Genomic DNA, 55603 nt, shown 5'->3' with positions numbered 1-55603 from the left:
CGGGACCACGGCCCTCCGCCCGTGGCGGCAGTGCACGATCCGGTCCCCGAGCCCGAGCCGTTCCGCCTCGGCCAGGAAGTCCGACAGGGGCGACCGTATGACCGTGTAGTCGCCGTAGTGCACCGGCAGGACGTGCCGGGGGTCCACCAGCCGCGCCAGTTCGGCCCCCTGCGCGCCGTCCATGGTGACCAGCAGGCCACCGGGCAGCAGGGTGCCGCCCCGGGGAACCGGCGGGGGATCTCGGCGAGGTCCGGGAACATCAGCGTGTCCCCGGAGATGTACAGCCGCAGCCGGGGCGGCCCGGCCACCGGCCCGAACTCCAGCAGACTGCCCATCACCGGCGGCAGCAGGCGGCGCAGCAGCGGATGCCCGGCGTAGCGGCCCGGGGCGGCCGTCACGCGCACCTGGTCGTCCCCGTGCAGGTGGGAGAGGAGCACCGCGTCCAGCCCGGGGAGGCCGGTGACGTCCAGGGCCGGCTCGGTGAGGCGGCGGCTCAGCAGTCCGTACCCGAGATAGGCGTGTTCGCCCCGGTGGAGGAAGTTGGGGTCGGTGAGGAGGGTGAGGCCGCGGTGGCGGAGCAGCAGGGTCGCGTTGCCGATGAAGTGCAGGTCGAGCCGGTCCTCGGAGGACCGGCCGGCGTCGGAGGACCGGCTGCCGACGGGAGGGCGGCCGGGGCCGAAGGACGGGCTCATGGGGACCACCGTGTTCCTGGGCGACGGGGAACGGGAACGGCGACGGGAGCAGGGCGGCGGGGTCGCGCCGCACGTGCTCCGGTCCTCCGCCCGGAGTACCCCTCAGGCCGGCGGAAGACGCAGGGTCCGCCCCACCGCCGCGCGGCCCGCCTCCAGGGCCGCCTTCAGCAGCTTGCCGTCACGGCTGAGGCGGCCGACGCGCGGGGCGTCGAGCGCGGGACGGACCGACATCACCGCCGCGCCGTCCCGCGCGGGCGGACCGCCGAGGTCGTACTCGGACAGCAGCGCGTCGTCCTCCCGCAGTCGGTGCCCCCGGGCGAAGTAGCTGTCGTGCAGCGCCTTCGGGTAGCGGCGCAGCGCGGTGGCGGCCACGAGGCGGGAACCGTAGGAGGGCCGGATCACGGCCTCGGCCGCCGGTGCGGGGAGGACGTCCCGCGGCGCCGGACGGGAACGCAGCACCAGGACGTGGGTCGCGCCCTGGGCCAGGGCGGTGCGGTAGGGGATGGACTCGGCGAGGCCGGCGTCGTAGAAGTGCCGCCCGCCCAGTTCCACCGCCGGTCCGGCGAGGAAGGGCAGCGCGGCGCTGGCCCGCAGGGCGAGCCGCAGGTCGGCGGGACCGTCGAGGTAGGGACGCAGGTCCGTGGAGAGGCCGGTGTGTGCGTCGGTGGCGAGGGGGTGGTACTCGACGGGATGGGAGAGGACGGCGTCGAAGTCCATCCGCGCCACCTCGGCGTAGAGGTGCTCGACCAGGGTGCGGACGTCGACGACGGGGCGGCCTCGCCAGACGTTGGAGAGGCGGATCATGGTGTTGGCGTACTCGGGCTCGGCCCAGCCGTTGAGCTGCTCCGGGGTGCCGCTGAGCAGCCAGGCGCCGGTGATCGCGCCGGCCGAGGAGCCGTACACGGCGTCGAAGGCGTCGACCAGGCCGGCCTCGTGCAGGGCGAGCGCCATGCCGGCGGAGAGGGTGCCGCGCATGCCGCCGCCCTCGATCACCAGGGCCAGTCGCATGCCGTCGGCGCGGGCGCCGGGGCGGCTGCCCCCGCGGACCCGCTCGGCGACGGCTTCCAGGACCTGGTGGCGGTCACGGGGCGAGTCGGGGCGCGGCCCCCGGGAGCGGTCGTCCGCGGCCAGGTGCTCTCGGCTCATGTCCCACTCTCCTCGGGGTCCGGCGGGCACCCTGCGCCCGGCCGGGCGGCCGGTGGCGGTGCGGCTGCCATTGTCCCAGGTCCGCGAGGGGCGGGCGGTGCGGGGGCCGGGAGACCGGGCGGGCCCTGTGCCGGGGCCGCCGCCTCACGAGGGCCGCGGCCGGGCCCCGGTCACGGCTGCCGCGGGAGCGGTCGCACCGCCCGCCGGTATACCCCCCTAGGTATGTTACGGTGACCATCCGAGACAATACCCGGGGGGGTAATTCGCGAGGGAGTGCGTTCCATGTTCTTTGCCGACGTCCTGGAGACGCAGGGGCTGGGCAACCGGAGCTACCTGGCGGGTGGGGCGCGGGCCGCCGTCGTGGTGGACCCGCCCCGGGACATCGACCGCCTGGTCGAGGCGGCCGCCCGGCGTGGCGTCCGGATCGTCGCGGTGGCCGAGACCCATGTGCACAACGACTACGTGACGGGCGGACTGCAGCTGGCCCGGCTGACCGGTGCACGGTACCTGGTGCCGGCCGCCGCCTCCGTCTCCTACGACCGGGTCCCGGTCTCCGACGGCGACGTGGAGGACGTCGACGAGGGGCTGGCCCTCCGCGCAGTCGCGACCCCCGGTCACACCCCGCACCACACCTCCTACGTGCTGGAGGAGGACGGCCGCGCCGTCGCCGCCTTCACCGGCGGGTCGCTGCTGATCGGCGGTGTCGGCCGCCCCGACCTGGTGGAACCCCGCCTGACCGAGCGTCTGGCCCGCGCCCAGCACGCCTCCGCCCACCGGCTCGCCGCCGAGCTGGGGGACGACGTCGCGGTGATGCCCACGCACGGCTTCGGCAGCTTCTGCTCCTCCGGCGAGGCCGGCGGGGAGCACAGCACCATCGGCGCCGAGAAGACCTCCAACCCTGCGCTCCTCCAGGACGTGGACGAGTTCGTCGGGGAGACGCTGGCCGGCCTGGACGACATCCCCGCCTACTACGCCCACATGGGTCCGGCCAACGCCTCCGGTCCCGGGCCCATCGACCTGACGGCCCCGCGGCGGGCGGACGCCGGGGAGATCGCGGGCCGGCTGGCCGCCGGTGAGTGGGTCGTGGACCTGCGCAGCCGGGTGGCGTTCGCGGAGGGGCACGTGGCGGGCTCGTTCAACTTCGAGATCGACGGGCAGCTCGCCACCTACCTGGCGTGGATGATCCCGTGGGGGAAGCCGGTCACCCTGCTGGGCGCGAGCGCCGAGGAGGTCACCCGCGCGCAGCGTGAGCTGGCCCGGGTGGGCATCGACCGCCCCGCCGCGGCGGCCGTCGGCTCCCCCGCCGACTGGGTCCGCCCGGGAGAGCGTCCGTCGTCGTTCCCCCGCGGCACCTTCGCCGACCTGGCCGCAGCCCTCGCGGGGGACGAGCGGGTGGTCGTGCTGGACGTGCGCCGGGACGGGGAACGGTCGGCGGGGTGGATCGAGGACAGTGTCCACATCCCGATCCACCGGATCCACCAGCGGCTGGACGAGGTCCCCGACGGCACCGTCTGGGTGCACTGCGCGGGCGGCATGCGCGCGGCCGTCGCGGCCTCGATGCTGGACGCCGCCGGACGGCGTGTGGTCGCGGTCGACGACGGCTACGCGGCGGCGGCGGAGGCGGGTCTCACGCTCGTCACCCCGTCCGAGGGCTGAGCCCGCGCGCACGCGGGGCACCGGCCGACGCCGCCACCGGGCCGCACGGGACGCACCACCGCGCGGCGCCACACCCCACGCGGCCGCGCACCACCGCACACCGCACAGCCGCACACCGCGCCACCGCGCGTTCGCACCGAGGAATGAGAACCATGGCAAGGCAACAGGACGACGGCCTCGGCCGCGTCACCCCGCAGCAGGCCCCCCGGACGTCCGGGGAGAGCGCCGCCCACCCGCCGTACGCCCGCGGGACGGACGGCGGCGAGGCGGGCCGCGCGCCCGGTCCGGTGCGCGCACCGCTGCCCCGGCCGGCCGCCGGGACGGCTCGCGTGCCGGCGTGTTCCACCGCCGGCTCCGTCCTGTGACCGCGCTGCTCCTCGCCCTGCTCGGCGGGGCGGTGGTCGGCCTGACGCTCGGCGCCCTCGGCGCGGGCGGCAGCATCGTCGCCGTCCCCGCACTGATCTACCTGCTCGGCTTCGGCCCGGCCGAGGCCACCACCGCCAGCCTGCTGATCGTGATCGTCACGTCGCTGACCGCGCTGGTGGCGCACGCCCGGGCCGGAACGGTGCGGTGGCGGGAGGGACTGCTGTTCGCCGCGGCGGGGGTCCTGCCGGCGGCCGCGGCCGGGCTGCTGTCCGCGCGCGTTCCCGGGATCGCGCTGACCCTGGCCTTCGCCGTGGTCGCCGGGACGGCCGGTCTGCGCATGCTCCGGCGTGGCCACGCCCCACGGGAGGGCCGCGTGTCGGGCGTCCGCGCCGCGGGCGCCGGGGCCGGGCTGGGCGCGGTGACCGGATTCCTCGGCGTGGGCGGCGGTTTCCTCGCGGTTCCGGCCCTGGTGTCGGTCCTGGCCGTCCCGATCACGGCGGCCGCCGGAACCAGCCTCCTGGTGATCATCACCAACGCCGTCGTCGCGCTGGGCGCCCGTGCGGGCATGGGCCTCGGCCTGGACTGGTCCCTGATCCTGCCGTTCACCGCGGCCGCGGTCCTGGGCGCCTGGGACGGACGGCGGATCGGCGCGAAGATACCGGCGGCGGCCCTTCAGCGCCTCTTCGGCGGCCTGCTGCTGGCCGTCGGCCTGGCGATGGGCATCGGAGCCCTGGTGTAGCGCCCGGGTCGGTGTGCCGCCCCGGTCGGTGTGGCGCCCGGGTCGCGGACGCGCCGCGGGGCCTGCCGCGACCGTCCCGTGCGGGACGGTCGCGGCAGGCCCCGCGGGGGCCGGTCCGGCCGGCGGTGAGCCCGGGCGTCCAGGGCTCAGGCTCAGGCCAGCGACAGGAAGAGCTTCTCCAGGCGGGCCCGCATCTGGACGGAGTCCCGGATCTTGGGGTCCTCACTGGTCATGCACTGCTGCAGACCCGTGGCGATGATCGAGAATCCGGCCCGGTCCAGCGCCTTGGAGACGGCGGACAGCTGCGTGACGACGTCCTCGCAGTCCCTTCCGTCCTCCAGCATCTTGATCACGCCGGCCAGCTGGCCCTGCGCCCGCCGCAGTCGGTTCAGTGCCGACTTGAGCTCCTCGGTGCTCATGTCGAGTTGCACACATCCTCCTCTTGATACCCCCATGGGTATCCTACCCTGGGATGAGCGTCCCATCGAAAGGCATTATTCCGTGAGCACCCCCACCACCCTGACCGCGGCCGAGGCGGCCGCGCGCGAGGGCGACTTCACCGTCGTCGACGTCCGCTCCCCCGGCGAGTTCGCGGGCGGTCACCTGCCCGGCGCCCACAACATCCCGCTCGACCGCGTCAAGGAGGCCGCGGACACGCTCCGGGCCGCCGCGGAGCGCGCGCCGCTGCTGATCGTGTGCGCCTCGGGCGCCCGCTCGGCCAACGCCTGCGCGCAGCTGGCGTCCCTCGGCATAGCGGCGGCCGGCCTGGAGGGCGGCACCGGCGCCTGGGCGGCGGCCGGCAACCCGCTGGAGCGTCCGGCCGGGGCCCGTCCCGTCTGGCCCATGGACCGGCAGGTCCGTCTGGTCGCCGGATCCCTGGTGCTCATCGGCTTCCTCGCCGGCCTGGCCTGGCCGCCCGCCCACTGGCTCTCCGGCGCCATCGGTGCCGGCCTGGTCTTCTCCGGGGTCACCAACACCTGCGGCATGGCCGCCGTGCTGGGCAGGCTGCCGTACAACCGGGGCGCCGCCGGGTGCCCCACCTTCGACGAGACCCGGCGCCGTCTGGCCGCGTGACAGGGCGGTCGCCCCGGTGGCGCCGGGGGCCCGGCGCCACCCACCCCCACCCCTTTCGTCCCTTCCTCCGGGAACATCCTGGCCGCGGTCGCCGTTCTCGCTTGAAGAGAGATGTGCCGCCCGCCGAGCCGCGGTGGGCACACCGCCCGGGGCGTGCCCCGCCCCTCGTCCCCCTTCGAGAACCATGGCCCGTTCCCGCATCCCGCTCACCGCCTCCGCAACGCTGGCGGGCGTGACCGCCGCCCTGCTGGCCACTGGCTGCGCGGTCACCGGTGAGGCCGCCCAGCCGTCCGCCGCCCCGCGCTCCGCCGCGGCCCCGGCCGCGGCATCCGCCGCCGCCGGCTCCGTGACGCCGCGGCCCGCGGATCCGTCCCCCTCCCGCCCGGACCCCCGCACACGGGAGGCCCGGCTGAGCATTCCGGAGATCGGTCTCGACGATCTCCGCGTCGTCCGCTACGAGGGGACCACCGACGACTGGCCGGGCACCCACATCCAGAACCGGGGCGACGCGGCCAGCCCCTACGGTCTGGACGGCGGCGTCGGTCCGGGCGAGAGGGGCAACCACCTGGTCACCGCCCACCGCCTCTCGGCCGGCGGCCCGCTGCGGGACCTGCCCACCCTCGACGTGGGTGACCGGGTGCTCGTCACCTCGGGCGGCACCGAGTACGAGTACCGGATCACGGAGACCCGCAGGACCTCCTTCCGCTCGGAGCGCTCGCTCGCCGAACAGCGCGCCGAGGTGCCGGGACATCCGGGCCGGAAGGCCACCCGGGCCATGATCACCGTCTCCACGTGCGCGACGCCCGAGGACGACGCGGCGGGTAATTTCTGGCGCGACGACAAGGGCAACCCGGAGCACCGCATCGACAAGATCGGCGTCCTGGTCTCCTCACGCGCCGCCTGACCTCGCGGGGGGCAGGACCGACCCCGAGCGGTGCGCGATACTCCCCTCATGTACACGCAATGGGCTCTGCGTCCGGCCGTCCCGGCGGACGTGGAGACGATCGCCGAACTCCGGGCCATCGTGCTGCGGCCGGACCTCGAGCGGCTGGGCCGCTTCGACGAGCACCGTGTCCGCCAGCGCTTCCGCGACTCCTGGGCACCGGCGCACACCTCGGTGGTGACCGCCGGCGGGTCCTTCGCGGGCAGCATCACGCTGCGCCCCGCCGAGGACGGCCGGGTGCTCGAGCACTTCTACCTCGCTCCCGGCCGGCAGGGCCGGGGACTCGGCACGGCCGTCCTGCGCGCCCTCCTGGACCGCGCGGACGCCGCCGGGGAGACGATCCGCCTGAACGTCCTGAACGGCAGCCCGGCCCGCCGCCTCTACGAGCGCCACGGCTTCACCGTGGAGGCCGCTGACCCGGTCGACGTGTTCATGGTGCGCGAGCCCCGGTGTACCGTGCCGCGATGACCGCGGCGCGTCCTGTCCTCTTCCTCGACGTCGACGGACCGCTCCTCCCCTTCGGCGCCGGAACCACGCCCCCGGCACCGGACACCGTCGGCACCGGCAACCCCTTGCTCTCCCGCCTCCGGCCGGAGCTGGGCCCTCGTCTGCTCTCCCTCGGCTGCGACCTCGTATGGGCCACCACCTGGCTCGACGAGGCCAACGAGGTTCTCGCGCCCCGTCTCGGCCTGCCCGAGCTGCCGGTGGTCCGTTGGGCGGAGGACGCCGGCGTTCGGGGGCCGCGGGGTCTGCGCTGGAAGACCGCGGAGCTCGTGGCGTGGGCCGGCGCCCGCCCCTTCCTGTGGGTGGACGACGAGATCGGGCCCATGGACCGGCTCTGGGTGGAGGCCCAGCACCCGGGTCCCGCCCTGCTCCACCGCGTCGACCCGGGTCGCGGTCTCGCCGACGCCGACTTCACCGCACTCGCCCGCTTCACCGCCGGGCTCCGGCGGAGCGGGCGGCGCGCCTGAGGAAGGTCGCGGCGCGCCTGAGGGAGGTCATGGCGACACGCGCGCCGGAAAAGCCGTCGACGGCCGACCGCCGCGCCGTCAGACTGGTCGACCGTGACGAGCAGCGAACTGTGGAGCAAGGACGCCGCCGAGCGCTACGACGCGGGCGAGACGGAGATGACCTCGCCCGCCGTGCTGGGCCCGACCGTCGACTTCCTCGCCCGGCTGGCCGGTGACGGCCCCGCCCTCGAATTCGCCATCGGCACCGGCCGCGTAGGCGTACCGCTGCGCCGGCGCGGCGTGCCGGTGACCGGCATCGAACTGTCCGAGCACATGGCGGCGGTGCTGCGCCGCAAGGCCGACGAGGAGACCCTTCCGGTCGTCGTCGGCGACATGGCCACGACCGTGGTTCCCGGCAGCCACACCCTCGTCTACCTGGTGTACAACACCATCTCCAACCTGCTCACCCAGGACGAGCAGGTCGAGTGCTTCCGCAACGCCGCCCGCCACCTCGCCCCCGGGGGCAGGTTCGTGATCGAGCTCGAGGTGCCGCCACTGCGGCGCATGCCGCCCGGCCAGGGCGCCGTTCCCTTCGACGTCTCCGACCGTCATCTGGGCTTCGACACGATCGACCCCGTCAGCCAGCTCCTCGTCTCGCACCACTTCACCCGCGAGGAGGACGGCCGCTACCGCCGCGGCAACTCCCGCCACCGCTACGTCTGGCCGTCCGAGCTGGACCTCATGGCGCGGATTGCCGGGCTGGAACTCGAGCAGCGGGTCGCGGACTGGAACGGCTCCCCCTTCACCGGCGACTCGGCCGGCCACGTCTCCGTCTGGCGCAAGCCCGCCTGAGCCGCCTTTGCCCGGGTACCCGCACACGCGCACACAGCGGCGACCCGGAGGGAAGACAGACGCATGCTGATCGACGAGAAACTGGTCGGGGAACTCCTGGACAGGCCGGCGGACGACGCCGCACTGGTCCTGCTCGAGGGCACCGCACAGGTGACCGACCGCGCCGCGCTGGAGGGTGACCACGCCTTCCGCGGCGCGGCCGTGCTGCTGACCCGCGGGGAACTCGTGGACCGGCTGGGCGGCTCCTCGCCCAGCGAGGAGGACCTGTCGCGGGTGGCGGCGTCCCTGAGCGACTCCGTCGGCAAGCTGGGCGCCCGACCGGCCGGCCCGCGCAGCCGGTGACCGATGACCGGTGACCGGCAGCCGGTAGCCGGTAGCCGGTGTCCGATAACCGGAATCTTCCGGTCCGCATGCCCCTGAGGAGCAAGACTTGTGGCCTCCTCAGGGGTACGAGCGGAGAAAAACGAGCGATTTTGCGGCACTTCCCCTCGTCACCAATGATGGTCGGCGCGCCCGGCGATCCCGGGCGTCGGCACGACGAGAGGCGCACCACCCATGCCCCCCACCGGGAACTCCTCCCCCCATGCCCCGACCCCCGCTCCGGGGGCCGCGGCCGCCTCACCGGAGGCGAGGACCGCAGCGCGGGGCGAGGACGGGAACCGGCACGCCCGCCGGTTCGGACTCCCGGTGGCGACCGCGCTGGTGATGGGCAACATCATCGGTGGCGGCATCTTCCTGCTGCCCGCCTCGGTGGCCCCGTTCGGCACGGTGAGCCTGGTGGCGTTCGCGGTGCTGACGGTCGGGGCGATCGCGCTCGCCCTCACCTTCGGGCGCCTCGCGGAGCGTGACCCGCGCACCGGTGGCCCGTACGTGTACGCACGCGAGTCCTTCGGCGACTTCGCGGGGTTCCTCGCCGCCTGGTCGTACTGGATCACCACCTGGGTGTCGAACGCGGCCCTGGCGGTCGCGGCGGTCGGCTACCTCACCGTCCTCCTCCCGGGCGTCGGCGAGCACCGCTGGGCCACCTGCGCGGCCGCCCTGGTCCTCCAGTGGCTCCCCGCGCTCGCCAACTTCGCCGGCACCCGGTGGGTCGGCGCCGTGCAGCTGGTCTCCACGGTGCTGAAGTTCGTCCCGCTGCTGCTGGTCGCCGTCGGGGGTCTGTTCTTCTTCGACGCCGACAACCTCGGCCCGTTCAACGCGAGCGGCCAGAGCGCGGTCGGCGCGGTCTCCGCGGCAGCGGCGATCCTTCTCTTCTCCTACCTCGGTGTGGAGTCCGCGGCGGTCAGCGCGGGCGAGGTGGCGGACGCGCGCCGCAACGTGGGCCGGGCCACCGTCATCGGCACGGCCGGCGCCGCGCTGGTCTACCTGCTGGGCACGCTGGCCGTCTTCGGCACCGTCGCCCACGACGAGCTGGTGGACTCCACGGCTCCCTTCTCGGACGCGGTGAACTCCATGTTCGGCGGCAGCTGGGGCGGCTGGGCCGTCGCCGTGGCCGCGCTGGTCTCGATGACCGGCTGCCTCAACGGCTGGACCCTGCTCAGCGCCCAGACCCCTTACGCCGCCGCGCGCGACGGCCTGTTCCCGGCGCCCTTCGCCCACCGCCGACGCGGCGTGCCCACCTTCGGCGTCGCGGTCACCGTGGTGCTGTCGTCCCTGCTGACCGTCTACAACTACGCCTCCGACTCGGCCCGGGTGTTCGAGGTCCTGGTCCTGATCACCACCTTCACCGCCACCGTCCCCTACCTCCTGGCCACCGCCGCGCAGCTGCGCCACCTGGTGGCCGGCCGCCACGAGCAGGTCGACCGCGCCCGCCTGGCACGGGACATGACGGTGACCGCGGTCGCCGCCGGCTTCTCGCTCTGGCTGGTGGCCGGGTCCGGCTACGCGGCGGTCTACCAGGGCGTGCTGTTCCTGTTCGCCGGGGTCCTCGTGTACGCGGTGATGACCGCCCGGCGCTGACCGGCTCCGCCGCGTCGCCCGCGGGCCGGCTCCGCCGGATGCGCGGGCCCGAGGCGGGCAGACGTACGGCATGGCCACTTCCAAGACCAGCGTGCTCGTCCTCGACTGCGCCGCTCCCGAGGAACTCGCCGAGTTCTACGCCGCGTTGCTCGACGCGACCGTACGACGCGGCGTCGACCCCGACTTCGTCGAGGTCGTCGGGAACGACGGCAACCACATCGCCGTACGCCGTGACCACGGCTACGCGCCGCCCAGTTGGCCCCGCCCCGACGACTCCCAACAGGCCCACCTGCACATCCTGGTGGCCCAGGAGGACATGGACGAGGCCGAACGGGAGGCCGTGGGCCTCGGCGCGCGTCCGATCGAGACGCGCGACAACTCCGGCCCGCGGGACGTGCGCACCTACGCCGACCCCGCCGGCCACTCCTTCACCCTGGTCGCCCGCCGGGACCACTGACGGGGACGGGCGCGGTGGGCGTCCGTCCCCGTGGCCCGCGGCGACGGACGGATCAGCAGCCGATCCGGCGGTCGTCCAGCGCGATGTCGTCCATGCGGACGTCGTAGGAGGACGGGCTAGGGTTGCCCTGGTAGAGCTGCCAGCCGATCTTCACGGTGTCGAACCGCGGGAAGACGAAGTCGGTGTCGGCGCCGCCGTGGTCACGGGTGGAGACGGTCAGTTCGGGCTTGGCCCTGCCGTCGATCCAGACGGAGATCCTGTTGTCGGTGGCGTCCATCCGCCACTCCACGCACTGCCAGACGCCCGCGGTGGCGGGGGCCGACTCGCGCCAGGCGGTCCAGTCGCCGGTGGGGCCGCCGTCGGAGCCGACGCCCCACAGGTTCTTCTTGAGGTCCGGCACGTACTGGCCGCCCAGGGGGCGGATGTACCCCGGGCCCTCGCCGGTGGCCTCCACCATGGTCCAGTGGGCCCAGTCGGGGGCCGTCGGGAAGGCGTCGACGCGGAGGCGGACGCGGCCCCAGAAGCTGTTGCGGGGCGGGGTGAGGTCGTCGACCTGGAGGAACGCCTTGCCGTTGCCCTCGGTGTGGACGCGCAGGTGCTTGCCGTGCCGGGTGGCGTCCCGCTCGACGGTGAGCGCGCCGTTCGCGGTGTCCGTGGTCCAGCCCCGGCCCTGCGTCGCACCGGGGCGCAGGGTGGTGAAGTCCTCGCAGAACAGCAGGTCGCGGTGGGCACAGGTACGGTCGCCGCCGCGGTGGTCCGGCGCCGGGGCCGAGCCCCAGGACGCGGGCGCCGCCGCGGTCGTCACCAGCATCGCGGCCAGCGCGGCGAATAAGTGGGTTCTCCTCATGAACGGCCTCCAGTCCCGTCGCCGCCCGGTCCGCACCGGGCGGGTGATCGTCCGGAGACATCCTGGCGGGTGCGCGTGCGGATTCCCAGGGTGTCTCCCCGGTAACTTGCGGCTGCCGTGGCCCCGCCCGGCACGGACTGCTTTCGGACGTACCCGTGCTTTCGCCGATGACCGGCTCCCCGAGGTGCGGGATGGTTCTTCCGGGGCCGTCCCCGCCCCAGCACCCCACACCACCGGAGGACACGCGTGCGTCGTACATCCCGAACGTCCCGAACGTCCCGCAGGTCCCGCGCGTCGCGGAGGGCCGCCTTACCCGCGGTCGCGGCGGCCGTCCTGCTCGCCCTGGTGCCGAGCACCGCGAGCGCCTATCCCAACCCCGGGTACGTCACCGGAACCGTCACCGTCCACGACCCGACCATGATCCGGAAGTCCGACGGCCGGTACCTCGTGTACGGCACCGGCGGCGGGCTCGCCCACCGGACCTCCACCGACCGGACCGCCTTCAGCGGTGGCTCCGACGCCTTCTCCACCAGGCCGAGTTGGTGGACGCAGTACGGCAACACCGAGGCGTGGGCCCCGGACATCTCGTACCAGGGCGGCAAGTACCTGATGTACTACTCGGTCTCGACCTTCGGCTCCAACAGGTCGGCCATCGGCCTGGCCACCTCCGGCACCGGTCTGCCGGGCTCCTGGACGGACGCGGGGGTGGTGTACTCCTCCTCCGCCTCCAGCGACTTCAACGCCATCGACCCGAACCTCTTCGTGGACGACGACGGCAAGTGGTGGCTTTCCTTCGGCAGTTGGTGGACCGGCCTCAAGCTGATCCAGATCGACCCCGGCACGGGCAAGCAGCTCGCCACCAGCACCACCCGCCACTCGCTCGCCTCCCGGCCGACCGGCACCAAGGCCGTCGAGGCGCCGTACATCGTGAAGCGGAACGGGTACTACTACCTCTTCGCCTCGTACGACACCTGCTGCGCCGGCACCAGCTCCACCTACAAGGTGAAAGTGGGACGGGCCACCGGCGTCACCGGGCCGTACCGCGACAGGAACGGCGTCCCGATGCTGCTCAACGGCGGTACCACGGTGCTCGAGTCGCACGGTCGGTACATCGGCCCCGGCGGCCAGTCGGTCATGAAGGACGTCGACGGCGACCTGATCGTCTACCACTACTACGACGGCCAGGACAACGGCACGGCGAAGCTGGGCGTCAACCTCCTGGACTGGAGCAGCGGATGGCCCGTCGCCTACTGACCTTGCCGGCGGCTCGAGGACCGGGGCGACGACGCCCACCGGCTGGTGAACGTGGCGTCCGGCAAGGTGCTCGACACCGCTGACTGCTCCTCGGCCGACGGCGCGGACCTGCGGCAGTGGTCATGGCTGGACAACACCTGCCGGCAGTGGCGGCTCAACCCGGTGTGACCGGGCGGGGCCGCCACCGGTCCGCCACCAAACGCGCGCCCGGGCCGGTCCCGTCGAGGCCGACGGGGCCGGCCCGAAGGCCGCGGGAGGCGGACGTCAGACGGTGCTGGTCGAGTCGCTGCGCGGGACGGTCACGCCCCGGAAGAACGCGGGCCGGCGCAGCCGCTGCGTGATCATCACGACGACGCCCAGCAGCAGCACGCTGATGCCGAGGACGAAGACCAGGCCGATGCCGCCGATCTGCGATCCCGAGCCGTACGACGGGTCCATCGAGTCGTAACAGGTCTGGACGAAGAAGACCAGGAGCAGGATGCCGCCGGTCCCGGGCAGCAGGCCCTTCATGAGGAACGCCCTGGGGCCGCGGCCGAGTTCCTTGCGGAAGTACCACACGCAGGCCAGCGCCGTGATGCCGTAGTAGAAGCAGACCATCATGCCGAGCGCGGTGATGGTGTCCCAGAGCACGTCCTCGGACAGCACCCGCATGACGGCGTAGAAGGCCGACGCCACCAGCGCCGCCGCGACCGTGGCGTACCCCGGGGACTGGAACCGCGGCGTGATGCGGGCGTAGGACGGCGGCAGCGCCCCGTAGTGGCCCATGGCGAGCATGGTGCGTGCCGGGGACACGAACGTCGACTGGAGCGAGGCGGTCGACGAGGAGAGCACGGCGAGGGACATCAGGATCGCCGTCGGCCCCATCACCGGGCCGGCGAGTGCCGCGAAGACGTTCTCCTGGATGTCGGCGTTGCCGAGTCCGTGAGCACCGTCCGAGACGCCGGAGTAGCTGAGCACGCCCAGGGCCACCGCCATGTACAGGGCGACGATGACCATGATCGTGGTCAGGGCCGCGCGCCCCGGAGTGGTGGCGGACCCCTTGGTCTCCTCGTTGATGGTGAGGACGACGTCCCAGCCCCAGTAGATGAAGACGGAGAGGGAGATGCCGGCGGCGAAGGACGAGAAGGAGTCCACCGCGAACGGGTTGAACCACTCGGGGCCGATCCGGGAGGCGTCGAAGGCCGTCCCGTCGCCCACGTGGCCGAAGGCGGCGACGGAGAACCAGATCAGGACGCCGACCTGGAAGGTGACCAGGACGTACTGGACGGCCTTGGTCGCTTCGAGCCCGCGGTAGGAGACCCAGCAGGCCAGTGCCATGAACACCAGGCAGGTGGCGACGTTGACCGGAACGTTGCGGGTGAGCTCGGCCAGTGCGTCGTCGCCCGTGATCTGGGCGAGGAGCAGGTAGAAGAAGTCGACGGCGATGCCCGCGAGGTTGGAGAGCACCAGGATGGTCGCGGCCAGCAACCCCCAGCTGCCCATCCAGCCCACCCACGGGCCGAAGGCCCGCGACGCCCAGGTGAAGGTGGTGCCCGCGTCGGGCATCGCCCGGTTCAGTTCGCGGTAGCCGATGGCGACCAGGAGCATCGGGAGGAAGCCGACGAGGAAGATCGCCGGGAGCTGCTCCCCCACGACGGCCGCGGTCGGGCCGAGGGCGCCCGAGAGCGTGTAGGCCGGGGCGATGCAGGAGACTCCGATGACGACCGCGCCCAGCAGCCCGACCCGCCCTTCGGCCAGGCCTTTGTCGCCGCTCTCGCCGCCGCCTGTTCCTGTGCCGGTGCCGGTGCCGCTGTCGCCGGAGGTGGTGCCCGCGACGGGAGTGGTCATCGCTCTTCTCCATCCGTGTGCGGCACGACCACCATGGGGATGGGCAGGTGCCGGAGAATCCTGGCGGCCGTGGTTCCGAGGAAGGTGCGCCGGCCCGGCGCGAGGCGGGAGGAGCCGATCAGCAGGACGCCGCGCGAGTCCCAGGTGACCGAGTCGACGGCCTGCTTCATGGTGCGGCCCTGACCGATCTCGACCGTGGCCCTGCCGCCGGTGAAGTCCCGGGCGGCGGCGGAGATCAGCTCCGTGGCGTGCTGCCGCGCGGGCTCCTGCGCGCCGTGGTGCTCGTCGACCTCCAGCAGCGAGACGAGGTGCAGGTCGAGGCGGGCGCGGCGCGCCGCCTCGACCGACTCCCGCACCACCAGCTGCGCCCCGGGGCGGGTCCCGACGGCGCAGTAGATCCGCTCCAGCAGGCCGGGCGACTCGTGGCCACGGGGCACCAGGGCGACGGGCACCGGCGAGGCGTGGAGCAGCTGGGTCGCCACCGGGCCGACGGTGAAGCCGGGGCCGCCGCCGGAGGCCGTGCCGACCACCACCAGGCGGGCGTCGAGGTCCGCCGCGGCCTCCAGGATCCCCTGGGCGACCGAGCGGTGGCGGCGGATGTGGGTGTGGACCGGCACGCCGGAGGGGACCGACGCCCGCGCCTCCTCGAGCCACTGCCCGGCCTGGTGCTCGACCAGCGGTCCGACGTCCGGCGCGGGCGGGTACGTCGCGCCGAAGGGGGTGTCGGAGCGGACCACGAGCACGATGTCGAGCACCGCCCCCAGGGACCGGGCGAGGTCCGCTCCCGTGCGCAGGGCGACCTTGCTCCGTTCGTCGCCGCCGTACGCGACGACGTAGTGCGGGGCGCTCATGACGTCTGTCCCCGGGACGTGTCCGCGAGCTCGTCGAGCAGTTCCTCGGCGGTGACGCGGCCCATCCGGAGCGCGCCCTCGACGTGCAGGTAGCCCTCGGCCGCCAGGTCGGAGCTGGCCCAGTGGATCGGTCCCACCGGGGTGCGCTGGTCGGCGCCGTACCGGGTGAGGCCGCCGAGGTCGAAGGTCGCGCCGTAGGCGCCCCGGGTCCACTCCTCGCTGCCCCAGTCGGACTCGTGGTAGACCACCGGGTCGAGCGCCCGGTCGCCGAGGTAGGAGGCGACGGACCCGAGGACGCGGCGGCGGCGTTCCTCGGCCGGCAGGGCGAAGAGCGCGTCGGCCTTCTCGTCGGAGACGAAGCCGACCAGGGTCCCGCGGGTGTCGCCGTGATTGGTGTTGTCGTAGACCTCCTGGACCAGCTCCCCGGCGCCGAAGCCGGTCCCGGAGAGGCCGTCCTCGCGCCAGAAGGGCGTCTCGTACACCGCGTGCACCTTGATCACCAGACCGAGGGAGAGGTGCTGGTGGAGCTGGTGCTGGCGGCGGGGCAGCGGCGGCTCGTACGAGACCCGGGTGTACAGGTTCGGCGGCACCGCCATGACGACCTTCCGCGCCCGGACGGTGACGCGGTCGGAGACGACGGTGACCCCCTCGTCGTCACGGCGGACCGTGCGGACGGGGGTGGACAGGTGGACGTCGTCCCCCAGCGCGGCGGCCATGGTCTCGCTGACCGACTGCATGCCGCCGACCACCCGCCGGTCGAGGATGAAGTTCTCGTCGACGAGGTTCGAGAAGGAGCCAGCGGACGCCGCCATCAGGAGCGCCTGGAGCGTGGAGAAGGAGTGCGCGGGCTTGGTGAGCATGCCGCCCGCGATGAAGAGACCGATGTTCCGGCACGCCTCCTCGTCGTCCGACTGCCGGCCGAGCCAGTGGTGGAAGGAGATCGTGTCGAGTGCGCGGGCCTCGGGGTGCGCCCAGGGCTCGGTGGCGCCGACCTCGGCGGTGAGCGCGTCGAGGAGCTGGATCAGGCGCTCCATCTCGGCGGCGGTCTTCTCGCCGACCGGGAAGCGGTCTCCCGTGTAGCGGGTGCGGGTGCCGTCCGGCGCGACGTAGACCGAGTCTCCCTCCCGGTGACGGGCGTAGGTCTCCAGGCCGAGCTCGTCGAGGAGGGCGAGCAGCTCGGTCTGGTCGGGCGAGACCCACTGGCCGCCGATCTCCAGCCAGGCGCCGTCCACGGTGTCGCTCCAGGTGCGCCCGCCGACCCGGTCGCGGGCTTCCAGGACGGCGACGCCGACGCCGGCCTCGCGGAGACGTCGGGCGGTCATCAGGCCGGCCGGTCCGGCGCCGACGACGACCACGTCGCGGTCGAGGGTGAGGGGGGTGGGCTGAGGGCTGTGCATGGTGCCGGGGCTTCTCTCACGAGACAATATGAATGCCGCTCATTTAGCCCGGGCGGCGACCGCCGCGTCAAGAGGCCCGGGGCAGGAAGTCGCCGGTCCGCGGCGCTCGCCCGAACGGCGTCATGAGAAGGTGACGCGGTGACATCTTCCGAACGGCCGCGGCGCCGGGGGCGCCCCACGGCGCCACTGCTGTCGCAGGAGAAGATCACCCGGGCGGCGGTGGAGCTGATCGAGATCCGCGGCTACACGGCGCTGACCATGGCGGCGCTCGCACGCCAGCTGGGGGTCGCGCCGTCCGCGCTCTACAACCACGTCAGCTCCAAGCGGCAGCTGCTGCTGTGGCTCCAGGACCATGTCAACCAGGAGATCGACTGTTCGGACTTCGGCGCGCGGCCCTGGGACGCCGCGCTCGAGTCCTGGGCGCGCTCCTACCGCGAGGCGTACGCGCGGCACGCGCTGCTCGTCCCCGTCATCGCGGTGACACCCATCGCCGGATCCCCGCACACGGTCGCGATGTACGAGAAGGTCGCCGCCGGTCTGCGCGCCGGGGGGTGGCCGGACGACCAGGTCATGGACGTCGTCGTGGCGGTGGAGTCCTTCGTCCTCGGCTCGGCCCTCGACGCCGCCGCGCCGGACGACATCTTCGACGTCCCCGGCGACCAGGCGCCCGTGCTGGCGGCGGTGGTCGGCGCCCGGGTGGGCCGGGACACCGCCAGGGCCGCCTTCGACCTCGGCCTCGCCACGGTGCTGGCCGGGCTCCGGGACCGGTTGAAGGCCCTCGGAACGTGACGACACCTGTGGGCGCCCGCCCGGAGGCACGGCTCCGGCACGCCGCTCCTCGCCCGCGGCCGGCCGTGCTCCGGCGGATCGCGCCGCTGACAGGCGCCTTGTGTCCTCCTGACTTGCGAGCGCCCCTGGTCCCCAGGCAACTCAAGGACGCCTCATGCCCAGACGCCTTCTCGGTCACCTCGCCGTGTTAGTCACCGGCCTGGCGATGCTGCTCGCCGCTCAGCCTGCCTCCGCGGACACCACGCGGCCCGCCGCCGCCTGGACGGGGACGTGGGCCGCCGCCCCCAGCGCCGTGCCCGCGAGCAGCACGCTCACCTTCGGGGACCAGACCCTCCGCCAGGTCGTGCGCACCAGTGCCGCCGGGCGCGGCGTCCGCGTGCGGCTGACCAACGAGTTCGGTGCGACGCCCCTGGTGATCGGCGAGGCCCGGGCCGCCCTGGCCGCTCCGGGCGAGCCCGGCGGGATCCGGCCGGGCACCGACCGCCCGCTGCGCTTCGGCGGCCGCACCACGGTCACCCTGCCGCCCGGCGCCCGGCGCTGGAGCGACCCCGTCGCGCTCGACATCCCGGCGGGCGCCGACCTGACGGTCAGCATGTACCTCCCGCGCCGCACCCCCGCCACGACCGTGCACAACCTCGCGTACCAGCACGGCTGGCTCGCCCCCGGCAACGTCACCGGCGAACCGGCCGTCGAGCCGACCGCCACGGTCACGTCGTGGTACTTCCTGTCCGGCGTGAGCGTCGGCGGAGGCCCGCGCCCGGGGTGGTCCGGGGCCGTCGTCGCCTTCGGCGACTCCATCACCGACGGCGCGGAGACCACCCTCGACGCCAACCGCCGCTGGCCCGACCGGCTCGCCGAGCGCTTGCGGACCGGCCCGGCGCCGGCCCGTCTCGGCGTCCTCAACGCCGGCATCAGCGGCAACCGTCTGCTGCGCGACCCGAATCCGCCCGCCGGCACCCCCGCCGAGGACTACGCGGCTTTCTTCGGCGAGGCCGGCCTCAAGCGGTTCGAGCGCGACGTGGTGGACCAGCCGGGCGTCGCGTACGTCGTGGTCCTGCTGGGGGTCAACGACATCGGCCAGCCGGGCGGTGGGGCGGCCCCCGCGGACGAGGAGGTCACCGCGGCCGAGGTCGTCTGGGGCCACCGGAAGCTGGTGGCGATGGCGCACCGTCACGGGCTCAAGGCCTACGGCGCGACCATCATGCCGTTCGAGGGCGACGACCTCGGCTTCCACACGCCGGAGCGGGAGGCGAGGCGCCAGGCCGTCAACGCCTGGATCCGCACCGGCGGCGTCTACGACGCGGTCGTGGACTTCGACGCCGCCACCCGCGACCCCGCGCACCCGGCCCGGCTCCTCCCCGCCTACGACAGCGGTGACGGCCTGCACCCGAACGACGCCGGGATGAAGGCGATGGCGGACGCGGTCCCGCTCCGCCTGTTCCGCTGACGGTCACGGCGCTCGGGAGGCCCGCCGGCGCCGCCGGGACCGCCGGGACCGCCACCGGCCCCGGTAACGCGATCGTCCGCGGGGTGACGGAGGCACAGGCGTGCCGGTGCCCCGGCGGACGGTGCGGGCGTCCGCCGGGGCCGGGCCGAGCGGTGCTCTACTTCAGGTACGTGCCGGTGGCGCCGATCTTGCCGGGGCCGTTGAGGACGTAGACCCGCAGGTTGCCCTTGCCCGGCGCGCCGACGGTGAGCTTCCCGTCGGTGACGACCCGGGTGTCGCCGGTGACGGCGTCCCGGTAGGTGCCGTTGGGGATGCCGGTGTAGGTGGCGGCGTGGGTCACGGTGACCAGGGCGAAGCTGTCCGTCCCGCCCGCGGTGTAGCGGCGCTTGTAGGCGATCTCGCCGCTGATGCCCTCGGTGGAGTACTGGCCCATCTGCAGGGCGGGGATCGCCCGGCGGATCTCGTTGAGCCGCTGCACGTGCTTGACCAGCGGCTGTGCCAGCGTGGTGGCGACCGCGCCGGTGGCGGTGTCGACCTTGCCGAACTCCGACGCCTTCACCTCGCCCTCGAGGTGGTCGCCGTAGTAGGCGCGCCCGGTGGTCGCCAGCGGGCAGGTGGGCCCGCAGTCGATCTTCTTGCCCTTCTGGAACTCGATCTCCGAGCCGTAGTAGAGCGTGGGGATGCCGCGGAAGGTCCACATCAGGGACATGTTCTCGGCCCAGGCGTCGGTGCCGCCGGTGTAGCGTTCGCCGCTCTTGTTCGGGCCGTAGTCGTGGCTGTCGACGTAGACGACGTTGTACGTGGCGTCGTTGACGGAGTCGTCGGAGTCCTTGCCGTTGTGGAAGGCGTTGGACGCGTCGCCGAAGTTCATGTGCATGCGCATGTCGATGATGTTCATGCCGGAGAACCTGCTGTGGTCGGGCGCGTGGTAGTCGTTGCCCGAGAGGAACGCGTTGGCGGACGTCGGCTGCGCGGCCGTGCCGGCGTTGTTCTCGTACTCGTACATCTCGAGGGCGGCCTTGGCGTCGTCGGCGCTGTACTCCTTGCGCTCCTTCCAGGTGAAGAACTGCGCGGAGTGGTTGACCGAGCCTCGGTTCCACTTGTCGTTCACGAAGGCGCCGACCTCGCCGAAGACGAAGAAGTTCTTCGCGGCCTCGGCGCCGTGCTGCTGGGTGACCCGCTCCTGGATCGCGGGGAGGAAGCGCCGGTTCCAGGTGGTGCGCGGGATGTGCACGGCGGTGTCGACGCGGAAGCCGTCGACGCCCATGTCGATGTACTTGTCGTAGGCGCCGATCAGGTAGTTCTGGACCTTGGCGCTCTCGGTGTTGAGGTCGGCGAGGTCGTCGTGCAGCCAGCAGGAGCGGGAGTCCTCGCCCTCCCAGTTGCCCAGCCAGCAGGTGTGGTAGATGTCCTTGGGCCAGGTGCCGGACGTGGCGTTGGGCCACTGGCAGTTGTAGATGCGGTAGCCCTCGGGCGAGGTGGACGGCGTGGGCTGCCCCCAGTTGACGCAGGTGTTGCCGGTGGGCTCCGCGGTGGACCACAGGTCGCCGTTGTAGTACGACTTCCCGGACTTCGGCTCGACGGACAGGCCGTCGTACTCGAAGGAGGAGTTGGGCTCGTCGTAGTACCAGCTCCACTGGGCGTCGCGCACGCCGTAGTGCTTGGGCGTGAACAGCCCCTTGGCTCCCCAGCGCGAGGAGTGGTTGTAGACGACGTCCTGGTAGATCTTCATGCCTTTGGCGTGGGCGGCGTTGATGAGGTCCTGGTAGGACGCGCCGGCCGACTCCAGGCGGCGGTCGACCTTGTAGAAGTCGTAGCCGTGGTAGCCGTGGTAGTCGTAGTCGGAGCGGTTGAGGACCACCGGGGTGATCCAGACGGCCGACATGCCGAGGCCCTTGATGTAGTCGAGCTTGTTGATCAGGCCCTTGAAGTCACCGCGGAACATGGGGTCGTCGTTGGCGGCGTTCCCGGAACGCTCGTGCTGGCTGCCGCCGCGGTTGTTGGAGCTGTCACCGTCGTTGAAGCGGGCGGTGAGGACGAAGTAGATCGGGTCCTTGCGCGGGTCGGTGCCCAGCGGCTTGCCCTGGGCGGGGGCGGGCGGCCGGTCGCCGGTGGTGGCGGAGGCCGGCGCCGACGCCGCGGACAGGTTGCCGGCCGCGTCGGCGGCGCGGACGGTGAAGGTGTAGGCCGTCCTCTCCTCCAGGTCCGCCACCGACAGCACGGTCGACCTCACGTCGGTGACCACCGTGCCCTTGGTCCCGCCGGTGCGGGTGACCTGGTACATGGCCACCGACTCGTTGTCGGTGGAGGGTTCCCAGCTCAGGACGACGGCCACGCCGTCGGCCTTGGCCGTCACCTTCGCCGGGACGGTCGGCGCCTCGGTGTCCGGTTCCTCGGCGGCGCAGGGGTCCGCGGCGTTCTTCGCCACGACCCGGTCCTTCACGGTGCTCACACCGGTCGCGATGGTGTAGTCCGAGCCGTTGTTGTTGTCCCACACGCCGTTGCCGTTGTTGAACGCGGCCTTCATCGACGTCGCCGCTCCGAGGTCGACCGTCCTCCGCGTCCAGCCCGTGCAGGCGGCTTCCATGCCGACGCCGGGCACGGTCGTCCAGGCGCCCCCGGCGGGCATGTAGTGCAGGTTCGTGGTGGTCCAGCCGACGCTCGCGGTCGAGTAGTACACGGTGGCGGTGTTGGCGCCCTGGGTGGGGCTGGGGCTGGGATCGGGGTCCGTGCCGCCGGCACACGGGTCGCTGTGGGCCACGACCCCGTCCTTGACCGTGATGGCGCCGGTGCCCAGGTCGTAGTTCTGTCCCGCGTTGTTGTCCCAGGTGCCGTTGCCGTTGTTGAAGGTGGCCTGCAGCCCGCCGGCCGCACCCAGCGGGACGGTCTTCTTGACCCAGTCCGTACAGGCGGCCTCCATCGCGACCCCGGGCACGGTGGTCCAGGAACCCCCGTCCGGGGCGTAGTGCAGGTTGTACGCCGCCCAGTTCTTCGTCTTCGTGTAGTAGAAGACGGTCGCCGTGGACTCGGCGGCGGCCACCGGCACCGCGTCCGCCGTCATGGGGGAGGTGGCAGGCATCGCCATGAGCAGGCTGAGCGCGCCGGCGGCGGCCGTGACGGCCGCCAGGAGGCGTCTCAGCGGTCTGTTGCGGGGCGTGCGTTCTTTCATGCGTGATCTCCAGAGGGCTGGGCGGTCGGGCCGGGGCTTCGAGGACGGTGACCGCCCGCGGGCGGTCGGGCCGCCCTTCGTGCCCGGTGCCTGACGCGCCGTGAGGGGGAGGGGAGAGACCGGTTGCAAGTTCTGTCGGAATTTTTCTGCAAGGAATTGCGACGGGATGGTTACAGACGCTCGGCAGGGACGTAAAGGGGTCCGGCACGGACTGGTGCACTCGCGTCCGGAGATCCGGCAACTGTGCAGGCCGACCGGGGAGTTCGACCGGTCACGCTCCCACGGGACAGCTGATTGATCATGGATCACCGAGCGCGAAACACTCCCCCTGCGGGGGCGTCCGGCAGAAGATCTTCCGGGCTCCGGCCACCCGCCCGGCCGGCGCCTCCGCGTTGTCCGTGGCTGCCGTTACCGTTCCGGTTCATGGACAAGGATCAGGTGGCCGCGGCGCTCACCGGCTCCGGGAGGAGCGGCACGCAGGCCCGTGACGACCTCGTCGCCCGGGGCGCCGAGATCGTCACCGCTGTGGTGGAGTTGCTCTGCGCCGAACCGGAGCGTGTGCCGCGGCGCGTGTGCTCGGACGTCCTGGAGCGCATCGGCACGCCCGCGATCGGCCCGCTGCTGGAAGCTGTCGCCGGGGGCGACGCGACAGGGGGCGACGCGGCCGCGTGCTGGGGCGCCGTGGCACTCAGCCGGCTCCGGTTGTCCGACCCGGCCGACGGCCTGCCGTTGCTGGACCACCCGCACCCGACGGTGCGCGGGAGCGGACTGATCCTCCTGCGCCGGCAGGGCGAGGCCGTGGTCCGGCGCTTCCTCGGCCCGGTCGTCGCCGCTCTCGGCGACCCCGTGCCGGAGATACGCCGGCAGGCGACGGAGGCCCTGCGCGGCATCGGCGACGAGGCGCTGCCCGTCCTCGCCGGCCTGCGCGGGAATCCCGCCCCCGCTCCCCGCGTGCGCGCCGGAGCCCTGGAGGCCCTGGCGGAGATCGGCGGCCCCGCGGCCCTGGGCCAGCGCGACCGGGAGGCGCTGCGCCGCCTCGTGCGCGTCAAGCTGCTCGACGAGGTCCCTCGGCCGCCGCACCTGTGCGGCACCTGGTACGCCGTCCCCACCCACGACCAGGCGGCCGTCCTCGACGCCTTCGGTCTGACCGCCGCCGAGCCGGTCACCCTGCGCGGTGGCGCCTGCGCCTGGAACCACGACTCCCATGCCATGAGCAGCGGTCCGCACGCCGGGTGCAGCCGGGTCTTCGTCAGCCCGGCCCTCGACGGCTGGACCCTCGTCTTCGGCGACACCGCCGAGGACGCCCACCGCCTCCGGAACGACCCGGAGGGCGAGGCCGGACCCGTCGCCCGCGCCCGCTGCGCGGCGCTCAGCGCTCGCTTCGGGTCCGCCCATTGGTACGGCATGAGCTGCGGCGACGGCTGGACCGCCTGGTGCGTCGCGGAGCGGGGCGAGGTGGTCCGCCACTACGACGTGTACGAGGCCGCGGAGGGTGGCGACGACGGCGTCGGCGCCCCCCACCCCGCGGAAGCCGGGCTCCTCCTCCCGCACACCGAACCGGACGACGACGCGGACGACGCGGACGTCCTCGCGCACTACGAGGCGCAGTGCGACGCGACCGACGTCGCCGCCCGTCTCTCCGTCGATCCGGACGCCCTCGGACCGCACACGGTGGTGTCCGGGACCGGCGTCCTCGCCCTGACCGCGTGCGGGCTGGAGCACGGGCATCCGGCGGGGGCGCTCGGCCTCTGACCGAGGCCGGGGCCGGGCGCCCCGGCCGGCGCCCGGCCCGGCCGGATCACCCCGCGGGGCTCACCGCTCCGCCGGCCGGCTCCGGGCCGGCCGCCGGGGAGACCTCGGCCGCCGCCTCCGCCTGCCGGCGCCAGGGCCGTTCCAGCGGCGCGGACACCGCACGCCACCACGGGTCGGCCGGCAGGTCGCCGCCCGGCGCGAAGGGCTGGCCAGGGCGGGGGAAGGCCACCGGCTGCCCCGCCTCCTCGGCGACGTCGTGGAGCCATTCGGCCGGCTCCGCCCACGGGTGCAGGGCCAGGTTGAACGTGCCCCAGTGGATGGGCAGCAGCGCCCCGCCCGGCGTGCCGCCCTGGAGGTCGAGGTGGGCGCGCAGGCCCTCGGCGGGGGTCATGTGGATGTCGGGCCAGTGCTCCGAGTAGGCGCCGAGCTGGATCATCGTGACGTCGAAGGGGCCGAACTCGGCGCCGATGTCCCGGAAGCCGTCGAAGTAGCCGGTGTCACCGCTGTGGTAGACGCGGTGGCGTTCGCCGACGACGCTCCAGGACGCCCACAGGGTGTGCTGGGTGTTGCGCAGCCCGCGGCCGCAGAAGTGGCGGGCGGGCGTCGCGGTGAGGGTGAGGGAGCCGACCCGGGTCGACTCGTGCCAGTCGAGTTCGCGCAGGCGCGCGCCAGGGACGCCCCAGCGTTCCAGGTGGGCGCCGACGCCGAGCGGGACGGCGAAGATGGTGTCGGTCCCGGCCAGTGCCTTGATGGTGGGCATGTCCAGGTGGTCGTAGTGGTCGTGCGAGATCACGACGACGTCCACCGGTCCCAGTGCGGCGAGCGGCGCGGGGACGGGGTGGAGCCGACGGGGGCCGGCGAAGGTGACCGGGGAGCAGCGCTGGCCCCAGACGGGGTCGAACAGCACCCGGTGGCCGTCGATCTCGGTGAGCACGGTGGAGTGGCCGAGCCAGGTGACCCGGAGTCCGTCGGCCGGCGGGGTCGCCAGGTCGGCGAGGGTGGTGGGGTGCAGGGGTATGGGCCGCGCGGGGGCGCGCAGCGCGCGGGCCTCGCGGTCGAAGAACCCCTTGGCCAGCTCGCGCCGCGAGGACGGGTCGGGTGTCGTGCGGGTGGGTCCGGCCGGGTTGCGGAAGACACCGTCGGCGAAGTGGGGCGAGGCCTGGATGCGGGCCATCCGCTTTCCCCGGGCCTCGGCGCCGAAGGCCTCGGGACGCAGGCCCCGCAGCAGCGACGCGCCCGCCGCGGTGACGGATCGGGAAAGGGAACCGGTGTCGCTCACAGGTGGCCTCCAGCCGCTGTGCCTGATCGGGTGTCCTCGAAGGTGCGCGTGTCCATGCTCCTACGGACGCGGGCGTCGTGCTTCACGTTGCCTCGATCCGTGCGCCCCGGGCCACCGATCCGGCCACGCGCGGGCGATGCGGGCGGTGCCCCGCCGGTCCGGCCGTCGCGGCCCCCGGTGCCCATCCGGTCCGCGGACCGGCGGGGCACCGGGGGCCGCGGCTCAGACGGCCCTGGCGAGCCAGGACTTGAGGTCGTCGAGCGCGAGGGTGCCCTTGGCGACGACGGTGTCCCCGGAGGACCGGCCGCGCAGGCGCCGCCCGATCCACGGCACCAGGTGCCCGCGGGCCCAGTGCACGTCGTCGAGGCGGACCTCCAGGACGCCGCGCTGGGGCAGCGGCGGCCAGGGCTGCTCGGGGTCGGCGGGGACCTCGAGGCCGAGGACCTGGCCGGCGCGGAGCGCCACCCGGGTGTGTCCCTCGGCGGAGAGGTGCAGCCGGTCGTCGTCCCAGGCGCGGCGGTCCTGGACGCTGCGGAGGGACCACAGGTCCAGCACCCGGCAGTCGTAACGGTCGGCGATGGCCCGCACGTGCCCGTTGTACGTGGCGATCTTGCCCCGGAGGTGCTTGAGCACCGGGACGCCGCGGGTGTCGAACCCGGTCGCGACGAGGACGCTGCCGGCCGCGGACGCGAGTTGGGCGACGGCCTTCTCGAAGCGGTCGGCCACGTCGTCGGGGTCGGTGCCCGGGCGGAGGATGTCGTTGCCGCCGGCGCAGATGGACACCAGGTCGGGGGCGAGGCCGCGGACCTGGGGCACCTGGTCGGCCACGATCTGGTCGAGGAGCTTTCCGCGCACGGCGAGGTTGGTGTAGCGGAAGTCGCCCTCCGGTCTGCGGTCGGCGAGGAGCACCGCGAGGCGGTCGGCCCAGCCGACGAACGTCCCGTCGGGGCCTTGGTCGCCGACGCCCTCGGTGAAGCTGTCCCCGACGGCCACGTACGACCCGACCGACCCGATCACTGTTCTGCTGTCATTCTTCGAATCGTCTGCCACATCCAGGCATCTTTCACCTTCGGATGTGAGCTACGCGACCGTAGGGAGGGGTTGACGGTGGGTGAGAAACGCCACTCGTCTTTCGTCACCCCACCGCGAGCCCGGAGGGAGCCCGCACGGCGCACGGACAGCGCCGGACGACGCACGCCGAGGGCCGCACTTCCGGAAGGGAAGTGCGGCCCTCGGCGCGCGCGACCGCGAGGCCCCAGGGGTCAGCCGACGCTGACGCCGTGCGAGCGCAGGTAGCCGACCGGGTCCACGTCGGAACCGTAGTCGGGCGAGGTACGGACCTCGAAGTGCAGGTGCGGGCCGGTCACGTTGCCGGTGGCGCCGGACAGGCCGATCTGCTGGCCGACGGTGACGGACTGGCCGGCGGAGACGGACAGCTGCGACAGGTGGGCGTACTGGGAGTACATGCCGTCCTGGTGCTGGATGACGACCTGGTTGCCGTAGGCGCCGCCGTTGCCGGCGGAGACCACGGTGCCCGCGGCGACGGACTTCAGCGGGGTGCCGGTGGGCAGGGCGAAGTCGACACCGGTGTGGTAGCCGCTGGACCACATGCTGCCGGCGGTGCGGTAGGCGGTGCCGAGGGCCGCGTCCGCGGGGGCGGTGTAGCCGCCGGTGGCGGCCGCGTCGGCGGCCGTGGTCTTCGGGGCCTCGGCCTTGGGCGCGGCGGCCTTCGCCTGGGCGGGCTTGGCGGCGGCCTTCTTGCCGAGGTCGAGCTTGGTGCCGGGCTTGATCAGGCGCGGGTTGTCGCCGACGACGTCGCGGTTGATCTTGTACAGCTTCTTCCAGCCGCCGGCGACCTTCTTCTTGTCGGCGATCTTCGCCAGGGAGTCGCCCTTCTTGACCTTGTAGGTCTCGGAGGCGGCCTTCTTGGCGGCGACCGGCAGGCTCTGCGCGCCCTGCTGGGGGGCGGCGTGGGCGCCGGCGGCGCCGAAGAGGGGCAGGCCGAGCGCCACGGCGCCCGTTCCGGCGACGGCGATGGAGCGGGTGAGGCGCTGGACGCCGGTGGGACGGCGGTGCTTCTGATGCTTCGCGGGCATGGCTGTGTCCTCTCCGTCGCCTGCGAGGTGAGCTGTCGGGTGCGGGCTGGAGATGCCCGGCCGCGCTGGGCGCGGCTTAACCCCTAGCCCGTTCCGGAGACCGGAACAGGCGTGTACCTGTGGGTCCCCCGCTCCTGCCGTACTCGGGTTACTCGGGTGAGTGTGAGAGATCCGGGCGGCGGCAGGATTAGGCGTCCGTCCGGATCGGATCGTGAACGTATGCGACCGGGGCGCAACGGGACAAGCGCGGGAAAACAGCGAAGGTGCATTGTTTGTGATCACTTAAGTGCAAAACGGTCACAGAGAGTCGTCAGACTCCCCTCAAGTCGGCCACCCCGCACGGAAGTTGCCCGCCCCGGGCCGACGACGCTCGGTCACCGGTATGAGGCTGCTCACCCGGCCGCTCCCCATGACCCCTCACCGCAGGGCGAGTTGTGTTTTACGATGACAAATCAACGTTGCGATGAATTGTCCGTATTGCCGCATTTCTCCCCTGTGGGCTCGTGAAGGTTCCCGTCGGGGCGGCACCCTCTCTGCCCTGGGCGTCCATGTCGTATCGTCGGAGCGCACCTGCCGGTTGCCGCACCGGCGGGGCCTAGTGGGAGGAGCCCCCGTGACGCAGCAGGTCCCGTCGACCGAGCCCCAGCTCGCCGGAGTGCGCAACTTTCGCGACGTGGGCGGGATGCCCACCCAGGACGGCCGCAAGGTGAAGCCCGGCGTGCTGTACCGCAGCGGGCACCTGGCGAGCGCGACCGCCGAGGACGCCGCCTTCCTCGCCTCCCTGAACCTGCACACGGTCTTCGACTTCCGCAACGACGCCGACCGGAGCCTCGAGGGCCCCGACGTCACGCTGCCCGGGGTCAGGGAGGTGCGACTGCCGCTCTCCGACCCGGCCGACGGGGCGGAGTTCTGGAAGCGTGTCCGCCGCGGGGGCATCGACGAGCTCCGGCCCCTGCTGGGCGAGGGACGCGCCGAGCAGCGCATGATCGCCTCCTACCGGACGACCATCCTCACCCGCACCGGCGAGCACACTACGGTGCTGCGCGCCATGGCCGAGGAGAGCGTGCCGGCGCTGATGCACTGCTCGGCGGGCAAGGACCGGGCGGGACTCTCGATCGCGGTCGTGCTGCTCGCGCTGGGCGTGGAGCGGGACGCCATCACCGAGGACTACCTGAAGTCGGGGGCCAAGCACCGGCGCTACAAGCTGCACCGGGGCGGCGAGTCCTCCGACCCGTACACGCCGGAGATCACGGAGCTGCTGAGCCCGCTGTTCGACGCGCGGCCCGAGTACCTGGGGGCCGCCTTCGAGACCATCGAGGAGAACTGGGGCGGGGTCGACGCCTACCTGACGCGGGGCCTCGGGGTGACGCCGGAGCTGCGCGAGAGGCTGCGCGAGAGGCTCCTCGACTGACGGAAGGCCCGGTGCGGGCCTCGTCGGCCCCCACCGGGCCCCGGGCCCGCCTCCGGCTCAGTTGGCGCGGGCGCCCGCCTCGAAGAGCAGCCAGATGAAGCCGGCGAAGAGGTGGCCCGCCACGATGTAGACGAAGAGGCGGATCCACAGGGCACGGGGGAACTTGTCCTCGACGTTCTTCTTGTCGGGGGTCGTCATGACGTGGGCACTCCTGACGGGGTCGGGTGGCCGGCGCTCGCCTCGGGACCGAGGCACAGGGCGGCCGTGGGGCTCTGCAGCAGGGTGTGGACGAACAGGAGCTCGGCTCCGTCCGGCCCGTCGGGAGCCAGGCGGTGCGGGGTGAGCGAGTCGAAGTGGGCGCCGTCCCCGGGGCCGAGCACGTGGCTCGTGTCGCCCAGGTCCAGGCGGAGGCGGCCGGTGAGGACGTGCAGCCACTCCTCGCCCGGGTGGACGCGGACCACCTGGTCCTGCGGGCCGCCGCTGCGGGGGATGCGGACCCGCAGGGCCTGCATGGCCCGGCCCGGCGCCCCTGCGGGCCAGTAGCTCCAGCCCCCGGCCCGGGTCTCCAGGGTGTCGGCGGCCCGCACCACGGCCTCGCGGTCGGGGGCGGTCTCGCCGAGCAGCTCGGAGACGGTGGTGCCGTAGACGCGGGCCAGTCCGAGGAGGACGGGCAGGGAGGGCTGGCGGTGGCCGGTCTCCAGGCGGGACAGGTGGGCCGGGGAGAGGTCCGCGGCCCGGGCGGCGGCCTCCAGCGTGAGGCCCGTGCGGTGGCGCAGCGCGCGGAGCGTGGGGGCTACGCTGGGAAGGTCTCCCGGCGGGCCGGGATCTGCGGCGGACATACCGCCATTCAGCCACTTCCTTGCCTCGGAGGCAACTTCCTTGCCTCCGAGGCAAAAGGGGCCGAGGCGGGCGTCGACGCCTCACGTGAGGGCGGCCCTGGCCGCGTCCGGGGGCGCCCCCGGACTCCCGTCCGGAGGCGGCCCGGCCCGCGGTTCCCCCGCCGCCTAGCGGTTGGCCGCCGCCTGCTTCATCAGCCGGCGGCCGAAGTCCCACACGAGACCTCCCTGATGGGCGTCGTCCATCACCGCCGTGAAGGCCGTCACGAAGCGGTCCACCTCCCGTTCGCCGATGATCAGCGGCGGGATCAGCTTGATCACCTCGAGGTGGTCGCCGGAGACCTGGGTGAGGATCCGGTGCCGGTGCAGCAGGGGCGCCACCACCATCTGCGCGAAGAGCCCCTTCCGGGCCGCCTGGAGCATCGCCCACCGCCCCCGTAGTTTCAGCGATCGGGGGCGGCCGAACTCGATGCCGATCATCAGGCCCCGCCCCCGCACGTCGGCGAGCATCTCGTACCTGTCGGTGAGCGCCGCCAGCCGTGACCGCAGCAGTTCCCCCGTGGCCCTCGCGCCGGCGACGACCTGGTCGTCCTCGATCACCGAGAGGACCGCGAGTCCCGCGGCCATCGCCTGCGCGTTGGAGCCGAAGCTCGCGGAGTGGACCAGTACGCGGTCCATGGAGGAGTAGACCTTCTTGAAGATCCAGTCCCTGCCCAGCGTCGCCCCCACCGGCACGTAGCCGCCCGAGAGCGCCTTGGCCACGCACACCAGGTCCGGTTCCACGCCCTCATCGTGCTGGTAGGCGTAGAAGTCGCCGGTGCGCCCCAGCCCGGTCTGCACCTCGTCGGCGATCAGCAGCGCCTTGTGCCGGCGCAGGAGCCCCTGCGCCGCGCGCAGGTAGCCGGGCGGCGCCTCGTGCACGCCCTTGCCTTGGACGGGTTCCACGATCAGCGCGGCCACGTCGCCCCGCGCCAGTTCGCGCTCCAGGGCGGTGAGGTCGCCCAGCGGAACGGCGGTGTCCGGCAGGAGGGGGCCGAAACCGTCCCGGAAGCCCTTCTCGCCGTTCACGGACAGGGAGCCGGCGGTCAGGCCGTGGAAGGCGTGGTCGCAGTGGAGGACGCGGGGGCGCCCGGTGGCCCGGCGGGCGAACTTCAGCGCGGTCTCCACCGCCTCGGTGCCGCTGTTGCCGAAGAAGACGCGGTCCAGGTGCGGGCTGTGGGCCAGCAGCCGCTCGGCCAGCAGGCCGGGCAGCGGCGGGCAGTCGAAGCGGGTGAGGTCGGCGAGCCGGGCGTCGAGGACGTCGTGGAGGGCCTTGCGGACGACCGGGTGGTGGCGGCCGAGCCCCATGACGCCGAAGCCGGCCAGCATGTCCAGGTAGTCGTTGCCCTCGGCGTCCCAGAAGTAGGCGCCCTCGGCCCGCTCGTAGACCTTGTCGAAGCCGAGGGTGCGCAGCATCCGCGGCAGCTGGTGGTTGAGGTGGCGCTCGTGGAGGGCGTACCGCTCGCCGGAGCGGGCCTCGAGCAGGGCGGCGAGGTCGAAGCACGTCACGGCAGTTCCTTCACGGCCGTGGCCCGCCTCTCGGGCTGGTGGGCGCGGTGGGTGGCGACGGTGTCGCGCAGCGCGCGCAGGGACTCCTTGAGGGATCCCATGGTGGCGAGGACGGCGGTCGGCTCGTAGCCGCAGTGCGCCATGCAGTTGGCGCAGCGCGGGTCCTTGCCGCGTCCGTACTTCTCCCAGTCGGTCTCCTCGACCAGTTCCCGGTAGGTGGGCACGTACCCGTCGCTCATCAGGTAGCAGGGGCGCTGCCAGCCGAAGAGCGAGTAGTTGGGGATGGCCCAGGCGGTGCAGTCGAAGTCGGCGCGGCCTTCGAGGAAGTCGAGGAAGAGCGGGGAGTGGTTGAGCCTCCAGCGGCGGCGGTTGCCTCCGGAGAAGGCCTTGCGGAAGAGTTCGCGGGTCTGCTCCACGCCGAGGAAGTGCTCCTGGTCCGGGGCCTTCTCGTAGGCGTAGGCGGGCGAGATCATCATCTCGTCCACCTCCAGCTCGTCGTTGAGGTAGTCGAGGACCTCCACGACGGTCTGCGGCGTGTCGGTGTTGAAGAAGGTGGAGTTGGTGGTGACCCGGAAGCCGCGCCGCTTGGCCTCCTTGACGGCCGCCACCGCCTCGTCGAAGACGCCCGCCTTGGCGACCGAGGCGTCGTGCCTCTCGCGCAGGCCGTCGATGTGGACGGCGAAGGCGAAGTAGCGGGAGGGCTCGAAGAGGTCGAGCTTCTTGCGGAGCAGCATGGCGTTGGTGCAGAGGAAGACGTACTTGCGCCGGGCGACGAGCTGGCGGACGATCTCGTCGATCTGGGGGTGCATCAGCGGCTCGCCGCCGGCGATGGACACCATGGGGGCGCCTGACTCGACGACCGCGCCGACGGCCTGGGCGACCGGCATGCGCTGCTTGAGGATTCCGGCGGGGTGCTGGATCTTGCCGCAGCCCTCGCACTTGAGGTTGCAGGCGAAGAGCGGCTCCAGTTCCACGATGAGCGGGAACCTGTCACGGCGGCGGAGCTTCTGTCGGGCCAGATATGTAGCGACCGTGACGGACTGGCGCAGCGGCATGGCCATCTGGGCTCACCTCCTGGGGGGCGGCAGGGAACGGTGCCATTCGAAGAAGGCCGGGAGTACCCGGCGCAGGACGTGGAACGCCGTCATTCCACCTTTGAATGTCCCGATCCGGACCAGTTCGTGCTCCGGGGCGTCCACGACCACCCGGACGGCGGCGACCGGACGGGTTCCGGCACGGACGGCGGTGAGGAGTGTGGCGGCGGACTCCATGTCGGCGGCGACGGCGCCGTCGGCCCGCAGCGCGCGCCGTTCGGCGCCGCGGACCACGTGGTCCGTGCCGGTGAGCAGGCCGGTGTGGACGGTGCGGCCGGGCAGGGCGCGGGTGAGTTCCTTGACCAGCGGCCCGGTGGCGGTGCACCGGACGGCGCCCTCCGGGTCGTGGGTCTCCTCGGCGACGACCAGGTCGCCGGGGTGCATGCCGGGGGCGAGCCCGGCGCAGAATCCGGTGGCCAGCACCGCGGCGTCGGCCAGCGCCTCTGCGCCCAGGACGCGGACCACGGAGCGGCGGGCGGCGGCGGCGCCCATGCCGGTGCGCAGCACCGTGACGGGTCCGGACGGTCCGCCGCCCCGGCCCGTGGCGCGGGCGGCGGCGCGCAGGGCGATCTGCTCGATGCCGAGCGCGCAGGCGACCAGCAGCGGGGCCGGGCCGGACGGACCGGCGCCGGACGGGTGCGGCCCCGGCGACGGGCCCATCAGTGCGCCTTCGCGGCGAAGGGTTCCCCGTTCAGGTACCGGCCGAGCGCGGTGAGCGGGAACACCTGCCGGTAGAGGTGGTAGTTGATGGAGAAGTCCCACGGGAAGCCGGTGCCGGTGAACTGGGGCTCGTCCCAGGTGCCGTCGTCGCGCTGGGTGGCGGCCAGCCAGGCGACGCCGCGTTCCACCGCCTCGGACCGGTGTTCCCCGGCGGCGAGCAGGGCCATCAGGGCCCAGCCGGTCTGCGAGGCGGTGGAGTCCCCGCGGCCGGCCCACCCTCCGGGTTCCCGGTAGGACCGCAGGTCCTCGCCCCAGCCGCCGTCCGCGTTCTGCACGGACCGCAGCCAGCGGACGGCCCGGCGGATCGCCTGGTGTCCGGGGGGCAGGCCGGCGGCGATCAGGGCGGGGACGGCCGAGCCGGTGCCGTAGACGTAGTTGACGCCCCAGCGGCCGAACCAGCTTCCGTCCGGCTCCTGTTCCCGCAGCAGCCAGTCGACGCCGCGCCGGGTGCGGGGGTCGTCGGCGTGTCCCTCGGCGGCGAGCATCTCCACCACATGGGCGGTGACGTCGGCGGACGGGGGGTCGATGACCTCGCCGAAGTCGCAGAACGGGAGCCGGTTGGGCAGCGCGCCGGTGTTGTCGACGTCGAAGGCGCCCCAGCCGCCTCCGGCGGACTGCATGCCGAGGTTCCAGCGGACGCCGCGGGCGACGGCGTGCTCCACCCGCTCGGGGTCGTGGTGCCTGACCCGGCGCAGCGCGAGGACCACCTCGGCGGTGTCGTCCATGTCGGGGTAGTTGTCGTTGTGGAACTCGAAGGCCCATCCGCCGGGCGGGAGTTGGGGTCGGCGCACGGACCAGTCGCCGGGCCGTACGACCTGTTCGCCGAGCATCCAGTCGGCGGCCTTCACCAGTTGGGGGTGGTCGGCGGGCAGTCCGGCGTCGGCGAGGGCGATGACGGCGAGGCAGGTGTCCCAGACCGGCGACTGGCAGGCCTCGATCATCCGGGCGCCGTCCTCGCGCCGCACCGCGAAGCGGTCCAGGGCCTCGATGCCCGCCCGCATCACCGGATGGCCGAGGTCGTAGCCGAGCAGGTGGAGGGCGATCAGGGAGTACACGTGCGGGGGCTGGATGCCGCCCCAGCAGCCGTCGTTCTCCTGGCGTTCGACGATCCACCGGGCGGCGGCGTTCATCGCCGCCCGGCGGAGCGGGCGCGGGGCGATGCCGCGGTAGCGGCGCAGCGCGTCGTCGATGCGCAGGAAGACGCCGTCCCAGCCGGTGGCGGGCGCGGGGGGCCTGGGCGGGAGGGGCGCGGCGGGGTCGGCGTGCAGTTCGTCCAGCGGGAACGGCGCGGGGCGTACCGGGCGTTTCGCGGAGACGACGGTGAGCGGGACGATGGTCTGCCGGGCCCAGCAGCCGAAGTCGTAGATGTTGAGCGGGACCCACTTCGGCAGGAAGATCATCTCGGGTGGCAGTTCGGGCAGGTCCTGCCAGCGCCACCAGCCGAAGAGGGCGAGCCAGATGCGGGTGAAGACCCGGGTGGCGGCGACGCCGCCCTGTGCGCGGACCCAGGTGGCGGCCCGCGCCATGTGCGGGGCGTCGGGGGTGTCGCCGGCCAGGCGCAGGGCGATGTAGGCCTCGACGGTGGTGGAGAGGTCGGCGGGGCCGCCGTGGAAGGAGGCCCAGGTGCCGTCCTCGCGCTGCTGCCCGCGGACGTACAGGGCGGCGGCGTGGGCGGTGTCCTCGTCGAGGATGCCGAGGAACCGGCGCAGCAGCAGGTCCTCGGCGTCCATGGTGACGTTGGTCTCCAGGTCGCCCTTCCACCAGCCCTCGGCGTCCTGGGTGGCCAGCAGGAAGTCGGTGGCCCGCCGGGCGGCGAGGGCGGCGGCCTCGCGGGGGCCGGCCGGCCCGTCCCCGGGGGGACGGTCGGTGGGGCCGGCCGGAGTCGTTCCGGCCGGTCCGGCGCGGGTCGGCAGCGCGCCGGTGCTTCCGTCGGTTGTCGCGGTCATGGCTTCCCCTTCCTGCAGTGTGCGTCTGCTGCGGGTCCGCCACCGGCCGGCTTCCTGGGAAGCCGCCGGCGACTACGCGGTGCTCGGACCTTCCGGGATCATCTCGTGCGAACCACCACGAAGTCGGCGAGCGCCACGAACTCTTCCCGCACCCGGGCGGGCATCTCCACCTCGTCGAGGGCCCGCAGGGCGACGGCGTGCTGGCGGCGGGCCTCGTCGGCGGTCCACGCCCGGCCACCGGCCTCCTCGATCAGCGCGGCGCGGGAGGCGAACTCCTCCTCGGAGAAGTTCTCGAAGTCGCTGATCCCGGCGTCGGCGGCGAGGATCTCGCCCAGCTTCTCGGAGGCGGGTCCGCCGGCCGCGAGGGCGGCCACCACCGGCAGGGACTTCTTGCGCTGGCGCAGGTCGCTCCAGGTCTGCTTGCCGGTGGAGTCCGGGTCGCCCCAGATGCCGAGCAGGTCGTCGACGGCCTGGAAGGCGAGGCCGAGGTGGTAGCCGTAGCGTTCGAGGGCGTCCGCCGTGCGGTCGTCGGCGCCGCCGAGGACGGCGCCGATGGAGCAGGCGCAGGCGAGGAGGGCGCCGGTCTTGTTGCCCTCCATCTCCAGGCACTCCTCGACGGTGACCCGCTCGCGGTGCTCGTAGGAGATGTCCTGGGCCTGGCCGTCGATCAGCGCCCGGCTGGCGGCGGTCAGGCGCCGGGCGGCGCGGCCCGCCTCGACGGTGCCGAGCTCCAGCAGTACCTCGTTGGCCAGGGCGAACAGGGCGTCGCCGACCAGGATCGCCTGGGCGGGGCCGTGCACCTTCCAGACGGTGTCGCGGTGGCGGCGCTGCTCGTCGCCGTCCATCAGGTCGTCGTGCAGCAGCGAGAAGTTGTGGACCAGCTCCACAGCGACGGCTCCGGCGATCCCCACCTCGGGTGCGGCGCCGGCGGCCTCGGCGGACATCACCGCGAGGGCGGGGCGCACGGCCTTGCCGCCGTCCCCGGAGGCCGGGTTGCCTTCGGCGTCGATCCAGCCGAAGTGGTAGGCGGCGACGGTGTCCATGGGCGCCGCGAGACGCTCCACGGCGGCCCTCAGCACCGGTGTGGCCAGCGTCCGGCCGCGCTCCAGCAGCGCGGTCACGTCCACCGCGTCGGCAGCCTTCTCGGCCGGGGGCACAGTGGGCACAGTCTCTCCTCGTGTGGTGACAGGGATGGGCGGCGCCGCGCCGGCGCGGGCGCTCATGCGGCGCCGCCTGGGAGGCTTGCGGCGGGCGCCGGTGCGGGTTCGAAGTCGAGGCGGGCGTGGCGGGCGCGGCCCAGGGTGGTCAGGGCGGCGTCGGCCGCGCCGAGGCCGCTGCGGACGGCGCCCTCCATGGTGGCGGGCCAGCCGGTGGCGGTCCACGCCCCGGCCAGGGCGAGTCCGGGCAGCCGGGTCCGGGCACCGGGCCGCAGCCGGCCGACGCCGGGGGCGGGGGTGAAGGTGGCGGTGCGTTCGCGGGTGACGAAGAAGTCCCGCACCCGGGCGCCGCGGGTGAGCGGCAGGAGTTTCTCCAGCTCCGGCAGGTACCGGGCGCGCAGTTCGGCGACCGGGGCGTCGATGTCCTCGTGGGCGGCGGACTGCGAGAGCGCGAGGTACTGGCCCTCGGTCAGCCCGGACGCCGCGGTGCGGTCGAAGACCCACTGGATCGGGGTGCCCAGACCGGCGACGAACGGGGCGTCGAGGACCGTGCGGTCGTAGACGACGTGCACGTTGAGGATGGGCGAGTGGCCGATCTCCAGGAGCCGTCCGGCGTCCTCGACCGCTCCGGCGGGCAGCAGTGCGTGGGTCTCCCGGGGCGGCACCGCGAGGACCACCGCGTCTGCGGCGAGCGTCCCGGGGCCGTCCGCGCCCTCGGTGAGGTCCACCTGCCAGCGGCCGTCCTCGCGGCGGGTCAGGCCGGTGGCCCGGGCGCGGGTGACCACGCGGACCCCCGCGGCCTCCATGGCCCGGCGGGCGAGGGTGTCGTGCAGGTCGCCGAGGGGGACGCGGGCCCAGCCGATGTCGGCGGCGCCGGCCTCGGAGAGCAGCCCGGTGCGCAGCACCATGGCGGCCAGTGCCAGCGAGACGTCGCCGGCCCGGGCGTTGAGGGTGGCGACGCCGATCAGGTCCCACAGCGCCTCGACGGCGCGCGGCGACTGGCCGTGGGAGGCCAGCCAGCTGCCGAAGTCCTGTTCGTCGAGGGCCGGGTCCTCGGGGTCGAGCCGGTACAGCGCGGCGGCCGCGCGGCCCACCCGGGCGCGGTCGGCGAGCGTCAGGTGCGGGTAGGCGGTGAGGCTGCGGCCGAGGTGCAGCGGCACCGGCAGCGGGTCGCGCCGCAGCCTGCCGAGCCGGCGGCCCGCGGGCCGGGCCACGTCGACGACGGGCACGTCGAGACGTTCCTGCAGCGGGGCGAGCCCGGCGCCGCCGACCCGTTCGAGGAACCAGCGGTAGGCGGTGCAGCAGCGCAGGTACACGTGCTGCCCGTTGTCCACGGTCAGCTCGCCGCGGCGGAAGGAGAAGGCGAGGCCGCCGAGCCGGGGGCGGCCCTCCAGCAGGGTGACGCGGACGCCGGAGTCGGCGAGGGACAGCGCGGCGGTGACGCCGGCCAGCCCGCCGCCCACGACGACGGCGTCGCCCGGGCCGGTGGCGCGGGCCGTCGTGGTGCGGGTCATCGGGTCCCCTCCGGTGCGGTCACGAGGGCCTCCTGACGCCGCGTCGGGTGACGGTGCGGGCGTCCAGGCCGGACAGGCCGCGGACGGCGACGTACGCCTTCTCCCGGCCGGGCAGGGATACCCGGCCGCGCAGCACGGCCTCCGGGTCGCGCTCGATGCGGTCCAGCAGGCGCCGGTAGATCCCGGCCATGGCGGCGACGCAGGCGCCGCTGCGCCGGTCGAGCATGGGCAGCAGCCGGTAGCCCTCGGCGAACAGGGCGCGGGCCCTGTGCACCTCGAAGTGCACGAGCCCGGCGAAGTCGGAGCCGGCGGGCGGCAGCGGGCCGTCGAAGCCGGCCGAGCAGCCGAACTTGGCCAGGTCCTCGGCGGGCAGGTAGGTGCGGCCGCCCTCCGCGTCCTCGCGCAGGTCGCGCAGGATGTTGGTGAGCTGGAGCGCGAGGCCGAGCGTGTCGGCGTACTCGGCCGCGCGGCCGGCCTCGGGCGCCCCGGGGTCGGCGCCGAAGACGCCGAGCGAGAGACGGCCGATCGCGCCCGCCACGCACCGGCAGTACAGCGCCAGGTCGTCCCAGGTCTCGTAGGTCGCGCCGTGGACGTCCATCACCACGCCGTCGATCAGCTCGTCCAGTCCGCCCAGCGGTATCGGGAAGACGCGTGCCGCGTGCGCCAGGGCCACCGCCACCGGGTCGGTGTCGTAGTCGTCGATCCCGCCCTCGCGGATCCGGGCGAGCAGTGCCCGTGTCTCGTCCAGGCGGACCGCCTTGACCTCGGGCGGCAGGTCGCCGTCGCCGATGTCGTCGACGCGCCGGGAGAAGGCGTAGAGCGCCGACATGGCGCGTCGTTTGCCCTCGGGCAGCAGCCGGATGCCGTAGGCGAAGTTGCGCGCCTGTTGTCCGGTGACGGTCTCGCAGTAGCTGTAGGCGGCGAGCACCGGCGCGGACACGTCCCGCTCGGGGTCCACGGTCGGGATCACCTCTCTCCTCGCAGGATCGCGCCCGCCTCACGCAGCAGGCGTACCTTGCCGGCCCTCGGCGGGCCGGGCAGCACGTCGAACCCGGCGGCGGCGACGGCGGCGAGCGCCGCCCGGCCGCCGGCGGTGAATCCGGTCAGCAGCAGCCGCAGCCGGCCGGACACGCTCGCGACCAGGGGCACGCCCTCGTCCAGCAGCGTCCGCGCGCGGTCGGCCTCGAAGGCGATCAGCGCCCGGACGGACGCGTTGGCCGTGGGTGCGGCGAGGTCGGCCTCGTCGACGTGAAAACGTTTCATGTCCTGCAGCGGCAGGTAGATCCGGCCCCGGCCCAGGTCCTCGCGGACGTCCTGGACGTGCTCGACGACCTGGAGCGCGGTGCACACCGCGTCGGAGCGGCGGATCCGTTCGGGGGTGGCCGTCCCGGTGACGGCGAGCACCAGGCGGCCGACGGGGTTGGCCGACAGTTCGCAGTAGGCGAGCAGGTCGTCCCAGGTCTCGTAGCGCGTGACCTGCTGGTCCTGCCGGTTGGCGGCGACCAGGGCGAGGAACGGCTCGGGGGTGAGGCCGGCCCGGCGGACGGTCGGCGCGAGGGCGGCGACCAGCGGATGGCCGGCCCGGCCGCCGCCGAACAGGCGACCGAGGTCCGCCTCCAGTGCGTCGAGCGTCAGGAGCCGGTCGTCGGCGTCGGCGGGGGCGACGCCCAGCAGCCGGGCGTCCTCGCCGCCGGGGGCGAGGTCGCCGTCGCCGATGTCGTCGACCAGACGGGCGAAGCCGTAGACGGCCATCAGGTCCTCGCGCCAGGCGCGGGGCAGGAAGAACGGTGCCACGGGGAAGTTCTCGTCGGCCGCCTTGTCGAGGGTGCCGTCCCCGGCACGCGGCGCCGCGGCGCGCCTCACCACGCGCGGCCCTGGACGAGGACGGCGGACCCTACGGGTCGGGGAGCTTCCGTAGCCATTGCCGTCATGTCTCCCGTTCTACACCGTGGATCTAAATCGCACTATTTCGGACACGCCGCCCGCGGGGCGACGCGCTCGGGTGCGAGGAATACGCCGATTCGTCGGGCTTGCCGTGATTGCGGCGCCCGAACCACCCTACGTGGCGCTCCGTCGCTGGTCGGCAGGGGGGTGCCCCCCGGTCACGACAGCACGGACCAGGCCGGAGAACGCGGCGCCGCGCCCGCGCGGGGCGGGCGCGGCGCGACCGGGCCGTCACGGCGTCACTTCGCCGTGAACTCCTCGTACTCCTTGAGGACCTCGTCGGTGGGTCCGTCCATCCGCAGCTCGCCGCGCTCCAGCCAGAGCACCCGCTCGCAGGTGTCGCGGATCGACTTGTTGTTGTGGCTCACCAGGAAGACGGTGCCCGCCTGCTGGCGCAGCTCGCGGATCCGGGCCTCGGAGCGCTTCTGGAACTTGCGGTCGCCGGTGGCCAGCGCCTCGTCGATCATCAGCACGTCGTGGTCCTTGGCCGCGGCGATGGAGAACCGCAGACGGGCCGCCATGCCGGAGGAGTAGGTCCGCATGGGCAGGCTGATGAAGTCGCCCTTCTCGTTGATGCCGGAGAAGTCGACGATCTCCTGGTAGCGCTCCCGGATCTGCTCGCGCGACATGCCCATGGCGAGACCGCCGAGTATGACGTTGCGCTCGCCGGTCAGGTCGTTCATCAGGGCGGCGTTGACGCCCAGCAGGGAGGGCTGGCCGTTGGTGTACACCCTGCCGCGCTCGGCGGGCAGCAGGCCGGCGATGGCCCGCAGCAGGGTGGACTTGCCGGAGCCGTTGGAGCCGATGAGGCCGATGGCCTCGCCCTTGTACGAGACGAAGGAGACGCCGCGCACGGCGTGCACCTCGCGCACGCCCCGTTCCTCGCCGCGGCGCAGGATGCGGGAGAGCGCGGCGGTGGCGCTGCCCTTGCCCTTCTTGGCGCCGTTGACCTTGTAGACGATGTGCAGTTCGTCCGCGATCACCGTGGGGACGCGGGCTTCCTGGTGCTGCTCAGCCACGGCCGTACCTCTCCTCAGCCTTCCAGAAGTACACGAAGCCGCCGGCCAGGATCACCACGGCCCAGCCCAGCGCCACCGCCCACACGTGCGGCGGAAGGTTCTCGGACCCGTAGCCGTCGATGAGCGCGAAGCGGATCAGGTCCATGTACACGGCGGCCGGGTTCCACTGGAGCACGTCCGCGATCCACCGGGGCCGGCCCTCGAGCATGGCCGGGATGGAGAACATCACGCCGGAGGCGTACATCCAGGTGCGGGTGACGAACGGCATCAGCTGGGCCAGGTCGGGGGTGTGCGCCCCGGCCCGCGCCATGATCAGTGCCAGCCCGGTGTTGAAGCCGAACTGCAGCAGCAGCGCGGGGACGATCAGCAGCCAGGACAGCGAGGGCCGGCTGCCGAAGACCATCACCACCACGAACAGCACGATCATCGACACCAGCAGCTGCTGGAGCTGCTGGAGGGCGAAGGAGATCGGCAGCGAGGCCCGTGGGAAGTGCAGCGCCCGCACCAGGCCCAGGTTGCCCGAGATGGCGCGGACGCCGGACATCACCGACGTCTGGGTGAAGGTGAACACGAACACGCCGGTCACCAGGAACGGGATGTACACGTCCTTGGGCAGACCGCGGCCCGCGTTCAGGATGAGCCCGAAGATCAGGTAGTAGACCAGCGCGTTGAGCAGCGGCGTCACCACCTGCCAGAGCTGGCCGAGCTTGGCCTGGCTGTACTGGGCGGACAGCTTGGCGCGCGAGAAGGCGACGATGAAGTGCCTGCGGTTCCACAGCTGACGCACGTAGGCCGGGATCGCGGGCCGCGCTCCGCTCACGGACAGGCCGTACCGGGCGGCGAGCTCCGCCGCCGTCGGACCGTCGTCGGGCGCCGGGCGCGGACTCACCGCGACCGGGCCGTCATGCGTTGACTCACTCACTGCTCGAACTCTCGCTGTCTCGGGTGGATACGGCGTGTCGGTGGGCCGCCGTGCGGGTGCACGGACGGGGACGGGCACGTTCGCGGACGGGCACGGCCGCGGACGGGCACGGCCGCGGACCGGGGCACGGCGGCGAGCCGGCACGGCCGCGGCCCGGTCCTCACTCCGACGAGCTTGTCAGATGACCGGCGGCCGGCCCAGTCTTGTCAGCCGCCAAACGGTACGCCACCGCATCGGACGCCGGGGGCCGCAGGGGGAGGTCCATCCCTCCTTGAAGCCGCCGAACCAGGCCTTGAGCGCGGCCCCGGAACGGGTGCGCAGGAGGGTCAGCGCCATCCATACGCCCAGGTAGACCGGGACGAGCAGGGCGGGCAGGTTGCGGCGGGCCAGCCAGACCCGGTTGCGGGCCACCATCCGGTGGTAGACCGCGTGCCGGGAGGGGGCCGTGGTGGGGTGGTACAGGACCATGTCGGCCCGGTAGTCGATCATCCAGCCGGCGTCCAGGGCGCGCCAGGCGAGGTCGGTCTCCTCGTGGGCGTAGAAGAACTCGTCGGGGAGTCCGCCCACCTGGGCCAGGACCTCGGTGCGCACCGCGTTGGCGCCGCCCAGGAAGGTGGTGACCCGGGAGGAGCGCATCGGGTCGGCGGCGCGCAGCCGGGGGACGTGCCGGCGCTGGGTCTCGCCGGTGTCCGGGTCGGCGATCCGGAAGCTGACGATGCCCAGCTCGGGGTCGGCCGCGAAGGCCTGCCGGCACAGCTCGGCGGTGTCGGTGCGGGCGAGCAGCCCGTCGTCGTCCAGGAAGAGCAGGATGTCGGCGTCGTAGCCGGGGCTTCCGGTGCCGCCGGTACCTCCGGTGCGGAACGCCTCGATGCCGACGTTGCGTCCGCCGGGGATGCCCAGGTTCTCGGGCAGCTCGACGGTGCGCACGCCCTCGGGCACGTCCGGCACGGGGGCGCCGTTGCCGACCACGACGACCTCGACCGGGTCGCCCTCCTGGCGGGCCACCGAGTCGAGCAGCGCGCGCAGTTCGTCGGGGCGGTTGCCCATGGTGATGATCACCGCGCCCACCTTGGCCGGCCGGGGGCCGGCGGTGGGGGTGGCGTCCGGCGTGGCCTGGGTCACGGCGTCCTTCAGGGATTCGTTCATGGGGGCGCTCACCGCAGTCTGCTCGAGGCGAGGATGGACACGAGGTGCAGCAGGGTCTGCAGGATCGCGATGCCTGCCAGCACGGCGATGCCGAGGCGGGTCCAGAAGAGGCCGCCGCCGGCGATCAGGTCGCCGATCGCGACGAGGAGGATGAACAGGCTCGCCTCGACGCCGCCGACCAGCCGGTGGAACTTCAGCGCGGCCGCCGCGCGGCGGGCCAGCGCCAGGCCGGAGGAACGGGGCGCGGCCGCCTCGTCCTTCACGGCGGTCAGGCCGCTGCGGCTGCGCGCGACGTCGACCAGGTCGGTCTCCGCCTTGATCAGGATCGCGCCCAGGGCGGCCAGCGTGCCGAGGAAGGCCCACAGCCACTCGGGGCCCTCCGACCCGTCCCACAGGTCGGCGCCCCTGAGGCCGAACCCGACCAGCAGGGCGGCCTCGGAGAGGTAGTGGCCGATCCGGTCCAGGTAGACGCCGGTGACGGAGGTCTGCCTGCGCCAGCGGGCGACCTCCCCGTCGACGCAGTCCAGCAGCAGGTAGAGCTGGATCAGCAGCGCGCCGAGGAGCGCCCCGGCGAGGCCCGGCAGCAGAAGTGCCGCGCCCGCCAGGACGCCCGCCACCACCATCAGGTAGGTGAGCTGGTTGGGCGTCACCCGGGTGTTCACCAGGTAGCGGTCCACCCGCAGCGAGATCTCCCGCATGTACAGGCGGCCCGCCCAGTGCTCACCGCTGCGCCGGTCCTTCACCCCTTCGGGGTGGACGACGGGTCGCAGTTCAGCTACCGATGGCCTTGACATAGTCGGCGTACGCGTCCTTGATCTGGTCGGTCCGGAGGTCGAGGTGCTCGAGGATCGTGTAGCGGCCGGGACGGGTCTCCGGCGCGTACTCCACGACCTTGACGAACTCCTCCGCGGAGAAGCCGATGTCCTCGGCGAGCACCGGCAGCGCGTGCCGGCGCAGCACCTCGGCCATCTGCCCGGCCTCCTCGACGGCCCCGCGCAGGTGCATGGCGAAGGCCGCTCCCAGGCCGCACTGCTCGCCGTGGCTGGCGGCGCGACGCGGGAAGAGGATGTCGAAGGCGTGGTTGATCTCGTGACAGGCGCCCGAGCACGGGCGCGAGTCGCCGGAGACCGACATGGCGATGCCGCTGAGCGCCAGCGCCTCGGCCAGCACCTGGAGGAAACCGTTCTCCTCGATGCCGCCGGGGTGCCGGAGCACCGCCTCGCCGGCCTGGCGCGCTATGGCGGCGGCCAGGCCGTCGATCTTCTCGCCCTTGACCTTGTGCGCCAGCTCCCAGTCCGCCACGGCGGAGATGTTGGAGATGGCGTCGCCGATCCCGGAGCGCACGAAGCGGCCCGGGGCCTCCCGGATGACGTCGAGGTCGATGACCACGGCGATCGGGTTGGGCACGCCGTAGGATCCGCGGCCCGCGTCGTTGTCCAGGGTGGCGACCGGCGAGCACAGGCCGTCGTGCGCCAGGTTGGTGGGCACGGCGACCAGGGGCAGGCCGACCCGCGCCGCGGCGAACTTGGCGCAGTCGATGATCTTGCCGCCGCCGAGACCGACGACGGCGTCGAAGCGGTCCGCCTTCATCTCGCCGGCCAGCCGGATCGCGTCGTCGAGCGTGCCGCCCCCGACCTCGTACCAGGTGGCCCCGGGCAGCGACGGGGCGAGCCGCTCACGCAGCCGCGCCCCGGAGCCGCCGCTGACCGCGACGGCCAGCCTGCCGGAGTGCGAGATCCGTTCGTCGGCGAGCACGCCGGCCAGGTCCTCGAGGGCGCCCGGCCGGATGTCGACGACGACGGGGGACGGAATGAGCCTCGTCAGTAGCGGCACGCGATCTCCCGCCCACGGGCCAGGTCCTCGTGGTTGTCGATCTCCACCCACGCGACCTCGCCGATCGGCGCGACGTCGATCTTGAAGCCCCGGTTGACCAGCTCCTGGTAACCGTGCTCGTAGAACTGCTGCGGGTCGGTCTCCCAGACCGTCTTGAGCGCGTCGCCGAGCTCGGCCGCCGCGTCGCCCTCGATCAGGGTGACACCGATGTACTCGCCGGTGGCCTCCGCCGGGTCCATCAGCTTGGTGATCTTGCGGACGCCCTTCTCGGGGTCCACGACGACCTTCATCTCCTCGTCGGCGAGGCTCTTCACCGTGTCGAGGGCGAGGATGATCTTCTTGCCCTCGCCGCGGGCGGCGAGCAGCGTCTTCTCGACGGAGACCGGGTGGACGGTGTCGCCGTTGGCGAGGATCACGCCGTCCTTGAGTGCGTCACGGCCGCACCACAGGGAGTAGGCGTTGTTCCACTCCTCGGCCTTGTCGTTGTCGATGAGGGTGATCTTGACGCCGTACTTGGCCTCCAGGGCCTCACGGCGCTCGTAGACGGCCTCCTTGCGGTACCCGACGATGATCGCCACCTCGGTGAGGCCGATCTCGGCGAAGTTGCCGAGGGTCAGGTCGAGGACGGTGATGCTGTCCTCCTGCCCCTCGGGCCCCACGGGCACCAGCGCCTTGGGAAGGGTGTCCGTGTAGGGGCGCAGGCGGCGTCCGGCGCCTGCCGCCAGCACGAGGCCGATCATGCGGGTTCTCCTTCGTCGTGTACAGCGGGTGCGCCGGCCCGGTGGGCGGACACCCAATAACGGATGCTCTCGACGAGCACCAAGGCGGCCACGGCCACGGCGAGCGCCGTGAGCGAGACCGAGAACTGCTCCGCGGTCAGCAGTGCGGCGAGCACGGCGACCACGAGGGTGCGGCCCTCGTGACCCAGCGCCGCCCGCACCAGCCAGTGCGGGGGCGCGCCGGCGTTGCCGCGGATGCGGTACACCGTGTCGTAGTGATGGTAGGCGACCGCCGCCACCAGCCCGAAAGCCGCGGGAAGGGCTCCGTTCACCTCGGCGTCGGCCGCGAGCAGCAGAACGACGCCATACTCGGCGGCACGGAAGAAGGGGGGAACGAGCCAGTCCAGGGCGCCCTTGAGGGGCCGCGCGACGGCCGCGCCGGAGAGCACCGCGTAGCCGGCCGCGCCCCCGACGGTGATCCAGGAGGCACCGAAGAGTGCGGCGAGGATCACCACCAGCAGGGCGCCGGCGGCGGCCGCGAACGGGGCGGTTCCGGACGGAACCGCACGACGGGCACCGCGGGCCACGGTCTCGGCGAGGGGACCGCTGTCGGCCAGGTCGGCCAGGGCCTCGGCGGCACGGTCGGTGCGCTCGGCCCTGCGGGTGAGCGAGCGCAGCAGACGGCCAGCTGTGGTGTAGCAGGCGGCGAAGGCACAGCCGATCAGCAGGACCACGAAGGTGATCCGCGGCGTGGTCACCGCGGTGAGCACGGCGATCATCGCCCAGCGTTCGCCGATCGGCAGGACGATCATGCGGCGGAGCCAGACCGTCCAGCCGAGGCCGTCCAGCCTGTCGGAGAGGGACGCGGTGGGGCTGGTGTTGGCCGTGGCGTCGTGGTTCGCCTCGTTGAAGGAGAAGTCGACCACGTGCCGGCAGGTCTGGAGGATCATCGCGCCCAGCGCCAGCGCCCACACGTCGTCCCCGCCGCGGGCGGCGCCCAGGGCGAGACCCGCGTAGTAGGCGTACTCCTTGGCGCGGTCGAAGGTGGCGTCCAGCCAGGCGCCCAGCGTCGAGTACTGCAGCGAGTAGCGGGCGAGCTGCCCGTCGGTGCAGTCCAGGACGAAGGAGGCGATCAGCAGCACACCGGCCGCGACGAAGCCGCCGCGGGTTCCGGTCGCCGCGCAGGCCGCCGCGATCAGCGCGGTGACCAGCGAGGCCGTGGTGACCTGGTTGGGGGTGAGGCCGCGGCGGGCGCACCAGCGCGCGATGTACTTGGAGTACGGGCTGACGAGGAAGGTCGTGACGAAGCCGTCCCGGGCCTTCACCGCCGAGCGGAGCCGGACGGCCTCCTCGTCGACGCCCGCGATGGCCTCGCGGGCCGCCTGGCGGGACTGGGGGTCGCCGGGGGTGACGGCGACGAGGCTGCCCAGCTCGGGCCGGTGCACCTGCTCGCCGTCGGCGTCGAGGGAGACGGCCAGCCGGTCGGCCAGCGTGCCGCGGTCGACGGCCGTGCGGGAGCCGCCGGCGTCCACGGCCGCGGAGTTGGCCCGGGCGGTGGCGCGGATCAGCGCGCGACGCGCCTCCGGCTGCACGGACACGGCGCCGGGGAGCGCGGAGACCGGGAACCGGGGGTCGGTGAGGCCGAGGCGCAGGGCGTGGACGTGTCCCATGAACCGGGCGTCGACGATGGCGACGCGCCGGTCGGCCGGGACGGCGGCGAGGAGCGCCTCCGTCTCACCGACGTCGGCGGCGGTCCGCACCTCGAAGCCGAGGGACCCGAGATCGTCCGCCAAGGAGGATCCGGGCACCGGCTGGCCGGTGACGATGGCGGTCGGCAACCGTACTCACTCCCTGGAATGCGGCGCTCCCTGGCGCCGGCGACGTACGTGGTGGCTCGCCCCTCACGGTGGCCGGGGGCGTGTCGGCAGAGGCTATCGGATCGTCGGACCTCCGCGATCACCGCCCGTCCCGCGGCCGACGACCTGCGCAGCGTTTGCGCAGGTCAAAGGATATGACAACGGTGTTCAGCACCACGTTGCCGCCTGCTCCGTGACGTAGTTGACTGAGGACGGCGGCGATCACAGGAGGCGTTTCCCATGGGGGTCGGACACGGGCACGGTCACCATCACGGACACGGGGCGGGGCCCGGTGTCACCGTGACGGCGGCGCACCGCGGGCGGTTGCGCGCGGCGCTGGTGATCACGCTGCTGGTGACGGTGGCCGAGATCACCGGCGGGCTGCTGGCCGGTTCACTGGCCCTGGTGGCGGACGCCGCGCACATGGCCACCGACGCGCTGGGGCTGGGCATGGCGCTGCTGGCGGTGCACTTCGCGAGCCGCCCGGCGAGCGGGCACCGCACCTTCGGCTACGCCCGGGCGGAGATCCTGGCGGCGCTGGCCAACTGCCTGCTGCTCTTCGGGGTGGGCGGCTACGTCGTGGTCGAGGCGGTGCGGCGGATGCTGGAGCCCGCCGAGGTGGAGGGCGGCCTGACCCTGGTCTTCGGCTCCGTCGGCCTGGTCGCCAATCTGGTCTCGCTGCTGCTGCTGATGGGCGGCCGCAGGGAGAGCCTCAATGTCCGCGGCGCCTTCCTGGAGGTGGCCGCGGACGCGCTGGGGTCGGTCGCGGTGCTGGTGTCGGCGGCGGTGGTGCTGCTCACCGGATGGCGGGCGGCCGACCCGGTCGCCTCGCTGGTCATCGCCCTGATGATCGTGCCGCGCGCCTGGCGGCTGCTGCGCGAGACGGTGGACGTCCTGCTGGAGGCCGCGCCGCGCGACGTCGACCTGGGCCGGGTGCGGGCGCACCTGCTGGCGCTGCCGGGGGTGGAGGACGTGCACGACCTGCACGTGTGGACGATCACCTCGGGGCTTCCGGTGCTCTCCGCCCACGTGGTGGTCGGGTCGCAGGCGCTGGCGGGCAAGGGCCACGAGCGGACGCTGCGCGAACTCCAGGCCTGCCTGGGCTCCCACTTCGACGTGGCGCACTGCACCTTCCAGCTGGAGCCCGCGGGCCACGCGGCGCACGAGGCGGGTCTGTGCCACTAGCCGGTGCTCCGGCGCGCGGGGCCGCTCCGCCGGGTCTGCCCGCGCCACCGGCCCCGCGTACGGCAGACTAGGGGCATGCCGAGCACACCTGTGAACACGACGACGGACGAGGCCATCCTGCTGGAGCTGGTCGACGAACATGGGGTGACCATCGGCACCGAGGAGAAACTCACGGCGCACCAGGCTCCGGGCCTGCTGCACCGCGCGTTCTCCGTCTTCCTCTTCGACTCCCACGGCCGGCTCCTGCTGCAGCAGCGGGCGCTGGGCAAGTACCACTCCCCCGGTGTCTGGTCGAACACCTGCTGCGGTCACCCCTACCCGGGTGAGGCTCCCTTCGCCGCCGCCGCGCGGCGGACCTTCGAGGAGCTGGGCGTCTCCCCGGCGCTGCTCGCCGAGGCGGGCACGGTGCGCTACAACCACCCGGACCCGGCCTCCGGTCTGGTGGAGCAGGAGTTCAACCACCTCTTCGTCGGCCTGGTGAGCGGCACTCCGGGTCCGGACCCGGAGGAGGTCGGCGACATCGCCTTCGTCACGGCCGAGGAGCTGGAGAAGCGGCACGCGCAGGACCCCTTCTCGGCGTGGTTCATGACCGTCCTCGACGCCGCCCGTCCGGCGATCCGCGAGCTGACCGGCACGTCGGCCGGCTGGTAGACCGCCGCGGCCCCTTCCCGCCCGCGGCCGCCGGTCGCGGGCGGCGTCTGCGGGCGGGTCCGCGGGCCTCGGCCGCGGGCGTTGCCTGCGGGCGGGGTCTCAGCGGAGGCGGGCCGGACGCAGCGGCAGCGCCGCCCAGATGATCTTGCCGCCGGTGGCGGTGTGTTCCACCTCGCAGGCTCCGCCGAACTCGCGTGCGGTCTCGCGCACCAGCAGGAGCCCGCGTCCGCCGGTCTGCGCGGTGTCCGCGATCAGCGCGGTGGGCCGGTAGGGATGGTTGTCCTCCACCGACACCCGGATCCACTCCGCGCCCACCGCCACCTCCACGGCGAGCACGGGCGACAGCAGCGCCGCGTGACGCACGGCGTTGGTGACGAGTTCGGAGACGATCAGCAGCAGGCCGTCGACCACGTCGTCGTCGGCCGGCACCCCCTGCCGGCGCAGCAGGTCCCGCACGGCCCGACGCGCCTGCGGCACCGAGGCGTCCACGGCGGGGGCGGTGAACCGCCACACGCCCTCGTAGGGCGCGTGCGCACCGGGGGGCGCGACCGCCGCCGCAGGCCCGGGTGGGCCCGGATCCTCTCCGCGCCCTAGGTCCTCCATAGTCCGGTCCCCGCCCTCGTGCTCGACTGTCACCACACCCCTGAGTGTGCGAAGCGGCAGGTCCTTGCCCGGACGGTGACAAGAAAACGATCATTATCGATCACTGTTGACCGGTGGGGTATGCCAAAGGCTGTTGCAGGATCGCTCCTGCGCGGCTTGGCGAAGGTTCGCGAACTCTTCCGCTTAATGCGGCGGAACGTCCCCCTGGCCCCGGCGCTCCTCGCCGACCGGGCCGGTGCGCTCCCCGGCGTCCACGTTCCGCTCCGCGTCCGAACGGCCCGCGTAGTAGGCGTCGCCGCCGAGCGTCCGGTCCGGGCGCTGCGTGCGGTCGGTGCGGTGCGTGCGGTCGGTGCGGTGCGTGCGGTCGGTGCGGTCGGCCTCGGTCACCATGCCCACGACGTTGCGCCCGCCGAAGCCGGTGGCGATCAGGCCCAGCCCGTCGAAGAGCAGCGCCAGCGAGAAGAAGGTGCCCAGCACGTAGCGGCTGTCGCTCGGCCATGAGTTCAGCACCAGGATGCCCAGCAGCAGGCCGAACGCGCCCTGCACCAGCGTCCAGCCGAACTGCGGCCCGCGCACCACCAGGCTGCCCACCACGCGGAACACCCCGCCGGTGAGGAACAGCAGCGCCGCGAACAGGGTCAGCGAGACCGCCGCCACGTCCGGGCGCACCAGGATCACCACGCCGGCCGCGATGTTCAGGGCCGCGACCACCACACCCAGCCAGAAGAACCCGGTGCCCCGGGCCTGCACCGCGTGCAGCAGCCCGACCACGCCGCCGATCAGGAGCAGCCAGCCGAACAGCAGCATGGTGGTGAGGGTCGCCACCCCGGTGTAGACCAGACCGACGACGCCGGCGATCACCAGCGCCACCCCGAGGGCCGCGAGCCAGCCGAAGCTCCGGTTGATCCGTGCCCGCTCGTCCTTCGCCCTGATCCCGCTCATCACGGCCTCCTCGCCGGTCGTACCGTCCTGCCGTCGTGCCGGTCCGAGTACCCAGCCCGCCGGTACCATCCGCCGCATGGAGCCCCATCTGTCGCACAGCGTCGCCGACGACGTCGCCACCGTCGTGATCAGTCACCCCGCCCGGCGCAACGCCATGACCAACGCGATGTGGCGGGCCCTGCCGCCGCTGCTGGAGACGCTGGCGTCCGACGACGCCGTGCGCGTCCTGGTGCTCACCGGGGAGGGGGCCACCTTCTGCGCGGGCGCGGACATCTCGGGGCTGCGCGACTCCTCGGAGGTGGCCCAGCGGCTGGCCGTGGAGGCGGAGGAGGCACTGGCCGCCTTCCCCGGGCCCACGCTGGCCGTGGTGCGCGGGCACTGCGTGGGCGGCGGGACCCAGCTGGCCGCCGCCTGCGACCTGCGTTTCGCCGAGGAGGGCGCCCTCTTCGGAGTCACGCCGGCCAAGCTGGGCATCGTCTACCCGGCCTCCTCCACGCGGCGGCTGGTGTCCCTGGTGGGGCCTTCGGCCGCGAAGTACCTGCTGTTCTCCGGCGAACTGATCGACGGGGAGCGGGCCCTGCGGACGGGTCTGGCCGACGAGCTGCTGCCGGCCGGCGAGCTGGCGGCGCGGGTCGACGCGTTCACCCGGGTGCTGGCCTCCCGTTCCCGGCTCACCCAGGCCGCGGCGAAGGAGTTCGCGGACGGCCGCACCGACCGGGACGCCCACTGGGCCGCGGCGGCACGGGCGAGCCGGGACCTCGAGGAGGGGGTCGCCGCCTTCCTGGAGCGCCGCTCCCCCTCCTTCACCTGGCCGCGCTGACCCCTGAGGGCCCGGTCCGGGGAAAATGCGCATGTCCGCGACATGGCCGGTTACCTGTAGTCTCCCCGGCCCGGGACCTCCGGCCGGGGAGAGCGAGGGAAGGTGACCAACGTGTTCCGAGCTGTAGCGGACGTCCTGCGCCAGATCGCCGGCGCGATCGCCACCGTGGTGACGCTGCCCTTCCGGGCCGTCGCCCGGCTGTTCGGCGGCGCCTCCTCCACGGCGCACGGCCGACGCGCCTGAGCGCGCCCGGCCGTCGCGCGCGGCCGTCGTAGGACGAGTCGCGGAACAACGCGCGAAAACAGCGGAAAGAACGCGGAAAGGCCCGGCCGGCCGGCCGGGCCTTTCCGTGTCCGCGCACGCCCTGCCCGCCGTTCGTCGGTACGACCTGCCAGAATTGCGGCGGAACTCGAGGCTTCAGAAGGCGGTACGGGATCGTGACGACACCCCTGACAGCGTCCATCGAAGGCAGGATCGCCGAGGAACTCGGCGTACGGGAGCGGCAGGTCCGGGCCGCCGTGGACCTCCTGGACGGCGGGTCGACGGTGCCCTTCGTCGCCCGGTACCGCAAGGAGGCGACGGACGGGCTGGACGACGCCCAGCTGCGCACCCTGGAGGAGCGGCTGCGGTACCTGCGGGAACTGGAGGAGCGCCGCACCGCCGTTTTGGAGTCGGTGCGCGAGCAGGGCAAGCTCACCGAGGAGCTGGAGGCGCGGATCCGGGAGGCCGACACCAAGGCCCGCCTGGAGGACATCTACCTGCCGTTCAAGCCGAAGCGGCGCACCAAGGCGCAGATCGCCCGGGAGGCCGGGCTGGAGCCGCTGGCACAGGGGCTGCTGGCCGACCCGTCGGTGGAGCCGCTCGCCGCCGCGGCCGGCTTCGTCGACCCGGACAAGGGCGTGGCCGATCCGCAGGCGGCGCTGGACGGCGCGCGGGCCGTGCTCACCGAGCGGTTCTCCGAGGACGCCGACCTGATCGGCGAGCTGCGCGAGCGGATGTGGACGCGGGGCCGCCTGGTCTCCCGGGTGCGGGAGGGCAAGGAGGAGGCCGGCGCCAAGTTCGCCGACTACTTCGACTTCGCCGAGCCCTTCGCCGAGCTGCCCTCGCACCGGGTGCTCGCGCTGCTGCGCGGTGAGAAGGAGGAGGTCCTGGACCTGGTCCTGGAGCCGGAGGAGCCGGTCGAGGGGCCGTCCTCGTACGAAGGGATCGTCGCCCACCGCTTCGGCGTCGCCGACCGGGGCCGCCCGGCCGACAAGTGGCTCAAGGACACCGTCCGCTGGGCCTGGCGCACCCGGATCCTGGTGCACCTGGGCATCGACCTGAGGCTGCGGCTGCGCACGGGCGCCGAGGACGAGGCGGTGCGGGTGTTCGCCGCCAACCTGCGCGACCTGCTGCTCGCCGCCCCGGCCGGCACCCGGGCCACGCTGGGCCTGGACCCCGGCTACCGCACCGGCGTGAAGGTCGCGGTGGTGGACGCGACGGGCAAGGTCGTCGCCACGGACGTGATCCACCCGCACGTCCCCGCCAACCGGTGGGACGAGGCGGTCGCCAAGCTGGCCCGGCTGGCGCAGCGCCACGCCGTCGAGCTGATCGCCATCGGCAACGGCACGGCTTCCCGGGAGACCGACAAGCTGGCCGGTGACCTGATCGCCCGGCATCCGGAGCTGAAGCTCACCAAGGTGATGGTGTCCGAGGCCGGCGCCTCCGTGTACTCGGCCTCCGCCTTCGCCTCCCAGGAGCTGCCGGAGATGGACGTCTCGCTGCGCGGCGCCGTCTCGATCGCGCGGCGGCTCCAGGACCCGCTGGCCGAGCTCGTGAAGATCGACCCCAGGTCGATCGGTGTCGGTCAGTACCAGCACGACCTGTCCGAGGTGAAGCTGTCCCGCTCGCTGGACGCGGTGGTCGAGGACTGTGTGAACGGCGTCGGCGTGGACGTGAACACGGCCTCCACGCCGCTGCTGGCCCGGGTCTCGGGCATCTCCTCCTCGCTGGCGGAGAACATCGTCCGCCACCGTGACGAGAACGGGCCGTTCACCTCGCGTGCGGAGCTGAAGAAGGTGGCCCGCCTGGGCCCCAAGGCGTACGAGCAGTGCGCGGGCTTCCTGAGGATCCGCGGCGGCGACCCGCTGGACGCCTCCAGCGTCCACCCCGAGGCGTACCCGGTGGTGCGCCGGATGGTGAAGACCACCGGCCAGGAGGTCGCCGCGCTGGTCGGCAACACCTCGGTCCTGCGCTCGCTGCGGCCCGAACAGTTCGTGGACGAGACCTTCGGTCTGCCGACGGTGACCGACATCCTGAAGGAGCTGGAGAAGCCGGGGCGCGACCCGCGTCCGGCGTTCCGGACGGCCGGTTTCAAGGAGGGCGTCGAGAAGATCACCGACCTGGAGCCCGGGATGGTCCTGGAGGGCGTGGTCACCAATGTGGCCGCCTTCGGCGCCTTCGTGGACGTCGGCGTCCACCAGGACGGCCTGGTGCACGTCTCGGCCATGTCGCGGACCTTCGTCAAGGACCCGAGGGACGTGGTGAAGCCCGGCGACATCGTCAAGGTGAAGGTGCTGGACGTCGACGTCCCGCGCAAGCGGATCTCGCTGACCCTGCGCCTGGAGGACGAGAAGGCCGCCGAGCGGCCGGCCCGCGGCGAGCGGCAGCAGCGCGGCGGGGGGCGTCCGCCGCAGCAGCGCCGGTCCAAGGAGGGCCGTGGCGGCGGCGACGGAAGCCGGTCGGGGCAGTCGTCCGCCGACGGCGCGATGGCCGACGCGCTGCGCCGGGCGGGCCTTCTCTGACCTGCCCGGGCCGACGGCCAGGGGGCGGTCGCCGCGGGGTCCGGGTCTCTCCCGGCCCCCGCGGTCAGCGCGGCACGGCCGCCACCCGTACCTCGCCCGAGGTGCGGGCCATCAGGAACGCCTCGCCCTTCACCGATTTCGCGTCGAGCGGGAGCCGGTGGCTGCCCGGGGGCAGCACGTCGTCGAAGGCCATGTGCTCGTGGGTCCGGAAGAGGCGGTCCAGCCGGTAGACGGTGAGGCCCACCCGGCAGCCGGAGCTCACCTCGACCACCGCTTCCCGCCCGGTCGCGCGGAGCCCGGCGAGCCGGCGCCGTTCCTCGGGGCGCCGGTCCAGCGCCTCCTCGGTCTGCGCCACCAGGAGCGGGATCACCGGTGCGAGGCCGCTGACGTACGCCACGTCGGCGCCCGCCCGCCGGAACGCGGCGCGCGTCTCTTCGCGTTGCTCCCTCCCCACCGCGCGCCCGAAGGCCACCGCGCCGTAGGCGCGCAGTTCCTCGGGCGGGATCTCGGAGGGGTCGTGGGTGATGTCGGCTCCTATGCCGATGGAGCGCAGCGCGGCGGCCAGCTTGTTGAGCACGGCGGCCCGCGCGCCGATCAGCAGCACCCGGCGGCCGTCCTCCCGCGCGTCCGGGGCTCGCTCCAGCAGGCCGGTCAGCGCCCGGCGGTACGCGTCGCCGCGGAACCGGAAGGGGCCGAGGCCGTGGTAGCCGTTCAGGCGCAGGTCGGGATGGTCGTCGGTCTGCCAGGCGAAGTCGCGCCACACGTAGTCCTCGCCGTCCCGCTCGATGACCGCGGTGACCGCGCCGCAGGCCAGGTCGGCGCATTCGGGGCAGCCGTAGACGAGGTACCGGCCGCCGGGCAGCGGGGCCGGCGCCTCCAGCAGCAGGGCGTGCACCTGTTCGGCGAAGATGGCCGGCGGCACGTCGGCGGCGAGGGGTGACACCGCGTCCAGGTCGGCGAGGCGGAAGAGGAGCGGGCGCCCGTCGACCACGAAGTCGGTGAACTCGCGGTGGGTGACGTGGGCCCCGCCCGCGAGGACCGCGCCCGCGCGGGTCGCCGGGGCGAGGGCGAAGGAGGCGTGGGTCGCGTGCTCGGCAGCCATGCTCCGAGTATTCCCACAGTGCGGGCGCTCTGTTCCCGGTGCCGGGCATTCCGTTACGGTCCGCGGATGGAACAGCATCGGCCCTGTGAAGTGATCGTCGTGGGCGGCGGAGTCATCGGCCTGACCACGGCCGTGGTCCTCGCCGAGAGCGGACGGCGGGTACGGATCTGGTCACGCGAGCCCGCCGAGCGGACCACCTCGGAGGTGGCGGGCGGTCTGTGGTGGCCGTACCGGATCGAACCGGAGGAGCGGGTCGGCGAGTGGTCGCTGGCCTCCTACGAGGTGTACGCCGCGCTGGCCGCCGCCCGGC

At 73.4% G+C, this 55603-nt stretch carries 51 protein-coding genes, 3 pseudogenes and 1 riboswitch (2 of these 55 only partly in view); of the genes and pseudogenes, 23 read left to right on the top strand and 31 right to left on the bottom strand.

From position 1 onward, the window contains the following. Both GBN72_RS06075 and GBN72_RS06070 read right to left on the bottom strand, forming a co-directional pair. A pseudogene (locus GBN72_RS06075) lies at positions 1 to 692 on the bottom strand (MBL fold metallo-hydrolase) (it extends 30 nt beyond the left edge of the window). Between the two features lie 102 nt (positions 693 to 794). Continuing rightward, complete coding sequence (locus GBN72_RS06070; RefSeq protein ID WP_151770536.1) at positions 795 to 1838, bottom strand: patatin-like phospholipase family protein; 1044 nt, start codon at positions 1836 to 1838, stop codon at positions 795 to 797. Between the two features lie 282 nt (positions 1839 to 2120). Between GBN72_RS06070 and GBN72_RS06065 the strand changes: the two genes are divergently transcribed. The 3 genes from GBN72_RS06065 to GBN72_RS06055 all read left to right on the top strand — a co-directional run bounded on the left by GBN72_RS06065 (position 2121) and on the right by GBN72_RS06055 (position 4599). After that, positions 2121 to 3494, top strand: a complete 1374-nt coding sequence (locus tag GBN72_RS06065) for an MBL fold metallo-hydrolase (protein ID WP_151770535.1) — start codon at positions 2121 to 2123, stop codon at positions 3492 to 3494. 152 nt (positions 3495 to 3646) lie between these two features. Continuing rightward, entirely contained in the window at positions 3647 to 3859 is a 213-nt protein-coding gene (locus GBN72_RS06060) for a hypothetical protein (RefSeq protein WP_151770534.1), read from the top strand. Next, positions 3856 to 4599: a sulfite exporter TauE/SafE family protein gene (locus tag GBN72_RS06055; protein ID WP_151770533.1), complete on the top strand. Its 744-nt coding sequence runs from the start codon at positions 3856 to 3858 to the stop codon at positions 4597 to 4599. The genes GBN72_RS06060 and GBN72_RS06055 overlap by 4 nt, the downstream gene beginning before the upstream one ends. A gap of 152 nt (positions 4600 to 4751) precedes the next feature. Here the strand turns inward: GBN72_RS06055 and GBN72_RS06050 are convergent, their stop codons facing one another. After that, positions 4752 to 5030 carry a metal-sensitive transcriptional regulator gene (locus GBN72_RS06050; protein ID WP_151770532.1) on the bottom strand — a complete coding sequence of 93 codons (279 nt, stop codon included), beginning with the start codon at positions 5028 to 5030 and terminating at the stop codon, positions 4752 to 4754. A 70-nt stretch (positions 5031 to 5100) separates the two neighbouring features. Here GBN72_RS06050 and GBN72_RS06045 point away from each other — a divergent pair, with 70 nt between their 5' ends. The 8 genes from GBN72_RS06045 to GBN72_RS06010 all read left to right on the top strand — a co-directional run bounded on the left by GBN72_RS06045 (position 5101) and on the right by GBN72_RS06010 (position 10834). After that, positions 5101 to 5673, top strand: a complete 573-nt coding sequence (locus GBN72_RS06045) for a rhodanese-like domain-containing protein (RefSeq protein WP_164540406.1) — start codon at positions 5101 to 5103, stop codon at positions 5671 to 5673. Between the two features lie 184 nt (positions 5674 to 5857). Next, positions 5858 to 6577, top strand: coding sequence for a class E sortase (locus tag GBN72_RS06040; RefSeq protein ID WP_151770530.1), 720 nt, complete (start codon positions 5858 to 5860; stop codon positions 6575 to 6577). Positions 6578 to 6625: 48 nt separating this feature from the next. Further along, on the top strand, positions 6626 to 7084 hold the full coding sequence (locus tag GBN72_RS06035; protein ID WP_151770529.1) for a GNAT family N-acetyltransferase: 459 nt from the start codon (positions 6626 to 6628) through the stop codon (positions 7082 to 7084). Beyond that, a complete protein-coding gene (locus GBN72_RS06030) occupies positions 7081 to 7587 on the top strand; it encodes an HAD domain-containing protein (RefSeq protein ID WP_151770528.1) in 507 nt (168 codons plus the stop codon). The genes GBN72_RS06035 and GBN72_RS06030 overlap by 4 nt, the downstream gene beginning before the upstream one ends. A 93-nt stretch (positions 7588 to 7680) precedes the next feature. Next, positions 7681 to 8418 (top strand): class I SAM-dependent DNA methyltransferase, encoded by a 738-nt coding sequence (locus GBN72_RS06025; protein ID WP_151770527.1) that lies wholly within the window; start codon positions 7681 to 7683, stop codon positions 8416 to 8418. Between the two features lie 63 nt (positions 8419 to 8481). Continuing rightward, positions 8482 to 8760: a hypothetical protein gene (locus tag GBN72_RS06020; RefSeq protein WP_151770526.1), complete on the top strand. Its 279-nt coding sequence runs from the start codon at positions 8482 to 8484 to the stop codon at positions 8758 to 8760. Positions 8761 to 8973: 213 nt separating this feature from the next. Next, positions 8974 to 10377, top strand: coding sequence for an amino acid permease (locus GBN72_RS06015; protein ID WP_151770525.1), 1404 nt, complete (start codon positions 8974 to 8976; stop codon positions 10375 to 10377). A 70-nt stretch (positions 10378 to 10447) separates the two neighbouring features. Next, the gene (locus GBN72_RS06010; protein ID WP_151770524.1) at positions 10448 to 10834 is read left to right on the top strand and encodes a VOC family protein; all 387 of its coding nucleotides are present in this window, start codon (positions 10448 to 10450) and stop codon (positions 10832 to 10834) included. A gap of 52 nt (positions 10835 to 10886) precedes the next feature. On the opposite strand, the gene GBN72_RS06005 is transcribed toward GBN72_RS06010, so the two are convergent. Continuing rightward, the gene (locus tag GBN72_RS06005; protein ID WP_164540404.1) at positions 10887 to 11681 is read right to left on the bottom strand and encodes a hypothetical protein; all 795 of its coding nucleotides are present in this window, start codon (positions 11679 to 11681) and stop codon (positions 10887 to 10889) included. A gap of 246 nt (positions 11682 to 11927) precedes the next feature. On the opposite strand from GBN72_RS06005, the gene GBN72_RS06000 reads away from it, so the two are divergent. Next, positions 11928 to 12935, top strand: a complete 1008-nt coding sequence (locus GBN72_RS06000) for an arabinan endo-1,5-alpha-L-arabinosidase (protein WP_151770523.1) — start codon at positions 11928 to 11930, stop codon at positions 12933 to 12935. Between the two features lie 9 nt (positions 12936 to 12944). Next, a pseudogene (locus GBN72_RS05995) lies at positions 12945 to 13088 on the top strand (RICIN domain-containing protein); the annotation flags it as partial. Positions 13089 to 13199: 111 nt separating this feature from the next. On the opposite strand, the gene GBN72_RS05990 reads toward GBN72_RS05995, so the two are convergent. The 3 genes from GBN72_RS05990 to GBN72_RS05980 are packed head-to-tail and all read right to left on the bottom strand — an operon-like array spanning position 13200 to position 17010. Beyond that, on the bottom strand, positions 13200 to 14762 hold the full coding sequence (locus GBN72_RS05990) for an APC family permease (protein WP_151770522.1): 1563 nt from the start codon (positions 14760 to 14762) through the stop codon (positions 13200 to 13202). After that, entirely contained in the window at positions 14759 to 15613 is an 855-nt protein-coding gene (locus tag GBN72_RS05985; RefSeq protein WP_151770521.1) for a universal stress protein, read from the bottom strand. The genes GBN72_RS05990 and GBN72_RS05985 overlap by 4 nt, the downstream gene beginning before the upstream one ends. Then, positions 15610 to 17010 (bottom strand): flavin monoamine oxidase family protein, encoded by a 1401-nt coding sequence (locus GBN72_RS05980; RefSeq protein WP_151770520.1) that lies wholly within the window; start codon positions 17008 to 17010, stop codon positions 15610 to 15612. The genes GBN72_RS05985 and GBN72_RS05980 overlap by 4 nt, the downstream gene beginning before the upstream one ends. Before the next feature lie 138 nt (positions 17011 to 17148). On the opposite strand from GBN72_RS05980, the gene GBN72_RS05975 reads away from it, so the two are divergent. Then, positions 17149 to 17799, top strand: coding sequence for a TetR/AcrR family transcriptional regulator C-terminal domain-containing protein (locus GBN72_RS05975; protein ID WP_218042019.1), 651 nt, complete (start codon positions 17149 to 17151; stop codon positions 17797 to 17799). Positions 17800 to 17953: 154 nt separating this feature from the next. Continuing rightward, a complete protein-coding gene (locus GBN72_RS05970; protein ID WP_151770519.1) occupies positions 17954 to 19246 on the top strand; it encodes an SGNH/GDSL hydrolase family protein in 1293 nt (430 codons plus the stop codon). A gap of 157 nt (positions 19247 to 19403) precedes the next feature. Here the strand turns inward: GBN72_RS05970 and GBN72_RS05965 are convergent, their stop codons facing one another. Then, on the bottom strand, positions 19404 to 22415 hold the full coding sequence (locus tag GBN72_RS05965; RefSeq protein WP_151770518.1) for a carbohydrate binding domain-containing protein: 3012 nt from the start codon (positions 22413 to 22415) through the stop codon (positions 19404 to 19406). A gap of 423 nt (positions 22416 to 22838) precedes the next feature. Here GBN72_RS05965 and GBN72_RS05960 point away from each other — a divergent pair, with 423 nt between their 5' ends. After that, positions 22839 to 24167: a HEAT repeat domain-containing protein gene (locus GBN72_RS05960; RefSeq protein WP_164540402.1), complete on the top strand. Its 1329-nt coding sequence runs from the start codon at positions 22839 to 22841 to the stop codon at positions 24165 to 24167. 46 nt (positions 24168 to 24213) lie between these two features. Here GBN72_RS05960 and GBN72_RS05955 read toward each other — a convergent pair whose 3' ends face one another. The 3 genes from GBN72_RS05955 to GBN72_RS05945 all read right to left on the bottom strand — a co-directional run bounded on the left by GBN72_RS05955 (position 24214) and on the right by GBN72_RS05945 (position 27542). Continuing rightward, positions 24214 to 25395: an MBL fold metallo-hydrolase gene (locus tag GBN72_RS05955; protein ID WP_439959739.1), complete on the bottom strand. Its 1182-nt coding sequence runs from the start codon at positions 25393 to 25395 to the stop codon at positions 24214 to 24216. 273 nt (positions 25396 to 25668) lie between these two features. Then, the gene (locus tag GBN72_RS05950) at positions 25669 to 26496 is read right to left on the bottom strand and encodes an SGNH/GDSL hydrolase family protein (RefSeq protein ID WP_246212270.1); all 828 of its coding nucleotides are present in this window, start codon (positions 26494 to 26496) and stop codon (positions 25669 to 25671) included. A gap of 212 nt (positions 26497 to 26708) precedes the next feature. After that, positions 26709 to 27542: a M23 family metallopeptidase gene (locus GBN72_RS05945; RefSeq protein WP_151770516.1), complete on the bottom strand. Its 834-nt coding sequence runs from the start codon at positions 27540 to 27542 to the stop codon at positions 26709 to 26711. 2 nt (positions 27543 to 27544) lie between these two features. After that, a riboswitch (cyclic di-AMP (ydaO/yuaA leader) is annotated at positions 27545 to 27711 on the bottom strand. A gap of 444 nt (positions 27712 to 28155) precedes the next feature. Here GBN72_RS05945 and GBN72_RS05940 point away from each other — a divergent pair. Beyond that, the gene (locus GBN72_RS05940; protein WP_151770515.1) at positions 28156 to 28953 is read left to right on the top strand and encodes a tyrosine-protein phosphatase; all 798 of its coding nucleotides are present in this window, start codon (positions 28156 to 28158) and stop codon (positions 28951 to 28953) included. A gap of 57 nt (positions 28954 to 29010) precedes the next feature. On the opposite strand, the gene GBN72_RS05935 is transcribed toward GBN72_RS05940, so the two are convergent. The 17 genes from GBN72_RS05935 to GBN72_RS05855 all read right to left on the bottom strand — a co-directional run bounded on the left by GBN72_RS05935 (position 29011) and on the right by GBN72_RS05855 (position 47189). Then, entirely contained in the window at positions 29011 to 29151 is a 141-nt protein-coding gene (locus GBN72_RS05935) for a DUF6126 family protein (RefSeq protein WP_151770514.1), read from the bottom strand. Further along, positions 29148 to 29792 carry a helix-turn-helix domain-containing protein gene (locus tag GBN72_RS05930; RefSeq protein WP_151770513.1) on the bottom strand — a complete coding sequence of 215 codons (645 nt, stop codon included), beginning with the start codon at positions 29790 to 29792 and terminating at the stop codon, positions 29148 to 29150. Before GBN72_RS05930 ends, GBN72_RS05935 begins: the two co-directional genes overlap by 4 nt. Positions 29793 to 29957: 165 nt before the next feature. Beyond that, entirely contained in the window at positions 29958 to 31337 is a 1380-nt protein-coding gene (locus GBN72_RS05925) for an aspartate aminotransferase family protein (RefSeq protein WP_151770512.1), read from the bottom strand. Further along, positions 31334 to 32398: an adenosyl-hopene transferase HpnH gene (gene hpnH / locus GBN72_RS05920; protein WP_151770511.1), complete on the bottom strand. Its 1065-nt coding sequence runs from the start codon at positions 32396 to 32398 to the stop codon at positions 31334 to 31336. Before hpnH ends, GBN72_RS05925 begins: the two co-directional genes overlap by 4 nt. Before the next feature lie 6 nt (positions 32399 to 32404). Further along, positions 32405 to 33091, bottom strand: a complete 687-nt coding sequence (locus GBN72_RS05915; RefSeq protein WP_151770510.1) for a phosphorylase family protein — start codon at positions 33089 to 33091, stop codon at positions 32405 to 32407. Beyond that, the gene (shc, locus tag GBN72_RS05910) at positions 33091 to 35097 is read right to left on the bottom strand and encodes a squalene--hopene cyclase (RefSeq protein WP_151770509.1); all 2007 of its coding nucleotides are present in this window, start codon (positions 35095 to 35097) and stop codon (positions 33091 to 33093) included. The genes GBN72_RS05915 and shc overlap by 1 nt, the downstream gene beginning before the upstream one ends. Positions 35098 to 35195: 98 nt before the next feature. Further along, entirely contained in the window at positions 35196 to 36320 is a 1125-nt protein-coding gene (locus GBN72_RS05905) for a polyprenyl synthetase family protein (RefSeq protein WP_151770508.1), read from the bottom strand. After that, positions 36317 to 37768, bottom strand: a complete 1452-nt coding sequence (gene hpnE, locus GBN72_RS05900; protein ID WP_151770507.1) for a hydroxysqualene dehydroxylase HpnE — start codon at positions 37766 to 37768, stop codon at positions 36317 to 36319. The genes GBN72_RS05905 and hpnE overlap by 4 nt, the downstream gene beginning before the upstream one ends. 19 nt (positions 37769 to 37787) lie before the next feature. Continuing rightward, entirely contained in the window at positions 37788 to 38738 is a 951-nt protein-coding gene (gene hpnD / locus GBN72_RS05895) for a presqualene diphosphate synthase HpnD (protein WP_151770506.1), read from the bottom strand. Beyond that, positions 38735 to 39634 carry a squalene synthase HpnC gene (hpnC, locus tag GBN72_RS05890; RefSeq protein WP_151770505.1) on the bottom strand — a complete coding sequence of 300 codons (900 nt, stop codon included), beginning with the start codon at positions 39632 to 39634 and terminating at the stop codon, positions 38735 to 38737. Before hpnC ends, hpnD begins: the two co-directional genes overlap by 4 nt. Before the next feature lie 317 nt (positions 39635 to 39951). Continuing rightward, positions 39952 to 40731 carry an ABC transporter ATP-binding protein gene (locus tag GBN72_RS05885; protein ID WP_151770504.1) on the bottom strand — a complete coding sequence of 260 codons (780 nt, stop codon included), beginning with the start codon at positions 40729 to 40731 and terminating at the stop codon, positions 39952 to 39954. After that, on the bottom strand, positions 40724 to 41653 hold the full coding sequence (locus tag GBN72_RS05880; RefSeq protein ID WP_151770503.1) for an ABC transporter permease: 930 nt from the start codon (positions 41651 to 41653) through the stop codon (positions 40724 to 40726). The genes GBN72_RS05885 and GBN72_RS05880 overlap by 8 nt, the downstream gene beginning before the upstream one ends. Positions 41654 to 41830: 177 nt before the next feature. Then, positions 41831 to 42700: a glycosyltransferase family 2 protein gene (locus tag GBN72_RS05875; protein ID WP_164540476.1), complete on the bottom strand. Its 870-nt coding sequence runs from the start codon at positions 42698 to 42700 to the stop codon at positions 41831 to 41833. Between the two features lie 107 nt (positions 42701 to 42807). Further along, positions 42808 to 43593, bottom strand: a complete 786-nt coding sequence (locus GBN72_RS05870) for a CDP-alcohol phosphatidyltransferase family protein (RefSeq protein ID WP_151770502.1) — start codon at positions 43591 to 43593, stop codon at positions 42808 to 42810. Continuing rightward, positions 43571 to 44632 carry an iron-containing alcohol dehydrogenase family protein gene (locus GBN72_RS05865; protein WP_151770501.1) on the bottom strand — a complete coding sequence of 354 codons (1062 nt, stop codon included), beginning with the start codon at positions 44630 to 44632 and terminating at the stop codon, positions 43571 to 43573. The genes GBN72_RS05870 and GBN72_RS05865 overlap by 23 nt, the downstream gene beginning before the upstream one ends. Next, entirely contained in the window at positions 44620 to 45372 is a 753-nt protein-coding gene (locus tag GBN72_RS05860; protein ID WP_151770500.1) for a phosphocholine cytidylyltransferase family protein, read from the bottom strand. The genes GBN72_RS05865 and GBN72_RS05860 overlap by 13 nt, the downstream gene beginning before the upstream one ends. After that, positions 45369 to 47189: a DUF5941 domain-containing protein gene (locus tag GBN72_RS05855; RefSeq protein ID WP_151770499.1), complete on the bottom strand. Its 1821-nt coding sequence runs from the start codon at positions 47187 to 47189 to the stop codon at positions 45369 to 45371. The genes GBN72_RS05860 and GBN72_RS05855 overlap by 4 nt, the downstream gene beginning before the upstream one ends. A 258-nt stretch (positions 47190 to 47447) precedes the next feature. Here GBN72_RS05855 and GBN72_RS05850 point away from each other — a divergent pair, with 258 nt between their 5' ends. Together GBN72_RS05850 and idi are read left to right on the top strand one after the other, a co-directional pair. Then, positions 47448 to 48392: a cation diffusion facilitator family transporter gene (locus GBN72_RS05850; protein ID WP_151770498.1), complete on the top strand. Its 945-nt coding sequence runs from the start codon at positions 47448 to 47450 to the stop codon at positions 48390 to 48392. A gap of 75 nt (positions 48393 to 48467) precedes the next feature. After that, positions 48468 to 49043 carry an isopentenyl-diphosphate Delta-isomerase gene (gene idi, locus GBN72_RS05845; RefSeq protein WP_151770497.1) on the top strand — a complete coding sequence of 192 codons (576 nt, stop codon included), beginning with the start codon at positions 48468 to 48470 and terminating at the stop codon, positions 49041 to 49043. A 99-nt stretch (positions 49044 to 49142) separates the two neighbouring features. On the opposite strand, the gene GBN72_RS05840 is transcribed toward idi, so the two are convergent. Next, entirely contained in the window at positions 49143 to 49646 is a 504-nt protein-coding gene (locus GBN72_RS05840; RefSeq protein ID WP_151770978.1) for an ATP-binding protein, read from the bottom strand. 369 nt (positions 49647 to 50015) lie between these two features. Then, positions 50016 to 50588: pseudogene (locus tag GBN72_RS05835) on the bottom strand (HdeD family acid-resistance protein); the annotation flags it as partial. A 76-nt stretch (positions 50589 to 50664) separates the two neighbouring features. Between GBN72_RS05835 and GBN72_RS05830 the strand changes: the two are divergent. From GBN72_RS05830 to GBN72_RS05825, 3 genes are all read left to right on the top strand, one after another. Continuing rightward, positions 50665 to 51408, top strand: a complete 744-nt coding sequence (locus tag GBN72_RS05830) for an enoyl-CoA hydratase/isomerase family protein (RefSeq protein WP_151770495.1) — start codon at positions 50665 to 50667, stop codon at positions 51406 to 51408. Positions 51409 to 51519: 111 nt separating this feature from the next. Further along, complete coding sequence (locus tag GBN72_RS35835) at positions 51520 to 51651, top strand: LPFR motif small protein (protein WP_277350858.1); 132 nt, start codon at positions 51520 to 51522, stop codon at positions 51649 to 51651. Positions 51652 to 51845: 194 nt separating this feature from the next. Continuing rightward, the gene (locus GBN72_RS05825; RefSeq protein ID WP_151770494.1) at positions 51846 to 54191 is read left to right on the top strand and encodes a Tex family protein; all 2346 of its coding nucleotides are present in this window, start codon (positions 51846 to 51848) and stop codon (positions 54189 to 54191) included. 64 nt (positions 54192 to 54255) lie between these two features. Here GBN72_RS05825 and GBN72_RS05820 read toward each other — a convergent pair whose 3' ends face one another. Beyond that, on the bottom strand, positions 54256 to 55293 hold the full coding sequence (locus tag GBN72_RS05820; RefSeq protein WP_151770493.1) for an oxidoreductase: 1038 nt from the start codon (positions 55291 to 55293) through the stop codon (positions 54256 to 54258). Positions 55294 to 55359: 66 nt separating this feature from the next. On the opposite strand from GBN72_RS05820, the gene GBN72_RS05815 reads away from it, so the two are divergent. Continuing rightward, positions 55360 to 55603, top strand: the 5' portion of a protein-coding gene (locus tag GBN72_RS05815) for an NAD(P)/FAD-dependent oxidoreductase (RefSeq protein ID WP_151770492.1). It continues 728 nt past the right edge of the window; 244 of the gene's 972 nt are visible here — the first part of the coding sequence; the start codon lies at positions 55360 to 55362; its stop codon lies beyond the right edge, outside the window.

The organism is Streptomyces abyssomicinicus, from assembly GCF_008974245.1.
In the GTDB taxonomy this organism is placed as follows: domain Bacteria; phylum Actinomycetota; class Actinomycetes; order Streptomycetales; family Streptomycetaceae; genus Streptomyces; species Streptomyces abyssomicinicus.
This window is presented reverse-complemented; position numbering and strand designations above follow the sequence as displayed.

Bases quoted from the DNA above. Each gene is read 5' to 3' on its own strand.
- shc (WP_151770509.1), bottom strand. From the start codon at position 35,097: ATGACCGCGACAACCGACGGAAGCACCGGCGCGCTGCCGACCCGCGCC.
- GBN72_RS05930 (WP_151770513.1), bottom strand. From the start codon at position 29,792: ATGTCCGCCGCAGATCCCGGCCCGCCGGGAGACCTTCCCAGCGTAGCC.
- hpnH (WP_151770511.1), bottom strand. From the start codon at position 32,398: ATGGCCATGCCGCTGCGCCAGTCCGTCACGGTCGCTACATATCTGGCC.
- GBN72_RS05840 (WP_151770978.1), bottom strand. From the start codon at position 49,646: ATGGAGGACCTAGGGCGCGGAGAGGATCCGGGCCCACCCGGGCCTGCG.
- GBN72_RS06010 (WP_151770524.1), top strand. From the start codon at position 10,448: ATGGCCACTTCCAAGACCAGCGTGCTCGTCCTCGACTGCGCCGCTCCC.
- GBN72_RS06070 (WP_151770536.1), bottom strand. From the start codon at position 1,838: ATGAGCCGAGAGCACCTGGCCGCGGACGACCGCTCCCGGGGGCCGCGC.
- GBN72_RS05935 (WP_151770514.1), bottom strand. From the start codon at position 29,151: ATGACGACCCCCGACAAGAAGAACGTCGAGGACAAGTTCCCCCGTGCC.
- GBN72_RS05945 (WP_151770516.1), bottom strand. From the start codon at position 27,542: ATGCCCGCGAAGCATCAGAAGCACCGCCGTCCCACCGGCGTCCAGCGC.
- GBN72_RS05875 (WP_164540476.1), bottom strand. From the start codon at position 42,700: ATGGGCAACCGCCCCGACGAACTGCGCGCGCTGCTCGACTCGGTGGCC.
- GBN72_RS05870 (WP_151770502.1), bottom strand. From the start codon at position 43,593: ATGTCAAGGCCATCGGTAGCTGAACTGCGACCCGTCGTCCACCCCGAA.
- GBN72_RS05985 (WP_151770521.1), bottom strand. From the start codon at position 15,613: ATGAGCGCCCCGCACTACGTCGTCGCGTACGGCGGCGACGAACGGAGC.
- hpnE (WP_151770507.1), bottom strand. From the start codon at position 37,768: ATGACCCGCACCACGACGGCCCGCGCCACCGGCCCGGGCGACGCCGTC.
- GBN72_RS05860 (WP_151770500.1), bottom strand. From the start codon at position 45,372: ATGATCGGCCTCGTGCTGGCGGCAGGCGCCGGACGCCGCCTGCGCCCC.
- GBN72_RS05915 (WP_151770510.1), bottom strand. From the start codon at position 33,091: ATGGGCCCGTCGCCGGGGCCGCACCCGTCCGGCGCCGGTCCGTCCGGC.
- GBN72_RS06020 (WP_151770526.1), top strand. From the start codon at position 8,482: ATGCTGATCGACGAGAAACTGGTCGGGGAACTCCTGGACAGGCCGGCG.
- GBN72_RS05980 (WP_151770520.1), bottom strand. From the start codon at position 17,010: ATGCACAGCCCTCAGCCCACCCCCCTCACCCTCGACCGCGACGTGGTC.
- GBN72_RS05820 (WP_151770493.1), bottom strand. From the start codon at position 55,293: ATGGCTGCCGAGCACGCGACCCACGCCTCCTTCGCCCTCGCCCCGGCG.
- GBN72_RS06060 (WP_151770534.1), top strand. From the start codon at position 3,647: ATGGCAAGGCAACAGGACGACGGCCTCGGCCGCGTCACCCCGCAGCAG.
- GBN72_RS05965 (WP_151770518.1), bottom strand. From the start codon at position 22,415: ATGAAAGAACGCACGCCCCGCAACAGACCGCTGAGACGCCTCCTGGCG.
- GBN72_RS05990 (WP_151770522.1), bottom strand. From the start codon at position 14,762: ATGACCACTCCCGTCGCGGGCACCACCTCCGGCGACAGCGGCACCGGC.
- GBN72_RS05970 (WP_151770519.1), top strand. From the start codon at position 17,954: ATGCCCAGACGCCTTCTCGGTCACCTCGCCGTGTTAGTCACCGGCCTG.
- GBN72_RS06005 (WP_164540404.1), bottom strand. From the start codon at position 11,681: ATGAGGAGAACCCACTTATTCGCCGCGCTGGCCGCGATGCTGGTGACG.
- GBN72_RS05960 (WP_164540402.1), top strand. From the start codon at position 22,839: ATGGACAAGGATCAGGTGGCCGCGGCGCTCACCGGCTCCGGGAGGAGC.
- GBN72_RS05830 (WP_151770495.1), top strand. From the start codon at position 50,665: ATGGAGCCCCATCTGTCGCACAGCGTCGCCGACGACGTCGCCACCGTC.
- GBN72_RS06030 (WP_151770528.1), top strand. From the start codon at position 7,081: ATGACCGCGGCGCGTCCTGTCCTCTTCCTCGACGTCGACGGACCGCTC.
- GBN72_RS06015 (WP_151770525.1), top strand. From the start codon at position 8,974: ATGCCCCCCACCGGGAACTCCTCCCCCCATGCCCCGACCCCCGCTCCG.
- GBN72_RS06040 (WP_151770530.1), top strand. From the start codon at position 5,858: ATGGCCCGTTCCCGCATCCCGCTCACCGCCTCCGCAACGCTGGCGGGC.
- GBN72_RS06035 (WP_151770529.1), top strand. From the start codon at position 6,626: ATGTACACGCAATGGGCTCTGCGTCCGGCCGTCCCGGCGGACGTGGAG.
- GBN72_RS06065 (WP_151770535.1), top strand. From the start codon at position 2,121: ATGTTCTTTGCCGACGTCCTGGAGACGCAGGGGCTGGGCAACCGGAGC.
- GBN72_RS05905 (WP_151770508.1), bottom strand. From the start codon at position 36,320: ATGAGCGCCCGCGCCGGCGCGGCGCCGCCCATCCCTGTCACCACACGA.
- GBN72_RS05850 (WP_151770498.1), top strand. From the start codon at position 47,448: ATGGGGGTCGGACACGGGCACGGTCACCATCACGGACACGGGGCGGGG.
- idi (WP_151770497.1), top strand. From the start codon at position 48,468: ATGCCGAGCACACCTGTGAACACGACGACGGACGAGGCCATCCTGCTG.